The sequence below is a fragment of the Pseudomonas sp. SM4 genome, assembly GCF_051913165.1.
Classification (GTDB): Bacteria; Pseudomonadota; Gammaproteobacteria; order Pseudomonadales; family Pseudomonadaceae; genus Aquipseudomonas.
The window spans coordinates 333,825-390,920 of the sequence record NZ_JBODOE010000003.1; the positions used below are offsets into that span (position 1 = coordinate 333,825).

Below are 57,096 nucleotides of genomic sequence, written 5' to 3' on the forward strand. Positions count from 1 at the left end.
CACATAATACAGTGAGGACGAATAGGCCCCCTGTGGTGAGGGGATTTATCCCCGACCGGCTGCGCAGCAGTCGCAAACCATCCGACACGGTACAACCGACAGACTGCGGTTGCAGGTTTTGGGCGGCTTCGCCACCCATCGGGGATAAATCCCCTCGCCACAGGGACGGCGTTAATTTTAACTATGGGTATCAGGCCATCAGGTGCAGATGGTTGTCCCAGAGCCCTGCCGGCAGTTCCAGCGGTTTGGCCAGCAGTTCATCCTGACGGCAATCGTAATAGCGGCAGCGGCCCTGACCGGAGGTCACGACAAAACCGTCCTGCACCGCACCCACACCTGCGCAATCCGGCAACGGTGCATCGAGGCGCACTTCGCCGCTGTCCAGGTCCCAGATAAAGAAGCGATTGCCGCGCGGCGCCGTCAGTGCGACCAGACGCAACTCACTGTGCACCGCAACACTGGCGGTGTAGTGCCCCATCGACTGCAACTGATGCTCCGGCACCGGGAACGCCACGAACGGCTGCCCCGGACGCTTGATCGCCAGCAGTTCCGAACGCTCGTGCGATGCGCCCATGAATTGCTGACCGGCAACGATGGTGCCGTCACTGGCAATGCCCAAATGGCGCACGCTGTTCATCTGCTGGGCGAGGGTTTCCTTGCTCAGCAACGTACCGTCGCGCTGCATCAGCACCAGACTCGGCTCCATGGCACTGAGGTTCATGTCGACGCGACTTTCCGCCTCGGTACGAATCCCGCCGTTGGCCACCACCAGCGTCTCGCCATCGGGCATCCATGACACCTGATGCGGGCCGAGGCCGTGGGTGGAAATCTCGCCGCTGTGTACCAGCCGCTCGCCTTCGAACTTGTACACACCGAGCAATCCACGGCCAGGGTCGGTGGTGTCGTTCTCGGTGGCGTACAGGTACTCGCCGTCCTTGTGCACCACGGCGTGGCCGTAGAAGTGCCGGTTCGGCTGCGAGGTCAGCGTCTGCAGCAACTTGCCGTCGCGCAGGTCGATCAGGTAACTCTCGGTGCCCGGACGCCGCGCGACGAACAGCGCAATCGGCTGCGTCGGGTGGTTGATGATGTCGTGGCAACGCTGGCCGACTTCGGTGGCGAACACGCGCGTGCCGTCCAGCCGATAACCGACGGCGTAGTGCTTGCCGTCGGTGTCATCGCGCGCCGACAGCAGCAGCGGGCTCTGATCCTTGCGTTTGAACAGCGTCCAGCCGCCCAGTGTCACTGCTCCCAGCAGCGTACTAGCTAAAGTCAGAGCCTGGCGTCGCAGCATGGCACTTGCCCTCATCAGTCACCGTCGTTGGCGTTGAAGCCCAGTTGGATGCCCAGCGCCTTGGCCAGTTCGCCTTCGTGCAGGCGATGGACGACGTTGAGGCTGTCGTAGATGTCGTTGAGTTGCTGACGACCGGCGTCGTCTTCGAGCATTTCGCCGAGCGAACGCTGGGTGCTGTCAAACAGTTTCAGCGAGGCAGCGTAAGCAGCGTCGATCTTGTCGGCCAACGGCTTTTGCTCAGCCGGCAACAGCCCGCGCAGGCCTTTGTTGTCGACGCCTTCCCACACGGTTTTGGCGGCGGCAAGGCTGGCTTCCAGCGCGGTCATCGACGACTGGCTGCGCCATGCATCGGCCTGGAACGGCTGTGGCACGCCCTTGCTCTGGCGGCCCATTGGCGTGCCGAGTTTTTTCTTCAGGGTGTCCAGCGCGGTGACTTGCACGCGCAGCAGATCGGCGATCGCTTCGTGGGAGTCGGCGTAACGCTGGTTAGGGAACTTGGTCATCTGCGCGAGCATGCCGTCGGTGTTGTTCCAGTTCTGCAGAATCTCTTCGGCCAGTTGCTTCTGACGTTCGCCGATGGCGATCAGCAGTGGGCAGTACTTGGCTTTCTGCTCGGCGTTGGCGACGTCAGGCTTGGCGTCGAACAGGATGTATTCGTAGGCCGACAGGCCCTGAACGACAACGCTCGATTTGGCCAGTGCGGCGGCATCGATCTGCGGCTGGGCGACAACCAGTTGCTCGACCTGACGACCGACAAGGTTCTTCTTGTCCGGCCAGAACTGTACTTGCCAGGCGCGGTTGCCCTCGGCCAGCGGGCCGATCAGCAGCGGTTGCAACTCGGCCCAGGCTTTCTGTGCGTGCAGGAAGTCGGCGCGGGCAGTCTCCAGGGTTTCTTTGCCCTGGCAGTAGGCGAGGGCGCTGACCGCCAGTTGCTTGTCGGCTTCGACCCAACGGGTGTAGGTCGGCAGGATCACCGATTTGGCGATGGCCGCCGAGGTGACCGCTTGCGGATCCTGCGGCGAGCAGGCGCCGAGGGCGAGCGCGGCAAGGCTGGTGAACAGTAGCTTGGGACGGAACATGTCGGGCTCCCGATTCTTTTATCAGTGTTTAAAGTGAGTTCAGAAACGCCAGCAGCGCGGCACGCTGCTCGGCATTGAAAGATAAAACCTGTTGCTGCGCCGCCGTCGCTTCGCCGCCGTGCCAGAGCACCGCTTCGAGCAGATTGCGCGCGCGACCGTCATGCAAAAACTGTGTGTGGCCGCTGACCGCTTGCGTCAGGCCAATCCCCCACAACGGCGGTGTGCGCCAGTCGCGGCCAGAGGCCTGGAACTCCGTGCGGTTGTCGGCCAGACCATCGCCCATGTCATGCAGCAGCAGATCGCTGTACGGGCGAATCACTTGATTGGCCAGTTCCGGTTCGGCGGCGTTGGCGGCGGTGGTGTATTTCGGGGTGTGGCACGAATCGCAACCGGCCTGGAAAAACAGGTTCTTGCCGGCGATGACCTCTGCATCGTTAACGCCGCGGCGTGCAGGCACGGCGAGGTTGCGGCTGTAGAACAGCACCAGACGCAGGATGTTATCGCTGACTTCTGGCTCGCCATCCGGGCCATTGCCGTTCGGCGCCTGTTTGCAGGCGGTTTGCGCGTCGGTGCAATCATCGAACGGTCTCAGGCTGGTCGTCAGGCCCATATCACCGGAAAACGCGTGAACATTCTGTTGATTGAGGTTCGGCTGCCCGGCTTTCCAGCCAAATTTGCCCATGACGGTTTTTTGCAACGCGTCATCCCAGACCTGGTTGGGCCGGCCATTGATGCCGTTTTTTTCTTTGGCCTGTGCGGCGGCGTTGGCGAGGATCGCTTCTTCAGGGATCGCTTCGAGCAGGCCGAGGCCGATCATCGGCGGCGCGACGCGTGCGGAAAAGCGCGTGTCCGGGTGCATCGGGCCGTAGCCGAGTTGAGTGATCTGCAATACCGGTTTGCGCAGTTCGACTTCGGTGCCGTCCTTGAACCGCACGGGCACCGGGGTGTAGTCGACGCGCACCTTACCTTCCGGGGCAACTCCCGGTACGGACATGTCCTGGAACTGGCCGCCGTAGACAGGCTCTGGCACCACGCCGACCTGCTCGATGAGCCGGGCATATTCCGGTGCGTCGGGAATAGACAACCGGACCAGCATCGACACCGCGTTGGGCGCGTCCGGCGTTGGCGGATGACCGCGACCGTCCTTGATGTGGCAGTTCTGGCAGGCGTTGGTGTTGAACAACGGGCCGAGGCCATCGCGCGCGGTGGTGGTCGACGGCGCGATCACCCACGGGCTGCGAAAGAAGCTGTTGCCGACACTGAAATCCACCCGCCGCGACGGTGGCAGATTCGCCGAGGGCAGGGAGAACGCATTCTGATCGGTCTTGCGCACGGTCGCCGCACCGCCGGAACGCGCTTCACCGGGCTCGGCCTTGGTGAAACGCGGGGCGTCATCGCAGGCACTCAGGCCCAGGGCCAGCAACAGTGCGGACAAGCGAAGAGGCAGCGAGGGCATCAGACATCCTGCGGACGGGCAAAATAAAGGCGCAAAGTCTAACAGGGCGAGGGGGTTTGAATAAGAGGAATTATCGTTTGCTTGATACAGTGCATATGCAAACTCCCATGTAGGAGCTGCCGAAGGCTGCGATCTTTTGATCTGTCTTTTTAAAAGCAAGGTCAAAAGATCGCAGCCTTCGGCAGCTCCTACATGGGGTCGTGTACGGCAGGGATGAAAAAGGCGACCCGAAGGTCGCCTTTTTTTGACGCGGACGCTGTGATCAGAACTCGTGATCAGCGTTGTCCGGGTTCAGGTCGCTGATGCCCAGTTTGCCGGCAGCGGCTTCGATCGAACCGGTCTGCTTGACCAGCGAGGCGATCGCGTCGCGAACGATCTGGTTGCCAGCGGTGTTGCCGGCAGCGATCAACTGGTCGTAGTGCTCACCCTTGTTGGCGTGATCGACCATGACCTGGATCTTCGCTTCTGTCGCAGCCAGATCGGCTTTCAGCGCGGTGTCGGCAGCCGGGTCAGCCTTGGCCACCAGCGACGACAGGCTGGCGCCGGTCATTTTGGTGCCGTCAACACGGGTGTACTCGCCCAGATAGACGTTACGAATGCCTTTGGCATCGTAGAAGTGCGAGTAGTGCGTGTTGTCGCTGAAGCAGTCCTGCTCGTCTTCAGGGGAGTTGGCTTCCAGGGAAACCTTCATGCGCTCGCCCGCCAGCTCGCCCAGGGACAGGCTGCCCATGCCGAAGAGCATTTTGCGCAGACCGGTTTCGCCCGGCTCGGCTTCCAGGGTGGCGCGGTAGTTGTCAGCCACGTTCGGCTTCCAGTTGCCGACCATTTCTTCCAGGTCGCTGACCAGCAGTTGGGTCACGGACTTCAGGTAGGCACGACGACGATCGTTGTGACCGCCAGTGGCGCCGGCGCCTTCCAGGTAGTCGGAGGCAGGACGGTTGCCAGCGCCAGGGCCGGTGCCGTTCAGATCCTGGCCCCACAGCAGGAATTCGATGGCGTGGTAGCCGGTGGCGACGTTGGCTTCGGAGCCGCCCAGCTCGTTGAGGCTGGCGAGTTTTTCCGGGGTGATGTCTTTGACGTCGACCTTGTCTTCGCCGACCTGAACTTCGGTGTTGGCGATGATGTTGGCGGTAGCGCCCGGGTTACCCAGTGCGTGCTCGTAGGACTTGTCGACGTAGTCGATCAGGCCTTCGTCCAGCGGCCAGGCGTTAACCTGACCTTCCCAATCGTCGATGATGGTGTTGCCGAAGCGGAACACTTCGCTCTGCAGGTACGGAACGCGCGCAGCAACCCAGGCAGCCTTGGCGGCTTTCAGGGTGTCGGCGTTCGGCTTGGCGAGGAACGCGTCGACGGCGGTTTGCAGGGTTTTCGCGGTGGATTCGGCATCGCTGTAAACCGCGAAGACCATGTCGGCGTAGTGCGCGACCACAGCCTTGGCGGCCGCTTCATCGACTTTACCGGCAGCGGCAGGCGCAGCCGCAGGAGCGGTGGTGCTGGCGGCTGGAGTCGGCGCGGCCGGAGCGGCGGCCTTGTCTTTGCCTTCGCCGCAACCGGCGAGGGAAATAGCGATGGCCAGCAGACTGGCGGTAGCCAGAGGCATACGAATCATGGCGAACATCCTGCTTCGGTGGTTTATAGGACAGGCGCGGGGGTGCGCAAAACTGCGACATAATGCAAATCTTTCGCATTATGTGTAAAGGGTTGTGGCTGGAAATATTTCTTATTTACGTAGATCAAAAGATCGCAGCCTTCGGCAGCTCCTACAGGGGAACGCATTGCAAATGTAGGAGCTGCCGCAGGCTGCGATCTTTTGACTTTTAAAGAATGGCCGCGTTACTGCGTTGCGCCTGCTTGAGGTAGGCACTCAACTCACGCGCCGGCAACGGCTTGCTGTAGTGGTAACCCTGACCTTCGTGGCAGCCTTCGGAGATGATGTAGCTTTCCTGCTCGGCCGTCTCCACGCCCTCGGCAATCACCTGCATGCCAAGGCTTTTGCCCAACTGAATGATCGCGCGAACGATGGTCGCATCGTCGTCGTCATCGAGCAGGTCCTGCACGAAGCTCTTGTCGATCTTGATCTTGTCCAGCGGCAGGCTTTTCAGATAGCTCAGCGATGAGTAGCCGGTGCCGAAGTCGTCGATGGCGATCAGTGCACCGGAGCGACGCAGGCTCAGCAGGTGCTGGGCTGCGGTGCTGATGTCTTCCATCAGGCCGGTTTCGGTGACTTCCAGTTCCAGACTGCGCGGCGGCAGGCGGTACATCTGCAGCAGGTTATTGACCACCCGTGGCAGCTCGGCGTGGTGCAACTGCACGGTGGAAAGATTCACCGCCATGCGCAGATCGGCGAAACCCTGATCGTGCCATTCGCGCAATTGCTTGCAGGCCTGATCCAGCACCCACTCGCCAATCGCGATGATCGTGCCGTTCTGTTCCGCCAGCGGAATGAACAAGTCCGGCGGCACCAGGCCGTGTTCCGGATGCTGCCAGCGAATCAGCGCTTCGACGCCGACCACGCGGTGATCGCGATAGCTGATCTGCGGTTGATAAACGAGGTAGAACTGATCGCGCAGCAAGGCATCGCGCAGGTCTTTCTCCAGTTCGCGGCGACGGCGCATCTCGCTGTCGACGCTGGCGATGTAGAACTGATAGCGGTTGCGCGAGCGGGTCTTGGCCAGGGTCATGGTCTGCTCGGCCTTCTGCAACAGCTTTTCGGTGCTGTCGCCGTCCTCCGGAAACAGAGTGATGCCGATGGTTGCGCGCAGACGGATTTCCTGATCGCCGAGAGCGAACGGCGCCTCGAGGTCATCGAGAATGCTTTGCGCCAGTTCCGCTGCTTCGTAAGGCTGTTCGATATCCGCCTGGACCAGCGCGAACTGATCGCCACCCAAACGGGCGAGGGCGCCGAGGCGGCCGCTGTGGGCGCGCAGGCGATCAGCCAGTGCCAGCAACAGTTGGTCGCCGGTCTGGTAGCTGAATTGTTCGTTGATGCCTTTGAAATCGTCCAGCCCTACACACAACACCGCGACCCGGCGTTGCAGCTTGCCGGCGTCGACCAGAATCTTGTCCAGTTGCTGCTGCAATTGCTGGCGGTTTGGCAGGCCGGTGAGGAAGTCGTACTGGGCCATGCGCAGCAGGCTGTTTTCTGCTTCGTGGCGCAGATGGGTGTTGCGTTCGATCGATTCGAGTAACTGGTTGGCGGTGTTGATCCAGATCCCCAGTTCGTTTTTCTCGTGGCCCTTGAGCTGCGGAATCTTGTGCTCGCTGGGACGGTCGGGGTTGATCTCGGTGAGGTGCTCGATGATCCGCGACAGCGGTTTGGTCAGCAGCCAGTGATAGACCAGATACAGCACCAGGCCCATGGCCAGTGCGCGCAACACGCCGGAAATGAAAATGATCACCGAACTGACGATAAACCCTTCGCCATAGGTGGCGGTGTCGAGGGTGATGCTCAAGTCGCCGTAATACTCGCTGTACGGACCGCGCCCCACCAGCTGCGTGGTGAAGGTGCGTTCCTGGCCGAGGATCAGGTCGGTCAGCCAGCGGCTGTTGGAATGCTGCAACTCGCGGGATTTTTGCGCGAGCATGGCTTCGTTGGGATGGCCAATGGAGGCCTGGCGCACGGCGTCGTCCTGGAACAGGCCTTCGATCACCTGCATGCCCATCTCCCGATCAAGGCTATAAACCGCCTGGGTCGAGGGGTCGCGGAACATGTCGAGGATGCGTTCGGCGTCGCCGGCAACCGCCTGACGCGTTTTGTAGGCATCGAAAACAATCTGCGCGCAGCTCAAGACTACGCCGACGATCAATGCCGACAGGAGCACGACCCGGAGCAACTTCACCGACAAGCTGTTCTTGAGTTCCAGCTTCAAAGGGTTATTCCTTAATCCGTGCGGGTAGCGTCAAGTTGCCATGAGTATTGGCAATCCCGTGTTGGCAGTCAAAGGGACAATCAGGCCGAGGATAATTAGCCTGTGGCGTTGGCCGAAATGCTGCTGTCTGGAGTATTAGCCCTAATCTGTACTATGTCGGTAGTTTCGACCCTCAACTTGAGCGCTTCGCAGCATTTTTTCCGCTGTTTTGATGTTAGCCCTCTGTACGGCGGCAGCAAGCCAAGGCAGTGGGAAAAAACCGAGCCCAATTTAGGAGCTGCCGAAGGCTGCGATCTTTTGATCTTCGGCGTACCTGAATACGCCAAAGATCGCAGCCTTCGGCAGCTCCTACAGGAAGTCAAAAGCGTTGAGTGTTCGCAGGTTTCGGCCGTGCGTATGAATCACAGGCATAAAAAAACCCGGCCGAAGCCGGGTTTTTTGACTGGCGCGCAGCTTAAGCGGTGAAGGTTTTGCCTTCGAACTGCTCAGCAACGAACTTCCAGTTGACCAGGTTCCAGAACGCTTCGACATACTTCGGACGAACGTTGCGGTAGTCGATGTAGTAAGCGTGTTCCCAGACGTCGCAGGTCAGCAGCGGGGTGTCGCCGCTGGTCAGCGGGTTGCCGGCGCCGATGGTGCTGGCCAGGGCCAGGGAACCGTCAGCCTTTTTCACCAGCCAGCCCCAGCCGGAACCGAAGGTGCCGATCGAGGTTTTGCTGAACTCTTCCTTGAACTTGTCGAACGAACCGAACGAAGCGTTGATGGCTTCAGCCAGCGCGCCGGTAGGTTGACCGCCGGCGTTTGGCGCCAGGCAGTTCCAGTAGAAAGTGTGGTTCCAGACCTGAGCGGCGTTGTTGAAGATACCGCCCGAGGAAGTCTTGACGATTTCTTCCAGGGTCTTGCCTTCGAACTCGGTGCCTGGCACCAGGTTGTTCAGGTTCACGACATAGGTGTTGTGGTGCTTGTCGTGGTGGTATTCCAGGGTTTCCTTGGAAATGTGCGGCTGCAGGGCATCGTGTGCGTAAGGCAGCGGCGGCAATTCGAAAGCCATGATGATTCTCCTAATCAGGTCTGTTGCGGTGAGCGCAAGGCCGATCACGGGCGGCCAGAAATGCACCGGCGAGTTTTTACTCTTTGCGGCGCAGGGTTCGGATCATAGCACCGGGGTTGCGGCTTAACCACGCAACAACTGTGTGGGATAGAGGTTCCAGAGCTGTTTGGAATAAATCACGACGCCAATATCAGTTGTCCGGCGACCGTGAACATCATCAACGCCACCACCAGATCGAGAATCCGCCAGGTGCTCGGCCGGGCCAACCATGGCGCCAGCCATGCCGCGCCTAGCGCAAGGGTAAAAAACCACAACAGCGAAGCACTCGCCGCGCCGACCACATAAGCTCCCGGCACCGATTGCTGCGCACCGAGAGAACCGATCAGCAGCACCGTATCCAGATAAACGTGCGGGTTGAGTAACGTCACGGCCAAAGCGCTGAGCATTACCGCACGCAATGAACGCACTGTCTGGTTTTCACCCTGATCCAGGCTCTGTTTCGAACAGGCCCGACGCAGCGCCTGGCTGCCGTACCAGATCAAAAACGTCGCGCCGCCCCAACGGGCAATCGCCAGCAATGTCGGGTTCTGCGCCAGAACCGTCGCCAGGCCGAATACCCCGGCCGCAACCAACAGCGCATCACAGACCACGCACAATGCCGCCACCGGCAGGTGATGTTCACGGCGCAGGCTTTGCGCCAATACAAAGGCGTTCTGCGTACCGATCGCCATGATTAGCCCCAACGCCACCAGCAAGCCGTTCACATAGCTTTGCCACATAACCATTACTCCGCGTTGGCTGCGAGATCGCGCAGCACTTGCATGGCGCGTTCGGCGTCGGCCTGACCGACGAACAAATGGTCGTGGTAGTAACCGGCGATCACGTTGCAGCTAATTCCGGCCTTGCCCAATGCCGTGGCAAATGCGGCGGTAAGGCCGACGGCTTCCAGCGCCGAATGCACGTTGAGGGTGATCCACGCGGCGACGTAGTCGAAGCTGAAACCGGCCTGTTCAGCGCGGGAACGTTCGACAATCACCGTCAGGCCTTCCTGTTCGCGGAAGCTGCCGACGATCTCCAGGCCATTGGGCATCTGGCCGTCACGCAGGGTGCAGAACACGTATTCGCCGGCGTTGAGTTGCGGGCTCATGCTGCGCAACAGGGTTGTGAGTGAAGTTTCGCCAGCCATTGAAATGTTCCTTGGTAAAGAGTGCTTGCTGGCTATTCTCCGGGCGAAACCTGTATAAGAAAAACCAATAGTGCTGATCGCTCATTAGGAAAACTGATGTTCGACTACAAATTGCTTTCCGCTTTGGCTGCCGTGGTTGAGCAGGCCGGATTCGAACGGGCCGCGCAGGTGTTGGGCTTGTCACAGTCGGCGATCTCCCAGCGGATCAAACTGCTTGAGGCGCGGGTCGGCCAACCGGTGCTGGTGCGCGGCACACCGCCGTCGCCCACCGAGATTGGCCGGCGGCTGCTCAACCATGTGCAACAGGTGCGTTTGCTTGAGCGCGACTTGCAGACCCTCGTGCCGGCATTGGACGAAGAGGGCCTGCCCGAGCGCCTGCGCATCGCGCTGAACGCCGACAGCCTCGCGACATGGTGGGCGCAGGCGGTGGGGGATTTCTGCGCCGAGCAGCATTTGTTGCTGGACCTGATCGTCGAAGACCAGACCGTCGGCCTCAAGCGCATGCGCGCCGGTGAGGTCGCCGCGTGCCTGTGCGCCAGTGAACGGCCGGTGGCCGGCGCACGCAGCGTGTTGCTCGGTGCGATGCGCTATCGCGCGCTGGCCAGCCCGGCGTTCATCGAACGGCATTTCCCTGATGGCGTGCGCGCCGAACAACTGCCGCGCACGCCGGCGCTGGTGTTCGGCCCGGACGATTTCCTGCAGCACCGCTACCTGGCGTCGTTGGGCGTCGATGGTGGCTTCGAGCACCATTTGTGCCCGTCCTCGGAAGGTTTTATCCGCTTGACCGAGGCCGGACTGGGCTGGGGCCTGGTGCCGGAACTGCAAGTGCGCGAGCAGTTGCAACGCGGCGAATTGCGCGAACTGTTGCCAGATAAACCGATCGACGTGCCGTTGTACTGGCATCATTGGCGCAATGGCGGTCAGCTGCTGGGGTTGCTGACCGAGCAATTGGTGCGTTCATCCGCGCAATGGTTGGTGCCGTTGGACTGACGGCCAGCGTCAAGACACACGAATCAGGCAAAACGAAAGACATCGGAGCTTTACATGAAAATTCTGGTCACCGGCGCAAGCGGCTTCATTGGCGGGCGCTTTGCGCGTTTCGCCCTGGAGCAGGGCCTGGACGTGCGGGTCAACGGTCGCCGGGCCGAGAGCGTCGAGCATCTGGTACGCCGTGGCGCCGAATTTGTGCCCGGCGATCTGACCGATCCTGATCTGGTGCGCGAGCTGTGCTCCGACGTAGAAGCCGTGGTGCATTGCGCTGGCGCCGTCGGACTGTGGGGCCGTTATCAGGACTTTCATCAGGGCAACGTGCAGGTCACCGAAAACGTCGTCGAAGCCTGCCTCAAGCAACGCGTCCGCCGTTTGGTACACCTGTCTTCGCCGTCGATTTATTTCGATGGCCGCGATCACCTGGGCCTGACCGAAGAGCAAGTGCCCAAACGTTTCAAGCATCACTACGCCGCGACCAAATACCTGGCTGAGCAAAAAGTCTTCGGCGCCCAGGAGTTCGGTCTGGAAACCATCGCCCTGCGTCCGCGCTTCGTCACCGGCGCCGGCGACATGAGCATCTTCCCGCGCCTGCTGAACATGCAGCGCAAGGGCCGGCTGGCGATCATCGGCAATGGTCTGAACAAGGTCGATTTCACCAGCGTGCAGAACCTCAACGAAGCCATGCTCAGCAGTCTGCTGGCCGCCGGCTCCGCGTTGGGCAAGGCTTACAACATCAGCAACGGTGCGCCAGTGCCGTTGTGGGATGTGGTCAATTACGTGATGCGCAGGATGGAAGTCCCACAGGTCACCCAGTACCGGTCCTACGGGCTGGCCTACAGTGTCGCCGCGTTGAATGAAGGCGCTTGCAAACTCTGGCCGGGGCGTCCGGAGCCGACGCTGTCGCGGCTGGGCATGCAAGTCATGAAGAAAAATTTCACCCTCGACATCAGTCGCGCCCGGCATTATCTGGACTACGATCCGAAAGTCAGCCTATGGTCGGCGCTGGATGAGTTCTGCGCGTGGTGGAAAGCTCAGGACATTCGTTGAAACGATTCGGCCCGGCGGCAATGAACCGCACCGCCCGTTGGGGGTCAATCCCTGCGGCTGCGGCGGTTATACTTCGCAGCATTTAGCCATCACCGCGTTTCACAAAGGTTGCCTCAATGTCCATGCGTAATGATGCCCACGACGATTTCGACGATGTCCCGAGCCTGCGTGCCGACACCTTCGACGACGATGACATTCCGACCACTGCGCGCACCTCCGTGCACTCGCGCACGCCACCGGTGGTCCAGGTCAAAGCCGCGAGCACCGGGCCGCTGTGGGCATTGGTCGGCGCGTTGTTCTTTGCCTTCATCGGCTTGGCCTGGTGGAGTTTCCAGCAGATTTCTCTGATGGAACAGCAACTGGTCGCGACCCAGGAAAGCTTTGCGCGCATCAGTGAAGAAGCGGCGGGGCGCCTGCAGGACATTTCCGGCAAGGTCGTGGCCAGCCAGAGCAACGTCACCAGTGACAGCGAAGCCCTGAAGCTGCAGATCAAACAGCTTGAAGGCAAGCTGCTCGATCAGAGCAAACAGCAGCAGGGCGTCGCCGGTCAGGCCAGCGATCTCGATAAGCGCCTGGCGCAGATGACCGCGCAAACGACCGAACAACAGAACGCCAGCACCCAGTTGCAAGCGCAGGTCAAAGCCTTGAGTGCGGAGCTGGCGACGGTGAAAAGCACCCCGGCCGACACCAGCAAGGTCGATGCGCAGTTGAAGTCCTTCGATGCGCAGTTCAAGAGCCTTGGCGCCGATATTGCCGCGTTGAAAAAACAAGGCAATCCGAGCGCGGCGATTGATCGTCTGGAACAGGACATCGTCGTCCTGAAAAGTCAGCAGGACAACCGCCCGGCAGCCCCGCAGGGTGGCGGCAATACGGCTGAGTTCGACGCGTTCCGTGGGCAGATGACGCGCAACATCAACACCTTGCAGGCGCAGATCCAGAACTTGCAGCAGCAAATAAATTCCCGGCCATAACTCAGATCACTTAATGCGGGGAGCCTTTGTGGTGAGGGGATTCATCCCCGATGGAGTGCGGAGCGCTCCCCTGCATTTCTCCAGCAATACCGATTGCTCAGTTTTTGGGGCTGCTTCGCAACCCATCGGGGATGAATCCCCTCACCACAGAAATCTCCTTTGTCACAGGAAGATGCGGCAATCTCCCGATTCATCTTCAACCTCCGTCTAACGCCAACCCGTCTACGCTCTTGAAACACCAACAGGAACGAGGGATGCGTCATGGGGTTTGTGCATAAATTCGCCTGGCTCTGTTTGCTGTTACTGGCCGGATTCGGCCAGGCCAGCGCCGCGACCGCCGCAAAAGATGACAGCCAGGCCGCCATCGCCTTGCTGGAAAAAGCGCTGGCCTACTACCACGACAACGGCGACAAGGCCTTCGCCGCGTTCAGCCGCCAGGGCGAGTTCGTCGACAAGGATCGTTATGTATTCGTGGTCGACACCAAGGGCGTGATGCTTGCCAGCGGCGGGCCGTCTTCAGCGCTGATCGGCCGTGACGTCAGTGAAGTGCTCGGGCCCGATCTGCAAAAGGCCTTCAAGGAGGCGTTGCGGGTGCCGGAAGGCAACGGCATTCAGCAAGCCGAATACCGCTGGCAGAACCAGGCGGATGGCAAGGTCGAGCGCAAGCATGTGTTCTACCAACGCATCGGGCAGCGGATTCTGGCGGTCGGTTATTACCTGCCGCGCGCCTCGGCCGAGCAGGCCAAGGCCCTGCTGGACAAAGCCGCGACCGATCTGAGCAAGGATGAGAAGGGCACGCTGACGGCGATCAACTCGCTCAAGGGCGGGTATTTGCAGGATGACTTGTATGTGTTCGTGGTCGATCTGAACACGCAGCGCTATGTCGCGCATGGCACCAATTTGCGGCTGGTTAATACCGACTTTGGCAAGGTCAAGGATCCGGAGGGCAAACCGGTCGGCGAGCCGATTCTGGCGCTGATCGGCAAGCAGGATGACGGCGAGTATGAGTACCGCTGGAAGAACCCGGTCACCGGCAAGGTCGAGGATAAACATGCCTACCTGAAGAAGGCCGGGCATTTTCTGGTCGCGGTCGGTTATTACAGCCCTTGAAGATCAAAAGATCGCAGCCTGCGGCAGCTCCTACAGGGGAATAGTCATGTAGGAACTGCCGCAGGCTGCGATCTTTTGCTGTTTTATTTGGCGCCGTGCTCACGCCCGCGCAGCAGGCTGTTAGGCATCGCAATCGCCGCCGCGAGCCCGAGCAAAGACACCGCCGCACTCACGCACAGCAAATGGCGGAATGTCACCAGCAACTCGGCGCGCAAGGCATTTTGTGCATCCCCCGGTGCTGCGTTCAAACCATCAAGCAAGACGTTGCCCGAATGCCCCTCGCTCATCAGCGAACTGCTCGCCAAATGGGCGAAACTTGAATCCTGCAACAGCGCCAGCAGCAGCGCCGACATCAACGCCACACCCACCGCGCCGCCCAGTGAACGGAACAGGTTGGTGGTGCTGGTGGCCACGCCGATGTCGCGTTGCTCCACCGAGTTCTGCGTGCCGACCAGCGAGGTCGGGAACTGCATGCCGCTGGAAATGCCGCAGAGCAACATGAACAAGCCGCTGATCAAAGTCGCCTCGGGTGGACTGAATGCCATGCCGAGAATCGAGATCGGCATCAGCAGCGCGCCGGTCAGAATCTGCGGTTTGTAGCGCCCGGTGATCGACGTGCGACGCCCGGCGAAATAGGCACCGATCGGCAGGCCCATGGCCAGCGGCAGCAAGTGCAACGCCGCGCTGTCGGCGCCGGCACCGGTGACGGTCTGAAAGCGCAACGGCATCAACACGATCAACGAAATCGCCTGGAAACTGGTGAAGAAGATCGTGCACCAGCACAGCAAGGCATTGCGGTTGGCGAACAGGTGCATCGGTAGCAACGGTTCACGCGCACGGCGCTCGTGCCAGACAAATACCGCCAAAACCACCACCGCACACGCGAACAAGCCAAGCACTTCGCCGCTGCGCCACGAATGACCCTGGCCGACCTGAGTAATGCCCAGCAGTAGTGCCGTCAGGCCAATGATCATCAGCAGGGTGCCGAGATAATCGATGACCGGTTTGCGCTGCGGAATCGGCAGGCCGCGCAAGTTGCGTCGCGCCACCCAGTAAGCGCCGAGGCCCAGCGGCAGGTTGATCAGAAACACCCAGCGCCACGACAGGTATTCGGTCATGTAACCACCGAGCACCGGCCCGGCGACGCTAGCCACCGCGTACATGCTGCTGAAGTAACCCTGATAGCGCCCGCGTTCACGCGGCGGCACGATGTCGCCGATGATCGCCTGACTCACCGAAATCATCCCGCCGGCGCCAATGCCTTGAAGAATCCGCGCCAGCACCAGTTGCTCCATGCTTTGCGCCATGCCGCAGAACAGCGAAGCGAGGGTGAACAGGCCCATGCCGAACAGCATCAGTTTGCGCCGCCCGTACAAGTCGCCGAGCTTGCCGTAGATCGGCACGGCCACGGTCATCGCCACCATGTACCCGGAAATCACCCAGGCCAGCAGGCTGACGTCCTTGAACTGAGCAGAAATGGCCGGCATCGACACGGCGACGATGGTCTGATCCAGCGCACCAAGAAAGATCGCCATCATCAGCGCGACCAGCACGCTGCGAATGGCCGGTTTGGGCGTTTCGGGGTGATTGAGATTGGTCACGGGCAAAACCTGCGGGCAGTGAGAGTCCCGCAGATCGTCAGGCGAGCGGGGATGCTCGTCAGTGTAAGTCGGTAGCAGGCTATTCGATAGCCTCATAAGGAAGTCCGACGTAATTTTCTGCAATGGTTTTTCGGCCCGCTTCTGAACTGACAAAGTAGTCCAGTTCCGAGGCACTGATGCGCTGGCTGAACGCATCGTGATCGTCGAAGCGGTGCAGCATCGAGGTCATCCACCAGGAAAACCGTTCGGCTTTCCACACGCGGCGCAGGCAGATCTCCGAGTATTTATCCAACAGCTCGGTGCGACCGTCGCGGTAAACCTTCAGCAGAATATTGAACAAGGTGCTGACGTCGCTTGCCGCCAGATTAAGGCCTTTGGCGCCAGTCGGCGGGACGATGTGCGCCGCGTCACCGACGAGGAACATCCGCCCGTACTGCATCGGCTCGACGACAAAACTGCGCAGCGGCGCGATGCTTTTTTCGATGGACGGGCCGGTGACCAGTTGCTCGGCCAGCGACTCAGGCAAACGACGTTTCAACTCATCCCAGAAGCGTTGATCGCTCCAGTCATCGACGTTTTCCTCAGCCGGCACTTGCAGGTAATAGCGGGTGCGCGTTGCCGACCGCATGCTGCACAAGGCAAACCCGCGCTCGTGGCGGGCGTAGACCAGTTCCTCATGCACCGGCGGCGTGTCGGCAAGAATGCCCAGCCAGCCGAACGGATAAACCCGTTCGAACACCTTCAGGCAATCATCAGGAATCGACTGCCGCGCGACCCCGTGGAAACCGTCGCAACCGGCGATGTAGTCGCAATCGACGCGCCAGGTTTCGCCGTCCTTTTCGAAGGTGACAAAAGCTTCGTCGCTTTTCATGCCGTGGGGAACGACATTGCTCGCTTGATAAATTGTCGACGCGCCGGCCTCCCGACGAGCGGCCATCAGGTCGCGGGTGACTTCGGTCTGGCCGTAGATCATCACGCTCTTGCCGCCGGTCAGCGCATGCAAATCGATGTGTACTTGTTGCCCGTTGAGGGCCAGATCGAAACCGTGGTGAACCAGACCTTCAGCGTCCATCCGCTGACTCACCCCGGCCTGACGCAACAGCTCTACCATGCCTTGTTCAAGCACGCCGGCGCGGATACGCCCGAGCACATAGTCGGGGGCCTGACGTTCGACAATGAGAGTGTCGATGCCGGCGTTGTGCAGCAACTGACCGAGGAGCAAACCGGACGGACCGGCGCCGATGATGGCGACTTGGGTTTTCAGCGTTTTCATTGTTTTTATAACTCGCAAGCTTCACGCGGCAATCGCCGCTGAATGATTTTTATGGATCGAGTGCTTGCATTTTTCCCTTGCGGGTCTGTCAATTGAAGGTGAAAACTGAGCCGATACCTGTACATTCTGCCAATCGGTGCGATTATCGCCCGCAAACCCCGAGGCCTGGATTGAAGTGATGAACAAGCCTGACCTGCCTTCGATTCCGGTGTTCAAGCTCTACGGTGAAAGCCTGGACTGGCCAACCCCTGACTTGCTGCACTGTGAAACCATTTCCTCCCGCAGCCGCGAACATCAGTGGGAAATCAAACCCCACCGCCACGCCGATTTGTGCCAATTACTCTTCGTTTTCAAAGGTCAGGCAGAGCTTGAAATCGAAGGGCAACGCACGCAGCTCAAGACACCCGCCATTCAAGTCCTGCCACCGCTGTCGGTGCACGGCTTTCGTTTTTCCGAGGACGTTGAAGGATTCATCGTCACCCTCGCCACACCGCTGATCAACCATTTGCAGGCGCAACTGGGCGACGCGGTGCACGCACTTGCCCAAACCGAAAGTTACCCGGCAGGCGCGGACGGCGAATACCTGAACAGTCTGTTTTGTGCGTTGCAGGCCGAATACAACGGTCATCAACCGGCGCGGGAAATGCTCATGCATGCGCTGGTCAGCGTGATCATGGTCTGGGTCAGTCGCCAGGCGATTGTTCGGCATAACGCCAGCCAGCGGCCGCAGCGTCAGCGCGAATACCTCAACGGTTTCATTCAACTGGTGGAGGAGACTTATCGCCAGCACGTGAAGGTCGAGGACCTGGCGCATCGATTGGGGATTTCGGTATCGCACCTCAACGGCACGTGCCGAGAGCTGGCGGGGCAACCGGCGTTGCAGATCATGCACGAACGCCAGTTGCTGGAAGCCAAGCGCCTGCTGACGTACACCAGCATGACCATTTACGAGATGTCGGAATTGCTCGGTTTTTCCGATCCGACCAACTTCACGCGGCTGTTCCGGCGCAGGGTCGGGATCTCACCAAAAGCCTTCCGCGATCGCCTGAAGGCCGAACAGTAACCTCAACGCCGCTGCAAAAAATGTGGGAGCTGGCTTGCCAGCGATAGCGGTGGTTCAGTCACCTTAAGTGCTGAATGTCAGACCGCAATCGCTGGCAAGCCAGCTCCCACAGGTTTTGTGTCAGCCTCAGCCTCAGCCTCAGCCTCAGCCTCAGCCTCAGCCTCAGCCTCAGCGCAGGGCATTCAGCGTGGCATTGTGCGGAATGCAGCGCTCGAAATTGCAGCTCGCGTATTCGCGCGGCAGCTGTCGCAGTTGCTCGACCCGCCAGGCAGCGGTGCCGTACAGCGCCAGCGTGGCGGCGCAGGTGATGAAAATCGCGAGATACCTTCTTGTTTTGATGTTCATGGCGTTCACCTCTGAACGAAATACCCTGCGGTATTACTTTCAGCATAGAACAAGATCAAAAGATCGCAGCCTGCGGCAGCTCCTACATGGATCCGTGTAGGAGCTGCCGCAGGCTGCGATCTTTTGACTTTTAAAATCCCACATCCCACGCCGGGGTCTCGGGAAACCGCTGCACCAGAAAATCCAGCAGGCTGCGCAGCGCCGCCGGCATGTGTTTGCGTGAGGCGTACACCGCGTAGATGTTCAGTTGCCGTGGTTCCGCTGCGGGCAGCAGGCGCACCAGTTCACCGCTGTGGATATGCACGCCGGCCTGGTACGTCGGCAGCATCGCCACGCCCGCGCCGGCCAGGGTCGCGCGCAGCAGAGTGCTCGCTTCGTTGGCGCTGATATTGCCCTGCACCGGCACGGACACCGGCTCGCCGTCTTCCTCGAAATGCCACAGGCTCTTGCCGAAATACGAGTGCGTCAGGCAGTTATGCCGGCACAATTCCTCGACCCGTTGTGGCGCCGGGTGTTCTTGCAGATACGCCGGTGCTGCACACACCACCGAGCGGCACACCGTCAGGCGCCGGGCGATCAGGTTCGGATCGAGATCATTGCTGGTACGAATCGCCAGGTCGATCCGTTCATCCACCAGGTTCACCGTGCGATCGAGCATTTGCAGATCAATGCTCACCCCCGGATAGCGTTTGACATACGCAGCCACCGCGTCGGCCAGTTGCGCCTGGCCGAACGACGTGCTGACGCTGATTCGCAGCAGCCCGCGCGGTGCGTCGTCGGGTTCGCTGACGGCGGCCTGCATGTCGTTCGACAGTTCGATCATCTGCCGACAGCGCGGGAGGATTTCACTGCCGGCGGCGGTCAGGCTCAACTTGCGTGTGGTGCGGTGCATCAGGCGCGCGCCGACCCAGTCTTCCAGCTCCGCCAGATAACGTGAAACCACCGGACGTGAGAGGTCCAGTTGGTCGGCGGCGGCCGACTGACTGCCCAGGTCCACCACGGTGACAAACACTCGCATTGCTTGGAGACGATCCATGATTTGCCCGCTTTCAGAAACAAACTATGTTCAAGCATCGCATTTTTTGTACTGAGTCAGGCAACTAAGCTGTGTTCCATCGCCAAGCAAGGCATTCGCACACCGGAGCAACAGATGATCGGTTTCACCACACTCAAACGCGTTCTGCTCGCCACCGCTTCACTGGGTTTCGCCGCGCACGCAGCGGCGGCCAATTTGACTCTGGACGTTTACAACCCGGGCGCCAATGCGATTTTCCCAGTGACATCGGTGCTGGTCAGCGGCGAGAAAGACGCGATTCTGGTCGACGCACAGTTCGGCAAATCCCAGGCCGAACAGGTGGTGGAGAAGATCCGCGCCAGCGGCAAGCAACTGACCACCATCTACATCAGTCACGGTGACCCGGATTACTACTTCGGTCTCGACACCCTGACCCAGGCTTTTCCGAATGCCAAGGTGCTGGCGTCGCAACCGACCGTCGATCACATCAATCAGACCGTGGCCGGGAAACTGGCGTTCTGGGGCCCGAAAATGGGCGCCGACGTGCCGGCGAAAACCATTGTCCCGGGTGTGCTCAAGGGCGACAGTCTGATGCTTGAAGGGCAGAAATTGCAGGTGGTCGGCCTTGAGGGCAAGCAACCGGATCGCAGCTTCGTGTGGATTCCGTCGCTCAAAGCGGTGGTCGGTGGCGTGGTAGTGGCCGAGAACATTCACGTGTGGATGGCTGACACGCAGACCGCGCAATCCCATGCCGACTGGCTGCAGACGCTGCACGCGATCGAAACCCTGAAGCCGAAAACCGTGGTGCCGGGGCACTATCTGGGTGACAGCGGCCGCTCGCTGGCCAGCGTCAAATTCACCGCCGACTACATTAAGGCATTCGACGCAGAAACCGCGAAGGCCAAGGATGCTGCTGCACTGATCGCCGCGATGAAAAAGCGCTACCCGACGCTGGGTGAAGAGAGCTCGCTGGAGCTGAGCGCGAAAGTCGCGAAGGGGGAGATGAAGTGGTAACCCGCTCCATCTGAATACTGAGGTTTCAAGGATTGCTGATTGCCTTTGTGGCGAGGGGATTTAGCGAATCGTCGCACCGCCCCGATCGGCTGCGCAGCAGTCGCAAATCCTGAGAATGCGGTTTCACAGGAAAAAGCAGGGGAGCGCTTCGCACTCCATCGGGGATAAATCCCCTCGCCACAAAGTTTCCTCAGCACAGGGAATATCTTCACTCAATAGATATGTGCCTCATTTGAAACACTCAAGCCAACTGGAGAACGTCATGAGCAAGATCGCAATCATCGGTGCCACCGGCCGTGCCGGTAGCCAACTGCTGGAAGAAGCCCTGCGTCGCGGTCATAGCGTCACCGCCATCGCCCGCGATACGTCGAAGATCGGCGCGCGCGCCGGTGTCGTCAGCAAGAATGTCGACGTGCTCGATTCGGCGGCACTGCAAGAAGCGGTTGCCGGTCACGACGTGGTGATCACCGCGGCGCATTTCGCTACTGTTCCAGCGAGCGCCATCGTTGGGCCGGTGAAGCAGGCGGGCGTAAAGCGTTTGTTGGTGGTCGGCGGGGCCGGCTCGCTGTTGCTGCCGGACGACACCCGGGTGATCGACAGCGCCGGTTTCCCGGCCGAGTACAAGACCGAGGCCAGTGCGGGGGCGGCGTTTTTGGATGCGCTGCGTCAGGAGAAGGAACTGGACTGGACGTTTCTGTCGCCATCGGCGGAGTTTGTGGAAGGTGAGCGCAGTGGCAAATTCCGCGTCGGCCAGGATCACTTGCTGGTGAGCGCCGAGGGCCGTAGCTGGATCACCTTTGCCGACTATGCGATTGCACTGATCGACGAAGTGGAAACACCAAAGCATTCACACCAACGCTACACCGTCGGCTACTGACACATCCCCCTGTAGGAGCTGCCGAAGGCTGCGATCTTTTGATCCTGATTTTTTAGAATCAAAAACAGGATCAAAAGATCGCAGCCTTCGGCAGCTCCTACAGGGGATTTGTGTTTAGCGGGTGTGGGCTTGTTCTGTCAGCCAGATCATTAGTTCTTCGAGCGGTGGCGACGGCTCGGTTCCTGCTGGCAACACCACGTAGTACGCCAATCCTGTTTTCACTTTCAAAGCAAACGGCATCACCAGCCGTCCGGCGCGCAAGTCATCGCCGATCAACGACCAGTCCCCAATCGCCACCCCCGTGCCGTGCGACGCCATCGACATCGCCTGATCCAGCGTTTCGAAATGCTGGCCGCTGCTGATGTTGTTCAACTGCAGCCCGGCTGCGTTCAGCCACACCGACCAATCCTGAATATCGTGCGTCGGATGAAGCAACAGATGCTGCTGCAGATCCGCCGGTGCATTCAGCGCCGGTGAACCCTTGAGCAGCAGCGGTGAACACACCGGCGTCAGTTGCTCATCAAACAAGTGCAACGCGCCCGGCGAGTTATCGGGCGGCGCGCCGTAGATCACCGCCGCATCGAATTGCTCACGCTGAAAATCCACCCCGTGTTGCAACGAAGCCGTGAGTTTTACCGGCACGTCCGGGCGTTCTTTCTGCCATTGCAGCAAGCGCGGCAGCAGCCAGCGCATCACGCAACTGGGCGCCTTGAGTTGCAGGGTTTTGCGTTGTTGGCCGATCTGCTCGGTCGCTTCGCTGATCAGCCCGAAGATTTTTTCCACGCGCGGTAACCATTCACGTCCCTCGGCGGTCAGCGCCAAACCTCGGGCCAGACGGATGAACAGCGGATAACCAAGATGTTCTTCCAGCCCGGCGATCTGCCGGCTCACCGCGCCTTGGGTGATGTGCAACTGCTCGGCGGCACGGGTGAAGTTGCAGCACTGCGCGGTGATCAGAAAGGTGTGCAGGGCGGACAGGGGAGGCAGGCGCTTCATGGCGATCCAAGGTATGACGTGAGGACATGGCTAGTATGACTTTTAATCGATTGTTGCGGCTACCTGCCGACCGTTCAATGAGCCCATTGAGGGGCTTGATGTAGGAGTGAGCCTGCTCGCGATTATCGGTAGATCAGTCACTGCGATGTTGGATGTGATGACGCTATCGCGAGCAGGCTCTCTCCTACAGAAAAGCACGGTGTATTCAGCGAGCAGAAGGGCAATCGACATGGCGACGTGTGGCGAAGTACTGGTCAAGTTACTCGAAGGTTATGGGGTCGAGCAGGTGTTCGGCATTCCCGGTGTACACACCGTGGAGCTGTATCGCGGGCTGGCGCGTTCGAGCATTCGTCACGTCACCCCTCGGCATGAGCAGGGCGCCGGTTTCATGGCGGACGGCTACGCGCGCACCGCTGGCAAACCGGGGGTGTGCTTCATTATTACCGGCCCGGGCATGACCAACATCACCACCGCCATGGGCCAGGCCTACGCCGATTCGATCCCGATGCTGGTGATCTCCAGCGTGCAATCGCGCAGCCAATTGGGCGGCGGGCGCGGCAAGCTGCATGAGCTGCCGAACCAGAGCGCACTGGTTTCCGGTGTCGCAGCGTTCTCGCATACCTTGATGTCCGCCGCTGAATTGCCGGTGGTGCTGGCGCGTGCGTTTGCCTTGTTCCAGGCTGGTCGTCCACGTCCGGTACACATCGAAATTCCGTTGGACGTGCTGGTTGAAAACGCCGATGACTTGCTCGCCAGTGTGCCGGTCAATATTGACCGCGCCGGTGCTGCGCCAAGCGCAGTCAAGCGCATGAGCGAATTGCTCGCCGGTGCCAAACGTCCGCTGATTCTCGCCGGTGGCGGGGCCATCGACGCAGCACCGGAGCTGACCAAGCTCGCCGAGCTACTCGACGCTCCAGTGGCGCTGACCATCAACGCCAAAGGCATGCTGCCGGGTAACCATCCGCTGTTGATCGGTTCGACCCAGACGCTGGTCGCCACTCGCGCGCTGGTTGCTGATGCCGATGTGGTGTTGGCCATCGGCACTGAACTGGCCGAGACCGATTACGACGTGACCTTCGCCGGCGGTTTCGAGATTCCCGGCAAACTGCTGCGCATCGATATCGACGCCGACCAGACCGTGCGCAACTACCCTCCGCACCTGGCGCTGGTGGCCGACGCACGCAATGCTGCACAGGCTTTGTTGAACACCCTGTCGCAGGAAAAACTCGCCGAGCGCAGCAGCGATTGGGGGCAGGCTCGGGCCGGCAAACTGCGCGCCGAATTGGCCGCGAGCTGGGACGCGCCGACCCTCGCACAAACCCGTTTCCTCGACACCGTACTCGATGAATTGCCGAACGCCGTTTTCGTCGGCGACTCGACGCAACCGGTGTACACCGGCAACCTCACGTTCAACCCGGATCACCCGCGCCGCTGGTTCAACGCCTCGACCGGTTACGGCACCCTCGGCTACGCCTTGCCGGCAGCGATCGGTGCGTGGCTCGGTGGCCAACTCGACCAGGGCGCGCGGCCTCCGGTGGTGTGCCTGATCGGCGACGGCGGGCTGCAATTCACCCTGCCGGAACTGGCCAGCGCGGTCGAAGCGCGGGTGCCGGTGATCGTCCTGTTGTGGAATAACCAGGGCTACGAAGAGATCAAGAAATACATGGTCAACCGCGCCATCGAACCGGTGGGTGTGGACATCTACACCCCGGATTTTGTCGCGGTGGCCAAGGGGCTTGGCTGCGCGGCTGAAGCGATCAGCAGCATCGAACAACTGCGCAGCGCGTTGCGTTGTGCAAGCGATCGTCAGGGCCCGACCTTGATTGAAATCGACCAGAGCCAATGGATGCAGGCGGTGGCGCAATGATCAGTTTCCCAACCACACTCGATGGCCTCTACATCAACGGCCAATGGTCGGCGGGTGGTGAACACTTGCGCGTGATCAACCCGGCCACCGAAGCGCTGCTGACCACGGTCAATGGCGGTGACGAGCACGCGGTCGAGCAAGCCGTCGCCGCTGCCAGCGAAGCGTTCAAAACCTGGTCGCAAACCACTGGCGCCGAGCGCGGCGCGATTCTGCGCAACATCGCCAATGGCGTGCGCGACGGCCGCGAGCATTTGATGAAATTGCAGTCGAGCAATAACGGCAAGCCTCAATTCGAAGCGGCCATCGACGTCGATGACGTCATCGCCACCTTCGAGTATTACGCCGAACTTGCCGAAGCCTTCGACGCGAAACAGGACAGCAATGTGCCGCTGCCCAGTGATGATTTCAGCGCCCGTTTGCGCCGCGAACCGTGTGGTGTGGTCGGGCTGATCGTGCCGTGGAATTTCCCGATGGTGACCACCGCGTGGAAGCTTGCGCCGGCGTTGGCGGCAGGTTGCTGCGTGGTGCTGAAACCGTCGGAAGTGACGCCGCTGCCGGAGCTGGAACTGGCGGCGATCATTGCTGAATCGGGTCTGCCCAATGGTGTGTTCAATCTGGTTTGCGGCACCGGGCTGGCAGTCGGCGCGCCGTTGTCGGCGGACCCGCGTATCGCCAGGATTTCCTTTACCGGCAGCAACGCGGTCGGCGTGCAAGTGATGCAGCGTGCGGCGGAAACGGTGAAGGGCGTGAGCCTGGAACTGGGCGGCAAATCCTCGCTGCTGGTGTTGGCCGATGCTGATATCGACTTGGCGGTTGAACTGGCCTGTGGCGGTGCGTTTTTCAACGCCGGGCAGATGTGTTCGGCCACCAGTCGCGTGCTGGTTGCTGATGAGCTGGAAGAAGAATTCCTCCGTCGGCTACAGAAGCGTGCGCAGGCGATTCGCGTCGCGGATCCGTTCGACCCTGAGGTGGAAATGGGCGCGCTGGTCAACCAGGCGCAGTACCAGCGAGTGCTTGGGCATATTGATCGTGGGCTGAGCGCGGGCGCGCGGTTGCTCTGCGGCGGCAATCGCCCGGCGGATCTGCCGCGCGGCTATTTCTTGCAGCCGACGGTGTTCACCGATGTGCCATTGGACAGTGCGCTGTGGTGCGAAGAGATTTTCGGGCCGGTGGTGTGTGTGCGCAGTTTCAGCTGCGAAGCCGAGGCGATTGCGCTGGCCAATGACACACCGTTTGGCTTGGTGGCGAGTGTGGTGACGGCGGATGCTGTAGCGGCGGATCGCGTGGCCAATGCGTTGCAGGCGGGGATGGTGTGGATCAACGCGCCGCAAGTGATCTTCCCGCAGGCTGCGTGGGGCGGGTACAAGCAGAGCAGTATTGGTCGCGAGCTGGGGCCTTGGGGGTTGGCGGCGTTTCAAGAGATCAAGCATGTGATTCGGGCGGCCTGATCACAGAGGCGTATTGGCTGGCCTGGCCTCATCGCGGGCAAGCCCGCTCCCACAGGTTTATGGGTGTACACAAAATTTATGCACGGCATCGATTCCTGTGGGAGCGGGCTTGCCCGCGATGAGGCCAGCCGCCACACCGTAGCTTCCGGATCAGACCGACAACCGCAACCGCGCCAAATCCCGCAACGGCGGCGCGCCAAACAACCGGCTATATTCGCGGCTGAACTGCGACGGACTTTCATACCCCACCCGATACCCCGCCGCCGAAGCCTCCAGCCCCTCCGCCAGCATCAACCGCCGCGCCTCCTGCAAACGCAGCTGCTTCTGATATTGCAACGGACTCATCGCCGTCATCGCCTTGAAGCGGTGATGCAATGTCGACACGCTCAGGTTCACTTCCCTGGCCAGATCATCAATACGCAACGGCTGCTCAAAGTTGCCGTTGAGCCATTTGATCGCCTGGCTGATGCGGTGGCTCTGGCTGTTGGCAATCGCAATTTCATACAAACGATGGCCCTGCGGACTGCGCAGCAGGCGATAAAGAATCTCCCGGCGAATCAGCGGCGCGAGCATGGCGATGTCTTTCGGCGCATCGAGCAAACGCGCCAGACGCAGCACCGCATCGAGCATCGAACTGTCGATCTGCTCGACATACAAACCGCGCCCGGTCGGCCGCGTCGGTACGCCCATCGGGCCGGCGTCGGCAATCAGTGCGGTGATTTCGGCGGGGTCGATATCGAGGCGCACGGCGAGGATCGGATCCTCCGGCGACACGTTGACCACGCGTCCGCTCAACGGCATCGAAACCGAGACCACCAGGTAATTCAGCGGGTCGTAATTGAAGTACTCATCGGCCAGCCGCACCTCTTTGCGTCCCTGCGCCATGATGCACAGCGCCGGTTGCGCGAGCACTGGGGCAAAGTCATGGGATTTTGTGTGGCGTGACATGTACAGCGAACCGATGGCGGTCTCGTAGCTACCATCGTCCGTGGTGTTGCGGCGGATGATCGCCGCCAGTTCCGCGCGCTGTTTTTCCATGTCAGCGCTGGGTTCGGCTTGAAAACGATCGAATGACGTCATGCACGGCATCCTCGGCAAGGGAGGTGGAATGGAGCAGAGCATATGTTTGTGCAAGCGCGAGCGGTAGACACATCCTGCGAAATGCTTGCCTGATTCTGCACCGCGCTATTGCTCAACACCGACGCGACGCCGGACTGTAGGAGCTGCCGAAGGCTGCGATCTTTTGATTTTTGTCTTTAAGGTCAAAAGATCGCAGCCTGCGGCAGCTCCTACAGGGGATGTGTGTGAACTCAGGTTCAGACAAGTCTCGCAGGATTGTGCAACGCGGCGGCAGGAATCGACTAACGGCACTCAGCGCCTGGCCCTTAACCTTTGATCCTGTCGCAGCCCGTCCCCCGGCTGCCACGCGACTCCCTGGGAGGGTTGAACATGTCCAAGCAGATTCCCGTCAGTCATATGGCTTTTGTTCGAGCGCGCGCCGGGCGTTCGGCGGAACTCGGTGTACGCCTGAGCGCGTTGATCGAGCCGTCCCGCGCCGCCCCTGGTTGCCTGAGCTTCGCCTTGCAGCATTCGCAGTGTGATCCCGAGTTGTGGCTGGTCAGCGGGTTCTGGAGCAGCCAGCAAATGATGACCCACTACTTCAACAGCCCGTCGATGGAAATCTTCGCCGAGCTGGTACAGGAATTGGTGGTCAACAGCCTCGATTTCCACACCTTCAAAGACGTGTCGGCCGCGCAAGCCCTTGGTCAATGCCCGGCGCCGGTACACAAACTCGCCGGTTGAGGGTTTAATGTCCGGCTTAATCTGTCTGAGCCGGGATCTGTGACATGGCACGTAAAGAGTTCGAACACTTCGAAGCAGTTTCCGCAGTTGTTCCCGTCGAGTTGGGCGGCAACAAGGGCTATCACGCGGCAATCGCGGTCAAGGCCCTGGTCGATGGCGGCGCACCACGCTTTCACAAACTGCTGAATGATCAGGTGTTCCCCGGCGCCATTGCTGCCGACGAGGCAGCCATCAATGAGCTGGATAACCTCAAAGGCGTCACCGAAGACGCCGAGTTGATCTGGTAACGCGTTACTTGTTGGCGCCCGGACGCCACATCTTGAACAGGGCTTCAGGTCCCAACTGGAAATAATCCGCCGGCCCGCCGCCGCGCAGAATCGGTTCTGCTGCGGCGGTGTCGTAGATGCCGTCTTTCAACAGCCATTTGGCGATATGCACGGCGACCACTTCGCCGAGGACCAGCCAACTCGGCACGGTTTCGCCATCGGCGCGCTGCAACTGAATGATCTGCGTGACCTTGCACTCGAAGGACACCGGGCTTTCGGCCACGCGCGGCACCGAAATCACTTTTGACGCCACGGTCGTCAAACCTGCCAATTCAAACTCGTTGACCTCAGGCGCGACCATTGCGCAGCTCTGGTTCATCTGCTCGGCCAGCGGGCGGGTGGCGAGGTTCCAGGCGAATTCGCCGGTCTGCTCGATGTTGTTCAGGCTGTCTTTGCGCCCGACGCTGGAAAAACCAATGATCGGCGGAATGTAGTTGAAGGCGTTGAAGAAGCTGTACGGCGCCAGGTTCAACTGGCCTTGGGCATCCTGTGAGGAAATCCAGCCGATGGGGCGCGGGCCGACGATGGCGTTGAACGGATCGTGGGGCAGGCCGTGGCCGTTGGCGGGTTCGTAGAAATGGATGTCATCGGGCATGGCGGGTGATCCTGAGGCTGCGTTCTGAAGAGAGCCATAGTGCAAGGCCGCCCCCCATATTTCCAGCCAAACAAAAATCCCCAGAAATGACTAAGCCCGGCCGAAGCCGGGCTGTGCGCTTTACAGCAGGGGGTTAGCTGATGGCAGCGGATTGCGTGCGGTCATAACCGTCGGCGGCAAAGGTCGCGGAGCCGGTGCGATCGTAGCCATCTTCAGCGAAAGTTGCGGAGCCGGTACGGTCATAGCCGTCTTCAGCGACCGTGGCGGAACCGGTGCGGTCGTAACCGTCGGCGGCAACGGCGGAACCGGTGCGGTCATAACCGTCGGCAGCGAAGGTGTTGGCGGCCAGTACGGACAGGGCGAAGGCGAGGATCAGTTTGGTTTTCATGTCGGTTACTCCGGATTCGTTGGCGGGTGTGTCTTGCATGGGTTTCATGCTACGCCAACTAAATTGATTAAAAAGCGCAAAATAATGCTAAAAACAATCGATTAACTTGATGTTAAGGGCGACGCATTCAGATCGCTTTCGTCGTCGCAGCGAACGTCGCGCAGGTAATCGATCAGGTAGGGGCAGGATGCTTCGCCAGCATTAATTCGCGATTAATCACGAGTTGGCGTGGGTGACGGATTGTTCATGCAGGGCTGAATAATGCGGCGACCGCAATCGCGAGCAGGCTCACTCCTACAGGGGAACGCATTCCAAATGTAGGAGTGAGCCTGCTCGCGATAGGGCCAACACAGCCACCGTTGCAGTGGCTGTGATATCACGATCAGTCAGTGACGATCCGCGAGTGCTTCTGGGTGTCTTTCATGGTCACGTACACCAACAGCGACACCGCGATGCACGCCGTGACATACCAGTAATAACCGGTTTCCATGCCGATGCTCTTGAACCACAGCGCGATGTATTCGGCCGTGCCGCCGAAAATCGACACGGTCAGTGCGTACGGCAGGCCGACGCCCAGTGCGCGGATTTCAGTCGGGAACAGTTCAGCTTTCACCACCGCGTTGATCGAGGTGTAGCCGCTGACGATGATCAGCGCCGCCATGATCAGGAAGAACGCGCCCCACCAGGTCTGAATGGTGTGCAGGGTCATCAGGATCGGCACGGTGAAGATCGTGCCCAGCACGCCGAAGGCGATCAGGATCGGGCGACGACCGATCTTGTCCGACAGGCCGCCGATGATCGGTTGCAGGCACATGAACAGGAACAGGGTCGCGGCGGAAATGGTGGTCGAGTCGGAAATGCTCATGCCGACGGTGTTCACCAGGTATTTCTGCATGTAGGTGGTGTAGGTGTAGAACGCCAGCGTACCGCCCATGGTCAGGCCGACCACGGTCATCAGTTCTTTGGGGTGACGCAGCAAGGTGCGCATGGCGCTTTCCTTGGCTTTTTCTTTCTTGGTGAACGACTCGGTTTCTTCCATGCCGCGACGCAGGTACAGCGCCACGACTGCGCACAGCGCGCCGATGGCAAACGGAATACGCCAGCCCCACGCGTACAGCTCTTCAGTGGTGAGGAAGTTCTGCAGCACGATCAGCACGCCGAGGGCGATGAGCTGGCCGGAGATCAGGGTCACGTACTGGAAGCTGGAGAAGAAACCGCGACGGTTCTTGGTCGCCATCTCCGACAGGTAGGTCGCCGAGGTGCCGTACTCGCCGCCGACCGACAGGCCTTGCAGCAGGCGGGCGAACACCAGCAGCACCGGCGCGCCGACACCGATGGTTTCATAACCGGGGCTCAGGGCGATGATCAGCGAGCCGAAGCACATCAGGTAAACCGAGGCCATCAGCGCTTTTTTGCGGCCGACCTTGTCAGCGTACAAACCCATCATCCAGCCGCCGATCGGGCGCATCAGGAAGCCCACGGCGAAAATCGCAGCGGTGTTCAGCAGTTGAGCGGTGGTGTCGCCTTTAGGAAAAAAGGCTTTAGCGAAGTACAACGAGAAGGCGGCATAAACGTACCAGTCGTACCACTCGACCATGTTGCCGACGGAGCCGCTGAAGATCGATTTGATCCGGCTGGCGGTGGTTCGTTCTTTGGCGGGCACGGCAGCCGACCCAAGGGGCAGGGCGTTGGAGTTATCCATTGAAGGATCCTTCGTTTAATTGTTTTTGTGGAGCGCGTTGAAACGCAGCCTGCGTGGGCTGTAGCAGGAGCTGTGCCAACGGGGAGAGGGCCGGTTTAGAGGGGGGAGGGATGCTGGATAGGCGGAAATCCGCTTGCCGTCGGATATGTGTGAGCGGAAAATTGCCGAAGAGACCAAAAGATCGCAGCCTGCGGCAGCTCCTACAGTGGACCTATGTAGGAGCTGCCGCAGGCTGCGATCTTTTGACTTTAAGGGCTTACAAACATTTCCCGACTCAACCCATGCCGCTGCATTTTTTCATTAAAGGTACGCCGCGGCAGTTGCAGTTCTTCAAGCACCGCTTTCACATCGCCCTTGTGCCGCGTCAACGCCGCGCGCAGGCACTGCGCTTCAAACGCTTCCTGTTGCGCCGCCAGCGACTGCCCTGGATCAATCCCCGGCGCCGGCTCATCCAGCCCCAGCACTTGCCGTTCGGCGACGTTGGCCAGTTCACGGACATTGCCCGGCCAATCATGGCTGAGCAGGTGACTCAACTGCGCGCCCGTTAACGGCGGGAACGTCCGGCCGAGGCGCTGCGCCGCACTCTGGGCGAAGGTCTCGAACAGCAACGGAATGTCTTCACGCCGATCGCGCAGCGGCGGCAAGCGCAGTTCCGCGACGTTCAGGCGATACGCCAGGTCCTCGCGAAAACGTCCGGCGCGGGCCTCATCGAGCAGATCAGGTTTGGTCGCTGCGACAATGCGCAAGTCGACGCGAATACTCTGGTTTGACCCTAGCCGCTCGAGCTTCTGCTCCTGCAATACCCGCAGCAGTTTCACTTGCTGAGCCAACGGCATGCTTTCGATTTCATCGAGAAACAGCGTGCCGCCATCGGCGTATTCCAGCTTGCCGATGCGTTTGCCGGAGGCGCCGGTGAAGGCGCCGCTCTCATGGCCGAACAACTCGGCTTCGAACAATTGCTCAGGGATCGCTGCGCAGTTCAGCGCCACAAACGGCTTGTCTGCGCGTGGGCCGAAATCGTGCAGGCAGCGCGCAACCAGTTCCTTGCCGCTGCCGGTTTCGCCACGGATCAATACATTCACCGGCAGCGCTGCCAGATCCAGCACCTGTCGACGCAACGTCTGCAAACCCCGCGACACACCGAGCAACGTCGCATCGAGTTTCGCGCGGTTGTCGGCCTGTTCGTGCAGGGCGCGGTTTTCCAACACCAGCGCGCGTTTGTCCAGCGCCCGGCGCAGGCTGCCGAGCAGGGTTTCCGGGCTGAAGGGTTTTTCCAGAAAGTCATACGCGCCGTCGCGCATCGCTTCGACGGCCATCGGCACATCGCCGTGGCCGGTGAGCAGAATCACCGGCAGATCGGCATCACGTTTCTGCACTTCAGCCAACAACGCCAGGCCACCGATGCCGGGCATGCGCACGTCGCTGAGGATCACCCCGGCAAAGTGCGCGGGCAGGGCGGCGAGGCAGTCTTCGGCGCGGCTGAACAGTTGCACCTCGAACCCGGACAGGCTCAGCCACTGCTCGACGGCGTTGCGAATGCTGCTTTCGTCATCGACCACCATCACCGAGTTGAGCATCAGATATGCGCCTCCAGATCGATCGGCAAGGTCAGGCTGAACACCGCGCCGCTGTCGCCATTCTCCACGCTCAAGCGCCCGCCGGATTCATGCACGATAGCGAAGGAGACCGCCAGCCCCAGGCCCAGACCGTCACCCACAGGTTTGGTAGTGAAGAACGGGTCGAACACCTGGCCCAGATGCTCCTCGGCAATCCCGCCGCCGTTGTCGCTGACGCTCAGTCGCCAGAGCTGCTCGTCGGCCTCCAGACGGATTTCCAGACGCTTGCAGGGTTTGCCCTGCATTGCATCGAGGGCGTTGCGCAGCAAGTTGATCAGCACCTGTTCGAGACGAATGGCATCCCCGCGCACCCAGGCTGGACGCGCTAAATGCAGGACCAGACTGACCTGTTCGTCACGCAAGCGCGCGTCCAGCAACTGCAATGATTGATCGACCACCGTGGCCAGATCCAGCCGTTCGCGCAATCCGCTGGGGCTTTTGCGGGCGAACGTCTTGAGGTGGCCGGTGAGGGCGGCCATGCGCGTAAGCATTTCATCCACCGGTTTCAGCGCTTTATACGCGTCGTCGACACGGCCATGGTCGAGCAGCAGGCGCAGGGTCGCCAGCTGCATGCGCTGAGCGGTCAGCGGCTGATTGATTTCGTGGGCCAGCGCGGCGGACATCTGCCCCAGCGCCGCCAGTTTGGCCGACTGCACCAGACCGTCCTGCGCCGTGCGCAGATCGCGGGTGCGCTCTTCGACCAGTTGCTCCAGCTCTTCGCGGCTGCGCTGACGCAGCTTCGCCAAGCGCCAGCGTTGATTGAGGAACAGCAGCAAAAACACCAGCGCCAGCCACACGCCGGCAGCAGCGAGCCCGGCGTTGCGCAAATCTTCGAAGGCGACCTGCGGGTGACGGAGCAAATGCAGGGTCCAGCCTTCGGTGGTCAGCGGCAGCGATTCCCACAGATAATCCGCCGTGCCTTGCGGGCCTTCAACGCGGCGCAGATCGCTGTTGTCATCGAAGCGGCGCAAGGACAGATGCGTCAACGGCGCCAACGCCTGTTTGTCGTACTGGCGCGTGGTTTTGATCTCGGCCTGATCGGCGGCGCTCAGCGGGCGCAACAGGCGATAGCGCCAACCGGGCTGATTGGCGATAAAGATAATGCCGCGCGCATCGCTGACCAACAGCGTGTCACTGCCTTGGCTCCACTCACGCTCCAGCTCGGGGAATTCCAGCTTGACCACCATCGCCCCGAGGAACTCGTTGTTGTCGCCAAGCACTGCGCTTGAGAGAAAATAACCGGGAATTCCGCTGGTCACGCCTACCGCATAAAAACGCCCGGAGCCTTGGGTGCGGGTCTGGCTGAAATAGGGGCGAAAGCCATAGTTGTGGCCGACATAACTGCTCGGCAAGCGCCAGTTGCTGGCCGCCACGGCGAGCCCCGTTTGATCGAGCAATTCAAGGGTCGAGGACTGCGCCGCACCGTTGATTTTTTCCAGCTTGAGGTTCAGCGCCGCCTGTTGTTCGGCATCGACGGTACCTGCCAGCGCCGAGCGCAGTTGCGGGTCCAGCGCGAGCACGGCGGGCAGGGCGCGATAGCGATCAATCAGGGTGTGCAGCGAGTTGGCGTACAACGCCAGTTGTTGATTGGCACGGGCGGCATCTTCTTCCAGCGCCTGACGTTCGGCGTGGCGGATGGCAAGGGTCGCGGCAAGGGCCGCACCGGCGATGATCAGCAGGGTATACAACGACAGACGCAGGGTACGGGAAGTCGGCAGCATGCTGGGCTAATGGATAAAGGGACGGGCCGGCACGATAGCATGGGTCCGACGATCCTTCTCGAATGACTCGCTACCCGATCAGCATGGTGCGTGCGCAAGTACTCGACGATAGACACGGCCACGCCGCGAATGTCGATAACGTGCAACCGCGGAGTACGCCAGTGGAGTTTGGCGCTAATACCCACGCTCCATACCCGGGGTCAGCTCAAGTCTATGTAATTCAATCGCCCCGATACCGATTACGAATGGCCGGGACTTTTTGCTGATAAATGTTGAGGAATCCTCGAGAGGTCTCGATGTTGTTGCGGGCGAATCCCGCAAGCTGCGTCATATCGGACTGGCGTAACGTTTTCGCTTGTGCCGTGCCTACCCGGTTGCGTCCCAGGTCGATCAGGTAGTCGCGCATCCCGTGTTGTTCATCGTAAAACTCGTTGATCCCCAGTTCGGCAAACGCGGTGTTGGCCGATACGGTCAATCGCGTGACCATCGCATCAAGTTCATCAAGAGTGCTGTGTATTTTTGTCAGTTTCAGCGATGACAAACCTTCCTCGGCTTCATTGGCTTCCTGTGCAAGGCTGCCCAGGGCCATGGCCTCACCCACGCCGGGCACATAGGCGCCTATGACTTTACTGAGGCCATCCGCCGCCAATTGCTGCAAACCCTCACGGCTGCGCACGTCGTACTGTTCGCGGGAGGGGAGCGGGGACGACTGCTGCAATTCTGCCGCAATGGCATCAGGGTTGAAGGTAGAGGTGCGTGGGACAATCGGCGAGGTCAACTGCAGTGGTGCCATCAGCTTTCCATAAAGGCCAACGCTCCGGTCGGCGATGTTGTTGCCCAGTGTCAAACCGATCAAATCAGCGGAAAGCCCGGGCAAGGCTTCGGAGGCAAACGTGGCGGCATTGTACGAGGTGAACCAGCCGGCGGCGGCGCTGCCGATTTGATAAACAACGTTCTTTGCCAGCGTCTTGCGCCATTGCCCGGGATGTTGCAGATCGATCAGTTGATCCTGAAGGCTACTCATTTTTCGATCTATGGAAGACAACGCCTGCATGTTCCAGCTGATCAGTCGCTTGAGTTCGGTGGGCGAGCGATTGAGCCCGGTGTCATCGAAATAGTTCATTGGGTTGTTGCCGACGAATGCGTACAGGTTCAGCCCGTCCACATCGCCTCCCGGATCGGCGCTGACCCAGCGCTGCAGCCACGGCGCGTAGTAGCGCGCCCCGTAGTAATAGAGGCCACTGACGTCCATCTCTTTACCGGAATAACGGATGAACTTGTACGTCACTTCGATCAGCGAGCGTGCCGCCATCCAGGCGGTGGCGCCGAACGGGTAGTACCCCTCATGACTGATCATCCGGCCCTGATGGTCAAGCTCCATCGTGCTTGAGCCCAGATGATCTTCGAGGGTGTAGCGCATTTGAGTCTGCTCGACCCCTGAGGGTGGTGACGTGAGCCAATGCAGACAACGCACGCTGCCGACGCCGGTGGCGAGCGTGATGACGTGCAACGCTTCACCGTTGTCTTTGCTGCGGATCTCCAGGCCGGGCAGGTAGCGCACTGCGTGAAAATGTTTGCCGCCATCGTGGAGGTGGCGCTTGTACACCCGGACGCCCTGGCTGTACTCATAAAATTCTTCGTCATCAGGCAGATTATCGCGTGCTACCAGGGTGATTTTTTCCAGTTGATCGCGTGTATTCCATTGCAGAGGCTGGCCCGGTTGCAGCATCTGCTGATTGCCATGGCGGTCGAACAGCGTGTCGAAATCCGGCTCGGGATCGTTGTCGTTGCAGCGCACGCCACGGTTGCTGTTCGGGTCGATACGCATGCGCCGGGTATGGTTGGCGCCGTCGCGAACGTGACGAAGCTCGACAAGATTATTGCCGTGATCGTAGGTGTACGTCTGGACGTAGTTGCGTCGGTCGTTGGGATCGGTCGGTTGCGGGCGACCGGGATTGTCCCGTGGCACCGCGTCGTCGTAACCGCTGGCGCTGAGCAAACGGTACAGCGAGTCGTAACTGAAATCGCGAGCGCCGTCGACGCGTTGATTGGCAAAGTAAGTCGGTGTGAAGGTGTGGTCGAAAATTCGGGTGATGTTGCCGACCCGGTCATAGGTGTACTCGAAGTCCTGCAACGGTGACTGTTGCCCAAGTTGCGCCGAGTGCCGATGCAGCCGGCCATCTTCGGCAGCGTATTGCCAACGGCTGGTCACGCCGTTGCCGGCCTCTTGCTCAATGACCTGTCCGGCTGCGTTGTAGTGGGCGTTGAGTTGAACTGTTTGCCAGGTTGTCTGCGCGTTGAGTTGCAACTGCACCTGTTGGATCTGCCCGGCCAGGTCGTAACGAAATTGTTGCTGATGGCCACCGGCATCAAGGTGTGCAAGCAAGGCGCCCAACGGGCTGTAGGTGCGCGCACTGGTGAACGACTGGTTGTCAGGGGAAGTGAACGTGTCGCGCAGTAAAGCGCCGGTCATGGCATAACTTTCGCAATCAATGCGACCCGACGGATCGACCTGATTGAGCAATTGCCCGCGCAGGTTCATCGACGGATTGGCCGAGCCGTCGGCATACACGAAGGTCTCGACGTTCGGCTGCTGGTTTTCTTCAAGCGCCACAACGCGCATCAGCTTGTCGTAACGGGTGCGCCAGACGTTACCGTGTCCATCGCGGCGCTCCAGTGTTTCGCCTGCCAGGCCCGGCAAGTACGCCCGAGGGCCGGCGTCGACGCTTGCGGATTTCAGGACGGTACCGTTCAGGCCGTAAACGCTGGTTTGGTTGGGCGCCAACAATCGGGGGTCGCGCTGTGCTGTCAAGCGCCCGGCAACGTCGTGTTGCTGACGGGTGATCAGTGACTGCGTTTCGCCGCCCGCGACATTGCGCAGGTATTCGATTTGCCTGATGGGCAGCCCGCGTGGATCAGTGGCGAGTACCGATGGCGTACGTCTGTGCATGTTGGCGCTCATGCATTGGTCTTTTTCTTGGCAGATTCGGTGGGTTTCCCAGCAGGCACGACAGGTTTTTTTGCTGGTTTGACTGCATTTTTCTCAGGGCTGTCGTCAGTGTCGTTGTAGTCGTAATCGCATTTGAACCAGGGGTGAAAAATGCTGTAGGCCAAATGGCCCAAGGCATTTATCGTTTTGATCTGGCGCCCCTGTGCGTCATAAAACAGCTGATCGTAATGCCCGTGTTCGCGCATCGAGATGTCATTGATGCAGCGGTGGCTGTTGAGAAAGTACGGACGATAAACCCGGATTGCTTCGCCCTTGTGGTTGTACTCGACCCGTGCGCTGACACGCCAGCGTGGCTCGGCCGGCGCTTCTTTCGGTGCGCCTGCGTCATCAAGCAGCAGCGTGTCTTCGGCAGTGGCCAGGTACGCCGACCCCGGTTCGACCAATTGCTTGCTTTGCAACTCGCGGCCGAAGCCGTCGATGTAGCGGATGCTGATCTGAATCAGTTGCAACGGATCATCGTGATACCGATCGGCTGCCAGGTTGACGCTGTGCACCGGTTGGCGTGCGGTTGAAGCGAACAGGTCGAGCAGCGTCTGCTCGCTGGCGCTACGCCATTTGAGCCCGGTCAACCAGCGCAGGGCTGTGGCACGAACACGCCCGTTGGGCAGCATCAGGCCTTTGGCGATCCACTCCTGCCTTTCGAGTTGCAGCGTCCCGGGGGGCAGCAACGGCATCCAGCTGAACAGTTCTGTCCGCACCACGCTGGCAGCTGAAGCGATCACTTCATGAGGGTTGGCGAGAGCGTACGCGGGGCTCAGATCGAGTTGTTGAGGATAGACCGCCAATTCTTTGAAGCCGGCCGGCTGGCCGTTTTCGGTGCCATGAACACTGTGCACCATCGGCTGGCCACCCGGTTCGTAGAGCACTTCGTTGATGTTGTCGTTGGCGTCCTTGCTGCGCAAAGGCAGCAAGGTGTGATAGTCGTGCTGCACTTCAGTCTTGCAGCCGTCCGGCAAGATGATTGCGTTGATCAGCAAGTGCAACGCGTCGTGGATGATCTGCGTTACGCCGTGGCTGGCAGTCTGCTGCACCGCACTGACCTGATAAAAATCGGCAGCGCCTGCGTAACTGAAAAACCCGCTGTGGGCCGACCAGAGGTTTTCCCGCGCGTCCTCAGCCGCATCGACGGGGAAAAACAGCGCCATGGGTCGATAGCCGATCTGCCTGAGCTCGGCACGAATATCCAGCGCGAGACTGTCGTAGGCCGTCAGGGCTTTTTCGTCAAACACGGCACTCTCTACCGGCCCCGGCAGGGGCGGGTAAAGGATCTTGCCGTCGGTGTCTTGCTGATAGGTGTGCCTGGTGAGCGAGGTCAGCTCGCGCAGGTCGTTCCAGTTGTCGCTGTCCTGATACTGGGTAAAGTTTTCGAAGCTGATGATTGCCGGCGTCAGGCCCAGCGGCAATGCGCCTTTTTTCAGCACAAACGCATTGCTGCGTTGGCGTGAAGGCAGCCCGAGATGCCAGTGGGGGGCGTCGGTCAGATGAATGAAGTCTGCACGTGATTCGCTCAGATAAAACCAGCGTTGTTGTTCATCGTGGCTGTCGAGCCAGGCACGTCGCTGATCCTCTTCTTCGAACGGCGGTTCGTCGGTGTCCGTACGGCGCCGTGCGCAATCTATGGTGATGCCATGAACAAGCATGCCATACGCATCCCATGCCAGATTGACCACGTGCTGACAACGCGGGTCGTCCATGAAGCGCTCGTATTCGAAGCTGCGCGATTCCAGTTCCTGCACCAACAGGCTGGAGGGTTGGTCATGGATCTGGCAGATCCGATAGCGAACCTCGGTTAGCGCAAACAGCGGGGCCGGCGCGGGATCGTCTGCTTGGCTCATCTCGGTGCGCAGCAGTCGGCCACTGAGCGCGTAGGCGATTTCATGTGCTTCGGCAGAATCAGCCTTGCCTGGGCGAACGCCTCTCGAAGTTTTGATCAATGGTGAATATAGGGTGAGGCCGAGCGGTGTGTATTCAATGTCGCTCAGACAAGTGTCGAGCAAAATCTGATCGACCCGTTGCCCGGTATGAAACCAGCTCTTGCTCTTCGTCGGCGCCGTGTGGCCGCTCGCGGCCTTGCCGGGCTCCTGCTCGCTGTCGGTCTGATAAACCCGGGCGAAACCGCGGAACTCACGTGCCCCACGGTCGTAGTAACCTTCGAAGTATTCCCAGAACTGCATCAAATAATTGCCGGTGATCTCATCGTCCTGGCGTAACCAGGCGAGCACATGCTGAGGGAACGGCAGGTGGCAAACGGGATTTTTTCCGGCAGACAACAGCTGCTGTTTTTCATCCAGCCAGCGTTGCGCGCTGCTGACATGGCCGAGTGTGGCGCTGTATCCCATGTTGTTGTTGCAACCTTCAAGCAGGTAAGGCCGTTCGCTGACGAAGTGATACACCCAGTGCTGCGGTTGCATGTGCGGCACGGTCAACAGCAGGCTGGCGCAACCGAGGCCTTGAAGGTCGGCGAAAGTCACCTGGCAAAGATTGTCGTAACGAACGCCCGCAGGCCATGGCACCCGCACCGGCGTGACGGCCAGACCATTGCCGCCGTGGTTGAACCAGATCTCGAAGTGATCGGATTTCAGATAGATCACGGCGGGCGCGCCTGAGCCGTCGAGATCGGCGACGCGCGTTTGCTCGGTGTTGAAATTATCGTAGCTGTAAGGCAAGTCCCCCAGCTTGAACCCTTCACCAAACCGGCCATGACCCAGGTTGGCCCAGCACTCCACCTGATCGTGGCGGATCCGGCACAGCCCGCTCAGATCGCTGGCGTGCAGATTGCCGAGAAACACCTGCTCCTTTGGGGCCGGACCGAATACTGGCAGTCTGTCGGTGGTGTGCGGTTCCTCGTGGCCGCGCGCGAAACCGGATTCCCGCAGGTTGGCATACACCCGTACGTTGTTCGGACCGATCAAGGCGACGGAATCCAGACCGTCGCCACTGAAGTCGCCCAATTGGCTCGACAGATGAAAAAACTCCAGGGGAAATCCGTTGAACGGTTTGAACAATGACCAGCTGCGATCCGGGTTGAGCGTGTAATAGCCACTGATTCCGGGTTGCGCGACAACCCAGTTCAGGCAGCCGTCGCCCGTCAGGTCAGTGAGGATTTGCACCATGGGTTTGCCGAGATCGGCAGTGGGCAGCAGCGGCAGCAAGGTCCATGGGCCGTAAACAATCTGCGCCGTGCCGGGCTCGCCTCGCAGGGGTTCGCGGTAGTACCAGGCATTCTCGTACTGGCACAGGAAACCAGGCAGGCCTTCACCGTAAAGATCGACGCAATGGTAGGGCGCGCGGTCGTTGAGGCCGGGCATGTGCTCGAATGGCGAGAAAGGTTGTGGCGCGGTGTCGAGCACGAAGTCCTTGTAATAGTACTCAATGGGCGGTGAATGCTTGACCCGCCCAGTGGCGTCGTAACTCATGTAATGGGCGGCTTTGAGCTGGGAGTAGCGCAACTCGGTGGTCTGGTATTCCAGCAGCAGGCGATTGACCAGGACCTTTTCCGCTCCGATGTCGTTGTATATCAGAAACTGCCGGCACAGGCGTCGCGTGCCCAATTCGAAGCCGTAGCGGTGCAGGCGGGAAGCGTCGTCGCGGATCGGCCAAAGGTCTTCCGCTGCGGTAAATGGCGGCACGGCGTCGAAGGCCTGTGTGCGCTCGCCATAATCGACTATCGCCCGAAAATACCAGCGCATATCCTGCGGTTGCGCGTGGTTCAGGCAAAACAACTCGGCACTGGCGGTTTCATTGCCGTAGCAGATCTGCCGCAGATAACGCTGCGCGCGATAGTCAAAGCGTGGGTCTGCGGGGCGGGTGTCGGCCTTGTATTCGAAGAAAACATGCTCACCGACGGCGTTCATGATTTCTACCAGCAGCCATACGGCGATGTGTTCCGGTTGATCCGGGTCGTAGAGACAGGATGCGGTGCTGTTGCCGTAGCACGATTGACTGCCGTCGGCGCCGTAGACGATCCAGAACTCGCCACCGCCGGCGGCGGGCGTCCACAATTCATAGCGGCTGAAGGTGCTTTCCAGCCTCGGCAGATAGTTCACTACCGCGAACTCTTGCGCGCTGCGACCCTCTCCGCGTGTACGTTTGCGGGTCTTGAGCGTGCCTCCAGTGGTCAGCTCGGGCCGCAATTCGGTGCCGTCGGCGAGCATGACATCGGTGGCCAGGTATTTCGGCACGCCGGTACTGGTTTTACGCCGGATGGCAGGTTCAGACAGATTCCAGCCGAGGCCGCACTTGCCGTTGCCCGCGTTACCGTCGTAGGCAAGCATCGTGTCGGGCACCAGTGAGCGAGCGGACAGAAAAGGCAACGCCAGCTGATAAGACCGTTGCCCCGTCGCACCGATATCCCCCCAACTGCGGCCATGGGTGGCAATGGATGCGGTTTTGGCGATGGAGGGCGGCGTAACGAGCGCATCGGCATCTGGAGTCATGGCAGGTAACCTGTGAACAGGGCAGAGAAAGTGCCGAACGCCAAGCTAACAAAGCGCCTGTTACGTGACACCTGTCAGATCTGACAGGTGTGAGGGGCTGGCTTTTGTCGCAGACGAAAAACAGCCCGGCAGGTCATCGCTGATTCCCGGGCTTTCTGTGAGTTGACGGCAGTTTTCTCGGCGAAAAATTCACTCGCTTCATGCCGCCGCTTTACGCTGAGCGACGTGTGATCTAACCGCATGACCGAGATCTTCCAATCCCGCGTGGACTTCGAAGGTTCTATGCCACAGGCCTTGAATTTGCGCATCGTTGCCAGTGCTTGCAGGCAGCGCATTCTGGAATTCCACAATATTGATCATGCCTGACTGGATCTCTTCGGCGAGATCTTCAATATTAGTGGCAAAGGTTGCCATTTTTTCCAGTGACTTCATTTGGAGGGCACCGAGGGTCTCACTGATGACTTCCGGCAAAGCGAGCAAGAAGCCCACGCCCGCGCTCATTGCACCGATTGCTTCGGAGGGGACACTCGTTATTGTCGCTTTCATCAGTTCGCTCGCACCTTTATCCGTCACTTCTTTGCCAAGCTTCAACTGTCCTTTTTGCGATTTGGGATTCATGTTCTGGTATTTGGCCAGCAGGTATTGATCTGGATTCATCAGTTTGTGTTCGGCTTTACGGATGATTTTTTCAGCTGACAGCTTGGACGTTTTCAGATTGACCGATGCACTGCCACCGGTTTTTTCCGCGATGTAATCCACCCCGGCGCTGACGCCAATTTTTGCGGCGTATCCCATGCCCACGCCTATTGCGTTGCCCACACCGGGAGCGACAAGCCCCAGCGCCTGTGTACCAACGCCAACGGCTATTCCGGCGCCATAACTGACCCCCTTGCCGAGGAGTAACACCAGCGTTCTACGCAAGGTTGCCAATGCAACATCGCCATCTGATCCCATCCGCTCAAGCTGGCCAGAAGCATCACGCATGCGTAGTTTGGTCAGGCCCAGAATTTCATCCTGACGCCTCATGTGATGCTCCAACTGCAGTCTGATGCGGCGTGTCGCATTCTGCTGGCTGCGCATGGACTGGCGTTCGTTGCCACGCTGAAAAAAACGAGCTTCGCTGGCTTTCCAATCAGCCGCGGTCGGCAACTGAAAAGCTTCTCCTGCCAGGCCTGTGGTATCGCTGAAACCGATCGGGTTGTTACCGACAAACGCATACAGATTCAGCCCATCCACATCCCCCGCCGGATCGGCACTGACCCAGCGCTGCAGCCACGGCGCGTAGTAGCGCGCCCCGTAGTAATAGAGGCCACTGACGTCCATCTCTTTGCCGGAGTAGCGGATGAACTTGTACGCCACTTCGATCAGCGAGCGTGCCGCCATCCAGGCAGTAGCGCCGAACGAGTAGTAACCCTCATGACTGATCATTCGGCCCTGATGGTCAAGCTCCATCGTGCTTGAGCCCAGATGGTCTTCGAGGGTGTAGCGCATTTGATTCTGCTCGACCCCTGAGGGTGGTGACGTGAGCCAATGCAGACAACGCACGCTGCCGATGCCGGTGGCGAGCGTGATCACGTGCAACGCTTCACCGTTGTCTTTGCTGCGGATCTCCAGGCCGGGCAGGTAGCGCACTGCGTGAAAGTGTTTGCCGCCATCGTGTGTGTGGCGCTTGTACACCCGGGCGCCCTGGCTGTACTCATAAAATTCTTCGTCGTCAGGCAGATTGTCGCGTGCTACCAGCGTGATTTTTTCCAGTTGATCGCGTGTATTCCATTGCAGAGGCTGGCCCGCTTGCAGCATCTGCTGATTGCCATGGCGGTCGAACAGCGTGTCGAAATCCGGCTCGGGATCGTTGTCGTTGCAGCGCACGCCACGGTTGCTGTTCGGGTCGATACGCATGCGCCGGGTATGGTTGGCGCCGTCGCGAACGTGGCGAAGCTCGACAAGATTGTTGCCGTGATCGTAGGTGTACGTCTGGACGTAGTTGCGTCGGTCGTTGGGATCGGTCGGTTGCGGGCGACCGGGATTGTCCCGTGGCACCGCGTCGTCGTAACCGCTGGCGCTGAGCAAACGGTACAGCGAGTCGTAACTGAAATCGCGAGCGCCGTCGACGCGTTGATTGGCAAAGTAAGTCGGTGTGAAGGTATGGTCGAAAATTCGGGTGATGTTGCCGACCCGGTCATAGCTGTACTCGGAATCCTGCAGCGGTGACTGTTGGCCGATGCGTGCCGTGTGTCGATGCAGCCGGCCATCCGCCGCAGCGTATTGCCAACGGCTAGTCACGCCGTTGCCGGCCTCTTGCTCAATGACCTGACCGGCCGCGTTGTATTGCGCGTTGAGTTGAACGGTTTGCCAGGTTGCTTGCGCGTTGAGTTGCAGCTGCACCTGTTGGATCTGCCCGGCCAGGTCGTAGCGAAATTGTTGCTGATGGCCGCCGGCATCGAGGTGTGCAAGCACTGCGCTCAAAGGGCTGTAGGTGCGCGCACTGGTGAACGACTGGTTGTCAGGGGAAGTGAACGTGTCGCGCAGCAAAGCGCCGGTCATTGCATAACTTTCGCAATCGATGCGACCCGACGGATCGACCTGATTGAGCAATTGCCCGCGCAGGTTCATCAATGCGTTGGCCGAGCCGTCGGCATACACGAAGGTCTCGACGTTCGGCTGCTGGTTTTCTTCCCGCGCCACAACGCGCAATAGTTGATCGTAACGGGTACGCCAGACGTTACCGCGTTGGTCATGATGCTCCAGTGTTTCCCCGGCCAGCCCTGGAAGGCTCAAACGCCAGCCGGCATCGACACTGCTGATCTTCAATGCCGCACCGTTCAGCCCATATACGGTGCTGAGGTTCGGTTCGGAAAGCCGCGAGTCCCATTGCCGGGTTACGCGCCCGGCTCCGTCGAACGCTTGTCGGCTCAGCAATGCAATGGCCGGTTCATTGGCGATCGCGCGCAAGTATGCGACCTGACGAACCGGTAAGCCTCGACCGTCGTTTACCGTGACGGAGGGGGTGCCTTGGTGAACTTCACGGTTCATCAGCGCCGGGGCCGCGAGTATGGATTTGCTGTAAATGGGTTGCCTGCACCGTTGTGTATTTCAGTGCACGTCAGCGTCATGGACATGCCTCGGGCGATTTCGTAGGTCATGGTTCCATCCGGTGTGCGAAGACGCAGATGGACCAACGCTAGCAGGCCACATCGTCCAGGTAACCTGTCAGGTCTGACAGGTCAGGCGATTCTTTTAGTTCGAAAAAACCACGCTGTGGATTTTTCATAACCATCAGCCAATCGATAAAAAAGGCCGGGCTCTCTTTCGAGAGGCCGGCCTTATTCGCAGCGTAAACGCTTACTGCACTTCGACCGCCAGGCTTTCGCTGATCTTCTGTTGCCAGATCGCCGGACCGGTGATGTGTACCGATTCACCCTTGCTGTCTACCGCAACGGTGACCGGCATGTCCTTGACCTCGAACTCGTAGATCGCTTCCATGCCCAGTTCGGCGAACGCCAACACTTGCGACTTCTTGATCGCTTGCGCCACCAGGTAAGCAGCGCCGCCGACAGCCATCAGGTACACGGCTTTGTTGTCTTTGATCGCTTCGATCGCGGTCGGGCCGCGCTCGGACTTGCCGATCATGCCCAGCAGACCGGTTTGCTCAAGGATCTGACGAGTGAACTTGTCCATCCGCGTTGCGGTGGTCGGGCCAGCCGGGCCAACCACTTCGTCACCGACCGGATCAACCGGGCCAACGTAGTAGATGAAGCGACCTTTGAGGTCGACCGGCAGGGTTTCACCTTTGTTGAGCATCTCGACCATGCGCTTGTGCGCGGCGTCGCGACCGGTGAGCATTTTGCCGTTGAGCAGGACGGTTTCGCCCGGCTTCCAGCTTTGCACGTCTTCCGGGGTCAGGGTGTCGAGGTTGACGCGACGGGCCGACGGGCCGGCTTCCCAGACGATTTCCGGGTAGGCGTCCAGCGGTGGCGCTTCCAGCGAGGCTGGACCTGTACCGTCGAGCACGAAGTGTGCGTGACGGGTGGCGGCGCAGTTCGGGATCATGCACACCGGCAGCGAGGCGGCGTGGGTCGGGTAGTCCATGATCTTCACGTCGAGCACGGTGGTCAGGCCACCGAGGCCCTGGGCGCCGATGCCCAACTGGTTGACCTTCTCGAACAGCTCCAGACGCATTTCTTCGATGCGGTTCTGTGGGCCACGGGCTTTCAGCTCGTGGATGTCGATGGATTCCATCAACACTTCCTTGGCCATCACCGCGGCTTTCTCGGCGGTGCCGCCGATGCCGATGCCGAGCATGCCCGGTGGGCACCAGCCGGCGCCCATGGTCGGAACGGTCTTGAGTACCCAGTCAACGATCGAGTCGGACGGGTTGAGCATGGCCATTTTCGACTTGTTCTCGGAACCGCCGCCCTTGGCCGCCACGTCCACTTCCACGGTGTTGCCCGGGACGATGGAGTAGTGAATCACGGCAGGGGTGTTGTCCTTGGTGTTTTTCCGAGCGCCCGCCGGGTCGGCGAGGATCGAGGCACGCAGGACGTTTTCCGGCAGGTTGTAGGCGCGACGCACGCCTTCGTTGATCATGTCGTCCAGGCCCATGGTGGCGCCATCCCAACGCACGTCCATGCCGACGCGCACGAACACGGTAACGATACCGGTGTCCTGGCAGATCGGGCGATGGCCAGTGGCGCACATGCGCGAGTTGATCAGGATCTGTGCCATCGAGTCACGCGCCGCTGGCGATTCTTCGCGCAGGTAGGCTTCGTGCATCGCCTGGATGAAATCCACGGGGTGGTAATAGGAAATGAACTGCAGGGCGTCGGCAACGCTCTGAATCAGGTCGTCTTGCTTGATCACGGTCATGAGTCGCGCTCCTCTAAAAGACGGGAACATTCAATAAGGTGCCTGCGGCTTGGGTGCATCGGTCGGTCGCAAGCACCTTTCAAGGCACGCCGGGGCTGCTGGCGCGACGCTAAAAAGGCGCGGCAGTATACCGCGCCTCGGTGGGGCATACACGCGCCGGCAGTCATTCGTTGGTCGCATGTCTTTCGCATAATCCTGCAGGCGCTGCCGCAGGCTGCGATCTTTTGATTTTGTTTTTAAGGTCAAGATCAGAAGATCGCAGCCTGCGGCAGCTCCTACACTGGATATGTGGGTTTTTGACGTCAATTTTCGGGCCTGAAAATCGGTGGTCATTTATCGACCGGGCCTCTAAAGTGGCAGCCGGTCTGTAGAGTAGGACACTCGGTCAGCCTCCTATCGCACGGTGAGTCAACGATTGACCCATAACGCCATTCAACGTCTTTTAATGAAACGTTTTGCCCTCGCTGCAGCCACCTATGGATTGGCTTTGCTGCTGCTGTGGCTGGCGTTTTTTACCGGTCATTACGACCAGACCCTGAGTTCTGTTGTCATCGGCAGCGCGCTGGTGGTGATCAGTCAGGCGACCCTGTTCGGGCTGTTCTGGAGCGGGCGCAACCAGCGCTTTGCCGACCCCAGCCTGACCGAAGTGCAGGTGCTGCTCGGGCTTGGCTGGCAGACCTGGCTGATCGCCCATCTGGACGAGGCGCGGGGCGCCTTTCTGGTGTTTTATGTGCTCATCCTGCTGTTTGGCCTGTTCCATCTCAGTCGACGCGCGTTCATTCGCTGCGCGCTGATGGTGTTTTTCAGTTTCTCGGCGATCACCCTATGGGATGGCTACTACTTCCTCTTGCCCGAGCCTGCGCTGGCGGCATTGCAGGTGTGCATTCTGGCGATGGTGCTGGCGTGGCTGGTGCTTTACGCACGTTTCGTGCAGATCTCGCGGCAGCGCATGCGCCAGCGCCGGTTTGCCTTGCAGGCGCATCAGGACACGTTGCGCGGGATGATGCGCCAGCTCGAAGACCTGGTGGCCACTGACGAACTGACCGGGCTGTTCAATCGCCGGCACTTTCTGCGCCTGGCCTCGCGTGAATTGAATGCGATGGACAGCGATGTGGCCCACGGTCTGGCGTTGATCGATCTCGACCACTTCAAACGCATCAACGACCTGCACGGCCATGCCGCCGGCGATCAGGTGTTGCAGGCCTTCGCCGGTGTCGCCCAGGCGTGTCTGCGCGACGGCGATGTGCTGGCGCGTTACGGTGGTGAGGAGTTTGTGGTGTTGCTGCCCGATTGCAATGCCGAACGGCTGACCGCATGTTGTGAGCGCTTGCGCATTGCCTTCACTGATGTCGAATTGATCGGCCTGGATGTGCGCAATCTCAGCCTGTCGGCCGGCATGACCCTGTTGGAACTGGGCGATGATCTCGATGACGCCTTGCAACGCGCCGATCAGGCGCTTTACCGGGCCAAGCGTGACGGCCGTAATCGTTGCGCGGCCGCGTGGGAGAACGCCGATGCCTGAACTTCGTGTCGGTGAACAACACTGGTCGGTGGTGACGGGCAGCAACCTGCTCGACGCCCTCAATCAAAACGGTGTCGCCGTGCCTTACAGTTGCCGCGCCGGCAGTTGTCATGCGTGTCTGGTGCAATGCGTGCAAGGTCTGCCGGCTGACAGTCGACCGGACGCCTTGAGCGCCGAGCAGCGTCAGCAGGGCTGGCGCCTGGCGTGTCAGTGCCAGGTGGTTGAAGACTTGCAGGTGCACACCTTCGACCCGATTGCCGACGGTCGCCCGGCGGTGGTCGAAGCCCTGGACTGGCTCAGCGACAACGTCCTGCGCCTGCGCCTCGTCCCGCAACGGCAGTTGCGCTACAGCGCCGGGCAACATTTGGTGCTGTGGATTGATCACATCGCTCGGCCGTACTCGCTGGCGAGCCTGCCCGAAGAAGACCGCTTTCTTGAATTCCACCTTGATTGCCGCCAGCCCGGCGAGTTCAGCGATGCCGCGCGGCGCTTGCAGATCGGCGATCCGATCCGCCTCGGCGAACTGCGCGGCGGCGCCTTGCATTACGACCCGGACTGGCACGACCGGCCGCTGTGGCTGCTCGCCGCTGGCACCGGGTTGGGGCCGTTGTTCGGCGTGCTGCGCGAAGCCTTGCGCCAGGATCACCAAGGCGCGATCCGCGTCATTCACCTGGCCCATGATGAGCGTGAACACTATCTGGCCAAACCCCTTGCCGCGCTGGCTGCGCAGCGAGAAAACCTCAGCGTCGAGCTATGGACGGCGGCCGAGTCAGCCGCCGCTTTGGCGCAACTGCGGCTTGTCTCCCGGCAAACCCTGGCCTTAGTCTGCGGTTCGACGGCCAGTGTCGACGCCTTCGCCAGGCGCCTGTACCTGGCCGGACTGCCGCGTAATCAGCTGCTGGCCGACGTATTCCTGTCCCGCGGTTGAGCGCTAATGCTTATCGGGTTTCATAGGTTCTTTGTGGCCAAGTCTTTATGGTCAGAGGATTTTTTGTGGCAAGGGGATTTATGTGGCAAGGGGATTTTGTGGCGAGGGGATTTATCCCCGTTTGAGTGCGCAGCGCTCGCAAGATTTTGGGGCCGCTGCGCAGCCCAGCGGGGATAAATCCCCTCGCCACAACAATCCCCTTGCCACAAAAGCCCCCTAGCCACAGAAGTCCCCTGGCCACAGAAGGCACTATCCCCATTTGACCTTCGCAAGCCCGACTATCGCCGAGAGACGCCATGACCGAAGCCATCCTGCTGGAACGTGAACGCGGTTTGCTCACCCTGCGCCTCAATCGCCCCGACAAGAAAAACGCCCTGACCCGGGCGATGTACAGCCGTTTGGCTGAGGCGTTGAAGCAAGCCGACAGCGACCCCGAGATTAACGCCGTGCTGATCACCGGCAGCGCTGAGTGTTTCACCGCCGGCAACGACATCGCCGACTTCATCCAGCAACCGCCGAGCGACCTCGACAGCCCGGTGTTCCACTTCATGCTCAACCTGCTTGAGTGCCGCAAACCGGTGATTGCCGCCGTGGCGGGCGCCGCAGTGGGCATTGGCACCACGTTATTGCTGCATTGCGATCTGGTCTACGTGGCCCGCGATGCACGGTTGCGTATGCCGTTCGTCAACCTTGGCCTGTGCCCGGAATTCGGCTCCAGCTTGATCCTCCCGCGCTTGCTCGGCCAGGCCAAAGCGGCGGAGTTGTTGTTGCTCGGTGAAGGCTTCAGCGGTGAACAGGCGGCGCAGTGGGGGATTGCCACCGAAGCGTTGGGCAGCGGCGCTGCGGCGTTGAGCAAGGCGCGGGAGATGGCGCTGCGTTTCGACGAACTGCCGAGCGAAGCGGTGCGTATCAGCAAGCAATTGATGAAGGCCCCGGATCGCGAGTTGATCCGCAGGGTGATCGAGGAGGAGGGCGTGCTGTTTACCCAACGCCTGACGTCGCCGGAAGCGTTGGCGGCGTTGACCGGATTCATCAAACGACATTAAAAGATCGCAGCCTGCGGCAGCTCCTACAGGTGAGTGTCAGGCAATGTAGGAGCTGCCGAAGGCTGCGATCTTTTGATCTTCTTGAATGAAAAAACCCCGCCATTCACATGGCAGGGCTCTTGTCTTTCAACAACCGATCACTCAGACCTGTGGGTCGCCCACGTGCAGGATCTTCATGCCGTTGGTACCGCCGGTGGTGTGGTAGCTGTCGCCCTTGGTCAGGATGACCCAGTCGCCTTTTTCCACAACGCCGCGCTTGACCAGCTCGTCGATCGCCTTCTGGCTGACTTCGTGCGGTTCCAGCGAAGCCGGATCGAACGGTACGGTGTACACGCCACGGAACATCGCGGCGCGCGCCTGGGTTTCGCGGTGCGGCGAGAACGCATAGATCGGCACCGAAGAACGGATGCGCGACATGATCAGCGGGGTGTAGCCACTTTCGGTCAGCGCGATAATCGCTTTAACGCCCGGGAAGTGGTTGGCGGTGTACATGGTCGCCAGTGCGATGCTTTCGTCGCAACGGGTGAATTCCTTGCCGATGCGGTGGCTGGAAGTCTTGCCAGTCGGGTGCTTTTCGGCGCCGACGCAGATGCGCGCCATCGCTTGCACGGCTTCCAGCGGGTACAGACCTGCTGCGGATTCAGCAGACAACATCACGGCGTCGGTGTAGTCGAGCACGGCGTTGGCCACGTCGGACACTTCGGCGCGAGTCGGCATCGGGTTCTGGATCATCGACTCCATCATCTGGGTCGCGACGATCACAGCCTTGTTGTGGCGGCGTGCGTGCAGAATGATTTTCTTCTGAATGCCCACCAGCTCGGCGTCGCCGATTTCCACACCCAAGTCACCACGAGCAACCATCACCGCGTCGGAGGCCTTGATCAGGCCGTCGAGGGTTTCGTCGTCGGCTACGGCTTCGGCGCGTTCGATCTTCGCCACCAGCCAGGCAGTACCGCCGGCTTCGTCGCGCAGTTGACGGGCGTATTCCATGTCGGCAGCGTCACGCGGGAAGGATACCGCGAGGTAATCGACTTCCATTTCAGCGGCGAGCTTGATGTCGGCCTTGTCTTTTTCAGTCAGGGCCGGCGCGGTCAGGCCGCCACCGCGACGGTTGATGCCTTTGTGGTCGGACAGCGGGCCGCCGATGGTCACGGTGCAATGCAATGCGTCGTCAGTTTGGGTATCAACGCGCATCACCACACGGCCGTCGTCGAGCAGCAGCTCGTCGCCTACGCCGCAGTCCTTGACCAGATCCGGGTAGTCGATGCCGACCACTTGCTGGTTGCCTTCGGTCAACGGATGGCTGGTGGAGAAGGTGAACTTGTCACCGATCTTCAGCTCGATCTTCTTGTTGGCGAATTTGGCGATACGGATTTTCGGGCCTTGCAGGTCACCCAGCAGGGCGACGAAGCGACCGTGCTTGGCGGCAATGTCACGCACCAGTTTCGCGCGAGCCTTGTGCTCGTCGGGGGTGCCGTGGGAGAAGTTCAGACGGGCAACGTCCAGGCCAGCCAGAATCAGCTGTTCGAGAACTTCCGGCGAGTTACTGGCCGGGCCAAGGGTAGCGACGATTTTGGTACGACGGACGGACATGCAAAGACTCCTGAGTTCAAGCGCAAGCGAAGGCTACTATGCTCTTGGGGTGTAGTCATTGTTCGAATGCACTACTTTTTGTGAAGGGCTTTGTTATTACTTTCTTTATTGAACGCGACGAACGCGACAATCGGCACAAACCGTTCTGAAGATTTCCGGCGCAAGGTCGATACAGAGCACAAGACAGGAGAACCCCCCATGCGATTGTTGCCCATTGCCGCCCTTGCCCTCAGCGTCCTCGCCGTCACGGGCTGCACCCGTTGGTCGATGAACCACCATTTGAACAACGCCTACAGCGCCTATGATCGCGGCAATTGCGAGCAGGTCATGCTGGAGCTGTCCAAGGTCGAGCGCGCCAGCCGTGCCCGCCCGTACGTGTGGCCGGAAGTGTCGATGATGCGCGGCCAGTGCCTGGAACGGCAGAAAATGTTTGTTGATGCTGCGCAAACCTATCAGTTCATCATGGCCTCGTACCCGAACAGCGAATACGCCTACCGCGCCCGCGCCCGCCTGGAAACCTTGCAGAGCCTGGGCCATTACCCAACGCGCAGTGCTGCAGCCGTGGTACGCCCGACGCGTTTTTGATGACAGTTGTCATACAAACGCTGGCCGTGTCTACAGGCTGAGCTATAGTCGAATGATCCGGTTTCAGCGCGTTGGCGCTGTTCCGGGGCAACACCTGCGACTGGCAAGTGGTCAAGTGACGGCGAGGTAGCGATCGGCACACCGGAAGCGGGGAGAGCGGGCCTGCAAGGCAGGTTCGTTCCGAAGCAAAAGTGCGGCTCCGTGACGGAGCCCTGCCTGGCGAACTGCGCATGTTTACCGACCGCCGAATCGAACGGCATCAACTGCCGTACTTTCTGAGAGTGTTCAACAGCATCACCGACAAACCGATCGGCTTTCTCGGCAACGTCTCCGAAGACGGGCTGATGCTCATCAGCCAGTTACCGATGATGATCGGTGTGGATTTCAAGCTGCGTCTGAAAATTCCCATGGATGAAGGCTGCCAGCAGGTCATCGACCTGACGGCGTGTTGCCTGTGGTGCCATGAAGACGCGACCCCGCAGCATTATGACGCGGGTTTCAGCCTGCACCGGCCGCCGCCGGAGTACGGGCAACTGGTGCAGGCGTTGAAGCAGTACTTCAGTTTTCAGCCGCTGCCAGCTTCCGCCTGATACAGCAAACGCCAAAGCCAAAGATCGCAGCCTGCGGCAGTTCCTGCAGAGGGCTGCGATCTTTTGGTCTTCATCCGTTCATGGCAACTGCGCGCTCACTGTCGAGCACCTTCTCCGCCAACAACAACCCCATCTCGCTCAACTGATAAATCGCCATCGCCAAGTGCCGTGGTTTGTCTTCTAGGCTGTCCGCCAGATCCAGCAAAAGAATGCTCACCGACGAAAACGTTTCGTAGGTCTGGATGGCGATGGCTTCGGGATTGATGTCGGGGGCGACGACGAACATTTGCATGGCGCGATCAACGGAGTTGTGCATGGCAGGATGGGGTTTGAGGTAGTGGTCGAGCGCGCGTTCGGCAGCTTCGTGGAGCTTTTTTGAATCGGGGGAGGCGTAGGGTGATGTATCGACGGAATCTATCTCAGGAGGACTCGTGGATGCCTTTGTCATTGCCTTGTTTCCTTTTATTAGGTGCTGCCTCCGCTTCGCGACTAAATGAAGGGAGGCAGCTATGTGCAGGTTAGTCGACCGGTGGAAACAAGGCTTTTCCGGCGCACCCGAAGGTGCCCTGCACACAGCCACCATCAAGTACGGGAGTAGGAAACCCGACCGGATGAAGCCTTGCACCTTGTCTCATATCAGGCGACTAAACCTGGCCGCTGAATGTCAGCGACAATGCCTAATCTAAGCGGCATCCCTTAGAGTGTCAGTCAGCCCATTCCGGTGACTGCGTAGGCAACGGCACCAAACCTTGTAGTCTTAATTCCCGAATGCCAAGGGAAGTTTTCAAACTCCCGAAAACTGTCGGACCTTATGGCTACGTGCATCTACCAGATGTGCTTAAAAAGTAGACGGGCCTCGCAAATTTTCTGAAGTCGTGGCAGGCGGGTTTTTGAATTGAGGTCGCTGGGGCCAAATCTCTGGAGAAATTTTGATCTTGTGGTTCCCTTGAATGGCCCCAGCCGAAGTTTGAACACGTAGCTAATCCATTTATTTGAGGTTTCTTCCTTTGATCTTTGCTATGCCCTGCTTTATGTAGCCAGCATTTTCACCAACCCTACATAGCGCACCTCGGACGTTTTCACCGACGTCCGTAAAGCCTTCCTTTTCTACTTGTAGTGCTAACTCCATAAGGGCCGCCTCTAACCCAAGCTGATTCTCATAGATCCTTTCCAGTACATCGGATAACGAATATTCAGGTGACATAGCTTCGATTCCTTTCGAAAAAAAGAAAGCATAGCACCAGTTTTTTGGGAGGGTGGAAAGCACTGAAAGGGTTGAAGTGCTCGATTGATTACGATTGTCAGCAATCTTTTTAATGCAAAGGGTGTGAGTGTTTTTTTTCACACATCTAGCACCCACGTACGATTTCTATCAGCTGAGCGTTGATGGGACGGAAAGTCGAACGTTCAAAACGAGCCAGACTTCTTCCAGCTCAAATAGCGTGTTACCAGCTCAGTCCCCAATGCCTGAGGCTGTGCATCCAGAGTCGTAACGCTATTAGCGATCAGATGTTCATGACACTCGTTGCGTGAATTCAAATAGTCAACAGTCCCGCAATATGCCAGCGCCTCATCTAACGTTTGAACGGGCGTCTGCTGCAGCTGGTCAATCGCGGATTCGCGCAGACTTGCGACTAGCACCCGATGATGCTTTCTCAGGCGCTTGACCGCGTTCAGCAGTTCTTCATCGTCCTCCTCGCGCACATTGGTCACCAGCACCACCAGCGCTCGGCGTTTCTGCCGGGCCAGCAGTGGACGGATCGCCGCCTGATAGTCCGCCGGGCGTTGACTGCTGTCGAGGTCGTAAACACTGTTGAGCAAAACGTTGAGCTGCCCGGTGCCCTTGATTGGCGCAAGGTAACGCGGATGCTCAGCGGCGAACGTGCACATGCCCACCGCATCACCCTGACGCAACGCCACATAACTGAGCAGCAGACAGGCGTTCAGCGCATGGTCAAAGTGCGACAGTTCATCGTCCTGGCTGCGCATGTTGCGTCCGCAATCGAGCAAGAAGATGATCTGCTGATCACGTTCGTCCTGATACTCACGGGCGATCGGTGTGCGCTGGCGGGCGGTAGCTTTCCAGTCGATCTGACGCAAGCTGTCGCCTTCACGGAATTCGCGCAGTTGATGGAATTCCAGACCCTGACCACGGCGCTGTTTTTGCCGCACGCCGAGCTGGCTGAGCCAGTTGTCCACCGCCAGCAGTTCACCCCCATAGAGCCGGGCGAAATCCGGGTAGACGCGGGCGTGACCGGTGACGTCGAGCAGGCGTTTGCCTGACCATAAACCTAGTGGGCTCGGCAGGTTGATTTCGCAGTGTTCGAAGCTGAAGTGCCCACGTTTGAGGGCGCGCAGGCGGTAGCCGATGTGGCTGATTTTGCCGGGTTGCAATTCGACGTTCAGCGGCAGGTTCTCAAAAATCAGGCCGTCCGGCACGTGGTCGAAGAGTTGCAGGTGCAGCGGCTCGCTGAAGTCGTGTTCCACCTCCAGGCGTACTTCGCCCCAGCGCCCGAGCGCGAGGCTGCCGGGCATTTGCCGTTTGACGCGAATGGCGGGCAGGCGCTTGAGGCGCAGCGCATCGATGGCGGCGAGCGTCAGCAGGGCGAGCAGCAAGCCCCAGTTGATCGCCGGCAGGCTCGGAGGGAGCTCGATTTGCAGTGCCTGCAAGGTGCCGAGGACGATGCCGATGGCCAGTAGCAGGGTTAGCCAGATCAATAGGAGTTTTGATGGTTTCATGGCTTGGCACCGGGCTGTTTGTTGAAAAGATCGCAGCCTTCGGCAGCTCCTACATGGAACATCTGTAGGAGCTGCCGAAGGCTGCGATCTTTTCTGCCCAAAACGGATTTCACAGGCGCGGCGCCGGGATCTGGTCGAGCAGTTGCAGCAACACCTGATCGACTTGCAAGCCTTCGATGTCCAGCTCCGGAGCGATGCGCACGCGATGGCGCAGCACGGCCAGCGCGCAGCCCTTGATGTCGTCGGGAATCACGAACTCGCCGCCGCGCAGCAACGCTCGGGCACGGGCGCAGCGTACCAGCGCAATCGAGGCGCGCGGCCCGGCACCCAGGGTCAGCCCCGGCCAGGTGCGGGTGCTGCGTGCCAGTCGAACGGCGTAATCGAGCACCTGATCATCCATCGGCAGATCACTGGCAATGCGTTGCAGGGCCTGCACATCCTTGGCTTGCAACACCGTGCGCAGGGGTTGCACATCGAGCATGTCAGCGCGGGTCGAGCGACTGACCTGACGCACCATGTTCAGCTCTTGTTCGGCGTCGGGGTAATCCATGCGCACTTTGAGCATGAACCGGTCGAGCTCGGCTTCGGGCAGGGGATAGGTGCCTTCCTGTTCGATCGGGTTCTGCGTTGCCAACACCATGAACGGTTGCGCGATCGGCAGGGCGCGACCTTCAAGCGTCACCTGGCGCTCCTGCATCGCTTCGAGCAACGCCGCCTGGGTCTTTGCCGGCGCGCGATTGATCTCATCGGCCAGCAGCAGGTTGGTGAACAGCGGGCCTTTGCGCAGTTTGAACTGCTCGGTCTGCAGGTCGTACACGGCGTGGCCGGTAACGTCGCTGGGCATCAGGTCCGGGGTGAACTGGATACGCGCGAACTCGCCACCAAAGCAACGCGCCAATGCGCGCACCAGCAAGGTTTTACCCAGCCCCGGCACGCCTTCGAGCAGCACGTGGCCGCCAGCAATCAACGCCGTGAGTACGTCGTCGATCACCTGATTCTGGCCGATCAGGGCTTTCTGCAATTCGCTGCGAACCGCCTGCGCCAGTTGACTGGCGCGCTGGCGTTGCTGGGCGGCGTGGCTGGCGCTGCCGGGCTCGGTCTGTTCATTCATAGCGTGTTCCTCAAGGTTTGCAGGTGGGCGACCTGACGGCAGAACTCGGCGCTGGACAAACGCTGGTTCGCAACCGGGCTCAGGGCCTGGCTGATGGCACGGGTCGGCTGGCGGGTCAGACGTGACAGCGCCAGCCATTGTTCGGCGACGTTCAATCGATCGAATCCGGGGTGACGGCGTCGAGCGCGGCGCAACACGTCCTGTTGCAGCGCTTGCAGCAATGCTTGCTGACCATTGTGGCGCAGGACGAAATCGGCGCTGGCGCGCAGATGCTCCTGCAACCGTCGCCGCCCGCTCGGGGCCGGCGCCTGGAGCGGGCCATGGCGCACGCCGACATGCCACAGCCACAGGCCGATCAAGGCGAGCAGGGCGACGATGGCCTGCGGGAAGTAGCGCCAAAGCAAGGTCAGCAACCCGTCGTGTTCAGTGTTGTAGATCAACGTGACGTCGGTGTCGGCGCTCAGGTACCAGAGCAGCCAGGCATTGTCGTATTGGCTGATGGTTTTGTTCTTCCACAACTCGGCGTCGGTGACCACGGTGATCGAGCCGAGGCTGTAGGGCAGTTGCATCATGTGCGTGGCCTTGGCGCTGTTGGCCCAGGCTTGCGCGAGATCTTTTGGGTCGTCGAGGTGGAAGTCGGTGTCGAAACCGGCATAGGCCGGTGCGTCTTCATCTTCCAGATAGAGCTTGGTCAATTGCGGGAAGCGCTCTGGCTCCTGATCGTTGGGCGGCTCCTTGAGGTCTTTGCTCAGCGACTGATGCAGTTGCACCCGATCGAGCAGCAGATCGTTGCTCTGGCGGGTCTGCTCGTCCCATATCGACTCGGCGACAAACACCAGCCGCCCACCGGCGCGCGTCCAGTTGAGAACTTGCTCGACCTGACGCGGGGTCATGCGTGAACGGTCGTTGAACAACAATAGCGTGTGTCGACGTGGGTCGATGTCGGGGAGTATGGCGAGGCTTTCGGCGT

Annotated in this window: 46 protein-coding genes (1 of these 46 cut by a window edge); 17 read left to right on the forward strand and 29 right to left on the reverse strand. The window is 60.0% G+C overall.

Features of this window, described 5'->3' with window-relative positions; all coding sequences use genetic code 11:
- Positions 1-190 precede the first annotated feature (190 nt).
- The 5 genes from ACQ4MY_RS07200 to ACQ4MY_RS07220 form a co-directional block, all read right to left on the reverse strand.
- On the reverse strand, positions 191-1,291 hold the full coding sequence (locus tag ACQ4MY_RS07200; protein ID WP_440094554.1) for a DUF1513 domain-containing protein: 1,101 nt from the start codon (positions 1,289-1,291) through the stop codon (positions 191-193).
- 14 nt (positions 1,292-1,305) lie between these two features.
- Positions 1,306-2,370, reverse strand: a complete 1,065-nt coding sequence (locus tag ACQ4MY_RS07205; protein WP_400650546.1) for an imelysin family protein — start codon at positions 2,368-2,370, stop codon at positions 1,306-1,308.
- Positions 2,371-2,398: 28 nt separating this feature from the next.
- Complete coding sequence (locus ACQ4MY_RS07210) at positions 2,399-3,826, reverse strand: di-heme oxidoreductase family protein (RefSeq protein ID WP_440094556.1); 1,428 nt, start codon at positions 3,824-3,826, stop codon at positions 2,399-2,401.
- Positions 3,827-4,088: 262 nt separating this feature from the next.
- Positions 4,089-5,435 (reverse strand): imelysin family protein, encoded by a 1,347-nt coding sequence (locus tag ACQ4MY_RS07215; RefSeq protein WP_008085485.1) that lies wholly within the window; start codon positions 5,433-5,435, stop codon positions 4,089-4,091.
- Between the two features lie 208 nt (positions 5,436-5,643).
- Entirely contained in the window at positions 5,644-7,695 is a 2,052-nt protein-coding gene (locus tag ACQ4MY_RS07220; protein ID WP_158833764.1) for a putative bifunctional diguanylate cyclase/phosphodiesterase, read from the reverse strand.
- Between the two features lie 102 nt (positions 7,696-7,797).
- Here ACQ4MY_RS07220 and ACQ4MY_RS07225 point away from each other — a divergent pair, with 102 nt between their 5' ends.
- On the forward strand, positions 7,798-8,160 hold the full coding sequence (locus ACQ4MY_RS07225; protein WP_158833762.1) for a hypothetical protein: 363 nt from the start codon (positions 7,798-7,800) through the stop codon (positions 8,158-8,160).
- Here the strand turns inward: ACQ4MY_RS07225 and ACQ4MY_RS07230 are convergent.
- The 3 genes from ACQ4MY_RS07230 to ACQ4MY_RS07240 all read right to left on the reverse strand — a co-directional run bounded on the left by ACQ4MY_RS07230 (position 8,150) and on the right by ACQ4MY_RS07240 (position 9,932).
- Positions 8,150-8,746, reverse strand: coding sequence for a superoxide dismutase (locus ACQ4MY_RS07230; protein ID WP_008085479.1), 597 nt, complete (start codon positions 8,744-8,746; stop codon positions 8,150-8,152). The genes ACQ4MY_RS07225 and ACQ4MY_RS07230 overlap by 11 nt on opposite strands.
- Positions 8,747-8,922: 176 nt before the next feature.
- Positions 8,923-9,525, reverse strand: coding sequence for a LysE/ArgO family amino acid transporter (locus tag ACQ4MY_RS07235; protein ID WP_008085477.1), 603 nt, complete (start codon positions 9,523-9,525; stop codon positions 8,923-8,925).
- Between the two features lie 5 nt (positions 9,526-9,530).
- Complete coding sequence (locus ACQ4MY_RS07240; protein WP_440094559.1) at positions 9,531-9,932, reverse strand: ACT domain-containing protein; 402 nt, start codon at positions 9,930-9,932, stop codon at positions 9,531-9,533.
- Between the two features lie 96 nt (positions 9,933-10,028).
- Between ACQ4MY_RS07240 and ACQ4MY_RS07245 the strand changes: the two genes are divergently transcribed.
- From ACQ4MY_RS07245 to ACQ4MY_RS07260, 4 genes are all read left to right on the forward strand, one after another.
- Positions 10,029-10,922, forward strand: a complete 894-nt coding sequence (locus ACQ4MY_RS07245) for a LysR family transcriptional regulator ArgP (RefSeq protein WP_440094560.1) — start codon at positions 10,029-10,031, stop codon at positions 10,920-10,922.
- 54 nt (positions 10,923-10,976) lie between these two features.
- Positions 10,977-11,969 (forward strand): NAD-dependent epimerase/dehydratase family protein, encoded by a 993-nt coding sequence (locus ACQ4MY_RS07250; protein ID WP_008085474.1) that lies wholly within the window; start codon positions 10,977-10,979, stop codon positions 11,967-11,969.
- A gap of 116 nt (positions 11,970-12,085) precedes the next feature.
- Entirely contained in the window at positions 12,086-12,940 is an 855-nt protein-coding gene (locus ACQ4MY_RS07255; RefSeq protein WP_440094563.1) for an ATPase, read from the forward strand.
- Between the two features lie 261 nt (positions 12,941-13,201).
- Positions 13,202-14,050, forward strand: a complete 849-nt coding sequence (locus ACQ4MY_RS07260) for a cache domain-containing protein (RefSeq protein ID WP_158833752.1) — start codon at positions 13,202-13,204, stop codon at positions 14,048-14,050.
- Positions 14,051-14,133: 83 nt separating this feature from the next.
- Here the strand turns inward: ACQ4MY_RS07260 and ACQ4MY_RS07265 are convergent, their stop codons facing one another.
- Positions 14,134-15,651 carry an MDR family MFS transporter gene (locus tag ACQ4MY_RS07265; protein ID WP_440094565.1) on the reverse strand — a complete coding sequence of 506 codons (1,518 nt, stop codon included), beginning with the start codon at positions 15,649-15,651 and terminating at the stop codon, positions 14,134-14,136.
- 79 nt (positions 15,652-15,730) lie between these two features.
- A complete protein-coding gene (gene pobA / locus ACQ4MY_RS07270; RefSeq protein WP_440094566.1) occupies positions 15,731-16,924 on the reverse strand; it encodes a 4-hydroxybenzoate 3-monooxygenase in 1,194 nt (397 codons plus the stop codon).
- Positions 16,925-17,102: 178 nt separating this feature from the next.
- Here pobA and ACQ4MY_RS07275 point away from each other — a divergent pair, with 178 nt between their 5' ends.
- Complete coding sequence (locus tag ACQ4MY_RS07275; RefSeq protein ID WP_008085464.1) at positions 17,103-17,987, forward strand: helix-turn-helix domain-containing protein; 885 nt, start codon at positions 17,103-17,105, stop codon at positions 17,985-17,987.
- 168 nt (positions 17,988-18,155) lie between these two features.
- Here the strand turns inward: ACQ4MY_RS07275 and ACQ4MY_RS07280 are convergent, their stop codons facing one another.
- Complete coding sequence (locus ACQ4MY_RS07280; RefSeq protein ID WP_017340530.1) at positions 18,156-18,332, reverse strand: hypothetical protein; 177 nt, start codon at positions 18,330-18,332, stop codon at positions 18,156-18,158.
- A 130-nt stretch (positions 18,333-18,462) separates the two neighbouring features.
- Positions 18,463-19,368, reverse strand: a complete 906-nt coding sequence (locus ACQ4MY_RS07285) for a LysR family transcriptional regulator (RefSeq protein WP_440094567.1) — start codon at positions 19,366-19,368, stop codon at positions 18,463-18,465.
- A 114-nt stretch (positions 19,369-19,482) separates the two neighbouring features.
- Between ACQ4MY_RS07285 and ACQ4MY_RS07290 the strand changes: the two genes are divergently transcribed.
- Both ACQ4MY_RS07290 and ACQ4MY_RS07295 read left to right on the forward strand, forming a co-directional pair.
- Positions 19,483-20,361 carry an MBL fold metallo-hydrolase gene (locus ACQ4MY_RS07290; RefSeq protein ID WP_440094569.1) on the forward strand — a complete coding sequence of 293 codons (879 nt, stop codon included), beginning with the start codon at positions 19,483-19,485 and terminating at the stop codon, positions 20,359-20,361.
- A 262-nt stretch (positions 20,362-20,623) separates the two neighbouring features.
- Complete coding sequence (locus ACQ4MY_RS07295) at positions 20,624-21,238, forward strand: NAD(P)-dependent oxidoreductase (RefSeq protein WP_440094570.1); 615 nt, start codon at positions 20,624-20,626, stop codon at positions 21,236-21,238.
- 114 nt (positions 21,239-21,352) lie between these two features.
- On the opposite strand, the gene ACQ4MY_RS07300 is transcribed toward ACQ4MY_RS07295, so the two are convergent.
- Positions 21,353-22,234, reverse strand: a complete 882-nt coding sequence (locus ACQ4MY_RS07300; RefSeq protein WP_440094572.1) for a LysR substrate-binding domain-containing protein — start codon at positions 22,232-22,234, stop codon at positions 21,353-21,355.
- Positions 22,235-22,463: 229 nt separating this feature from the next.
- On the opposite strand from ACQ4MY_RS07300, the gene ACQ4MY_RS07305 reads away from it, so the two are divergent.
- Positions 22,464-24,101 (forward strand): 5-guanidino-2-oxopentanoate decarboxylase, encoded by a 1,638-nt coding sequence (locus tag ACQ4MY_RS07305; RefSeq protein WP_440094574.1) that lies wholly within the window; start codon positions 22,464-22,466, stop codon positions 24,099-24,101.
- Positions 24,101-25,549 carry an aldehyde dehydrogenase family protein gene (locus ACQ4MY_RS07310; RefSeq protein ID WP_440094761.1) on the forward strand — a complete coding sequence of 483 codons (1,449 nt, stop codon included), beginning with the start codon at positions 24,101-24,103 and terminating at the stop codon, positions 25,547-25,549. The genes ACQ4MY_RS07305 and ACQ4MY_RS07310 overlap by 1 nt, the downstream gene beginning before the upstream one ends.
- A 150-nt stretch (positions 25,550-25,699) precedes the next feature.
- On the opposite strand, the gene ACQ4MY_RS07315 is transcribed toward ACQ4MY_RS07310, so the two are convergent.
- A complete protein-coding gene (locus ACQ4MY_RS07315; protein ID WP_158831055.1) occupies positions 25,700-26,629 on the reverse strand; it encodes an AraC family transcriptional regulator in 930 nt (309 codons plus the stop codon).
- Between the two features lie 369 nt (positions 26,630-26,998).
- Here ACQ4MY_RS07315 and ACQ4MY_RS07320 point away from each other — a divergent pair, with 369 nt between their 5' ends.
- Together ACQ4MY_RS07320 and ACQ4MY_RS07325 are read left to right on the forward strand one after the other, a co-directional pair.
- Positions 26,999-27,352, forward strand: coding sequence for a putative quinol monooxygenase (locus tag ACQ4MY_RS07320; RefSeq protein ID WP_440094576.1), 354 nt, complete (start codon positions 26,999-27,001; stop codon positions 27,350-27,352).
- A gap of 44 nt (positions 27,353-27,396) precedes the next feature.
- On the forward strand, positions 27,397-27,639 hold the full coding sequence (locus ACQ4MY_RS07325) for a hypothetical protein (RefSeq protein ID WP_038366794.1): 243 nt from the start codon (positions 27,397-27,399) through the stop codon (positions 27,637-27,639).
- Between the two features lie 4 nt (positions 27,640-27,643).
- On the opposite strand, the gene ACQ4MY_RS07330 is transcribed toward ACQ4MY_RS07325, so the two are convergent.
- From ACQ4MY_RS07330 to ACQ4MY_RS07370, 9 genes are all read right to left on the reverse strand, one after another.
- The gene (locus tag ACQ4MY_RS07330; RefSeq protein WP_440094578.1) at positions 27,644-28,273 is read right to left on the reverse strand and encodes a flavin reductase family protein; all 630 of its coding nucleotides are present in this window, start codon (positions 28,271-28,273) and stop codon (positions 27,644-27,646) included.
- Positions 28,274-28,406: 133 nt separating this feature from the next.
- Positions 28,407-28,661, reverse strand: coding sequence for a hypothetical protein (locus ACQ4MY_RS07335; protein ID WP_008080444.1), 255 nt, complete (start codon positions 28,659-28,661; stop codon positions 28,407-28,409).
- A 382-nt stretch (positions 28,662-29,043) separates the two neighbouring features.
- Entirely contained in the window at positions 29,044-30,363 is a 1,320-nt protein-coding gene (locus ACQ4MY_RS07340) for an MFS transporter (protein ID WP_158831063.1), read from the reverse strand.
- Between the two features lie 248 nt (positions 30,364-30,611).
- Positions 30,612-31,940 carry a sigma-54-dependent transcriptional regulator gene (locus ACQ4MY_RS07345; protein ID WP_158831065.1) on the reverse strand — a complete coding sequence of 443 codons (1,329 nt, stop codon included), beginning with the start codon at positions 31,938-31,940 and terminating at the stop codon, positions 30,612-30,614.
- A complete protein-coding gene (locus ACQ4MY_RS07350; protein ID WP_440094580.1) occupies positions 31,940-33,700 on the reverse strand; it encodes an ATP-binding protein in 1,761 nt (586 codons plus the stop codon). Before ACQ4MY_RS07350 ends, ACQ4MY_RS07345 begins: the two co-directional genes overlap by 1 nt.
- A 220-nt stretch (positions 33,701-33,920) precedes the next feature.
- Positions 33,921-36,650, reverse strand: a complete 2,730-nt coding sequence (locus ACQ4MY_RS07355; RefSeq protein WP_440094582.1) for an RHS repeat-associated core domain-containing protein — start codon at positions 36,648-36,650, stop codon at positions 33,921-33,923.
- 8 nt (positions 36,651-36,658) lie between these two features.
- A complete protein-coding gene (locus ACQ4MY_RS07360) occupies positions 36,659-41,146 on the reverse strand; it encodes a SpvB/TcaC N-terminal domain-containing protein (protein WP_440094584.1) in 4,488 nt (1,495 codons plus the stop codon).
- 198 nt (positions 41,147-41,344) lie between these two features.
- Positions 41,345-44,179: an RHS repeat domain-containing protein gene (locus ACQ4MY_RS07365; protein ID WP_440094586.1), complete on the reverse strand. Its 2,835-nt coding sequence runs from the start codon at positions 44,177-44,179 to the stop codon at positions 41,345-41,347.
- Positions 44,180-44,488: 309 nt separating this feature from the next.
- Positions 44,489-46,012 carry a fumarate hydratase gene (locus ACQ4MY_RS07370; RefSeq protein WP_008080438.1) on the reverse strand — a complete coding sequence of 508 codons (1,524 nt, stop codon included), beginning with the start codon at positions 46,010-46,012 and terminating at the stop codon, positions 44,489-44,491.
- A 415-nt stretch (positions 46,013-46,427) separates the two neighbouring features.
- Here ACQ4MY_RS07370 and ACQ4MY_RS07375 point away from each other — a divergent pair, with 415 nt between their 5' ends.
- The 3 genes from ACQ4MY_RS07375 (at position 46,428) to ACQ4MY_RS07385 (ending at position 49,508) form a co-directional block, all read left to right on the forward strand.
- Positions 46,428-47,534 (forward strand): GGDEF domain-containing protein, encoded by a 1,107-nt coding sequence (locus tag ACQ4MY_RS07375; RefSeq protein ID WP_045123086.1) that lies wholly within the window; start codon positions 46,428-46,430, stop codon positions 47,532-47,534.
- Positions 47,527-48,462, forward strand: coding sequence for an iron-sulfur-binding ferredoxin reductase (locus tag ACQ4MY_RS07380; RefSeq protein ID WP_440094589.1), 936 nt, complete (start codon positions 47,527-47,529; stop codon positions 48,460-48,462). The genes ACQ4MY_RS07375 and ACQ4MY_RS07380 overlap by 8 nt, the downstream gene beginning before the upstream one ends.
- A gap of 296 nt (positions 48,463-48,758) precedes the next feature.
- Positions 48,759-49,508 carry an enoyl-CoA hydratase-related protein gene (locus tag ACQ4MY_RS07385; protein ID WP_440094591.1) on the forward strand — a complete coding sequence of 250 codons (750 nt, stop codon included), beginning with the start codon at positions 48,759-48,761 and terminating at the stop codon, positions 49,506-49,508.
- A gap of 141 nt (positions 49,509-49,649) precedes the next feature.
- Here ACQ4MY_RS07385 and pyk read toward each other — a convergent pair whose 3' ends face one another.
- On the reverse strand, positions 49,650-51,101 hold the full coding sequence (gene pyk, locus ACQ4MY_RS07390) for a pyruvate kinase (protein ID WP_008080434.1): 1,452 nt from the start codon (positions 51,099-51,101) through the stop codon (positions 49,650-49,652).
- Positions 51,102-51,299: 198 nt separating this feature from the next.
- Between pyk and ACQ4MY_RS07395 the strand changes: the two genes are divergently transcribed.
- On the forward strand, positions 51,300-51,686 hold the full coding sequence (locus ACQ4MY_RS07395) for a tetratricopeptide repeat protein (protein WP_158831119.1): 387 nt from the start codon (positions 51,300-51,302) through the stop codon (positions 51,684-51,686).
- Between the two features lie 230 nt (positions 51,687-51,916).
- The gene (locus ACQ4MY_RS07400; protein WP_440094593.1) at positions 51,917-52,276 is read left to right on the forward strand and encodes a PilZ domain-containing protein; all 360 of its coding nucleotides are present in this window, start codon (positions 51,917-51,919) and stop codon (positions 52,274-52,276) included.
- 70 nt (positions 52,277-52,346) lie between these two features.
- Here ACQ4MY_RS07400 and ACQ4MY_RS07405 read toward each other — a convergent pair whose 3' ends face one another.
- From ACQ4MY_RS07405 to ACQ4MY_RS07425, 5 genes are all read right to left on the reverse strand, one after another.
- Positions 52,347-52,724, reverse strand: coding sequence for a DUF6124 family protein (locus ACQ4MY_RS07405; RefSeq protein ID WP_440094595.1), 378 nt, complete (start codon positions 52,722-52,724; stop codon positions 52,347-52,349).
- Between the two features lie 540 nt (positions 52,725-53,264).
- On the reverse strand, positions 53,265-53,480 hold the full coding sequence (locus ACQ4MY_RS07410; protein ID WP_440094763.1) for a hypothetical protein: 216 nt from the start codon (positions 53,478-53,480) through the stop codon (positions 53,265-53,267).
- 203 nt (positions 53,481-53,683) lie between these two features.
- Positions 53,684-55,015 (reverse strand): DUF58 domain-containing protein, encoded by a 1,332-nt coding sequence (locus tag ACQ4MY_RS07415; RefSeq protein ID WP_440094596.1) that lies wholly within the window; start codon positions 55,013-55,015, stop codon positions 53,684-53,686.
- Positions 55,016-55,124: 109 nt separating this feature from the next.
- Positions 55,125-56,126, reverse strand: coding sequence for an AAA family ATPase (locus ACQ4MY_RS07420; protein WP_008080411.1), 1,002 nt, complete (start codon positions 56,124-56,126; stop codon positions 55,125-55,127).
- A protein-coding gene (locus ACQ4MY_RS07425; RefSeq protein ID WP_440094598.1) for a DUF4350 domain-containing protein crosses the window boundary here: on the reverse strand, positions 56,123-57,096 show its 3' portion. It continues 190 nt past the right edge of the window; only the last 974 of its 1,164 coding nucleotides appear in the window; the start codon falls outside the window, past its right edge; the stop codon is at positions 56,123-56,125. The genes ACQ4MY_RS07420 and ACQ4MY_RS07425 overlap by 4 nt, the downstream gene beginning before the upstream one ends.

Excerpts from the sequence above, each read along its gene's own strand:
- ACQ4MY_RS07200 (WP_440094554.1), bottom strand. The coding sequence starts at position 1,291 with ATGCTGCGACGCCAGGCTCTGACTTTAGCTAGTACGCTGCTGGGAGCA.
- ACQ4MY_RS07205 (WP_400650546.1), bottom strand. The coding sequence starts at position 2,370 with ATGTTCCGTCCCAAGCTACTGTTCACCAGCCTTGCCGCGCTCGCCCTC.
- ACQ4MY_RS07210 (WP_440094556.1), bottom strand. The coding sequence starts at position 3,826 with ATGCCCTCGCTGCCTCTTCGCTTGTCCGCACTGTTGCTGGCCCTGGGC.
- ACQ4MY_RS07215 (WP_008085485.1), bottom strand. The coding sequence starts at position 5,435 with ATGATTCGTATGCCTCTGGCTACCGCCAGTCTGCTGGCCATCGCTATT.
- ACQ4MY_RS07230 (WP_008085479.1), bottom strand. The coding sequence starts at position 8,746 with ATGGCTTTCGAATTGCCGCCGCTGCCTTACGCACACGATGCCCTGCAG.
- ACQ4MY_RS07235 (WP_008085477.1), bottom strand. The coding sequence starts at position 9,525 with ATGTGGCAAAGCTATGTGAACGGCTTGCTGGTGGCGTTGGGGCTAATC.
- ACQ4MY_RS07240 (WP_440094559.1), bottom strand. The coding sequence starts at position 9,932 with ATGGCTGGCGAAACTTCACTCACAACCCTGTTGCGCAGCATGAGCCCG.
- ACQ4MY_RS07245 (WP_440094560.1), top strand. The coding sequence starts at position 10,029 with ATGTTCGACTACAAATTGCTTTCCGCTTTGGCTGCCGTGGTTGAGCAG.
- ACQ4MY_RS07250 (WP_008085474.1), top strand. The coding sequence starts at position 10,977 with ATGAAAATTCTGGTCACCGGCGCAAGCGGCTTCATTGGCGGGCGCTTT.
- ACQ4MY_RS07255 (WP_440094563.1), top strand. The coding sequence starts at position 12,086 with ATGTCCATGCGTAATGATGCCCACGACGATTTCGACGATGTCCCGAGC.
- ACQ4MY_RS07260 (WP_158833752.1), top strand. The coding sequence starts at position 13,202 with ATGGGGTTTGTGCATAAATTCGCCTGGCTCTGTTTGCTGTTACTGGCC.
- pobA (WP_440094566.1), bottom strand. The coding sequence starts at position 16,924 with ATGAAAACGCTGAAAACCCAAGTCGCCATCATCGGCGCCGGTCCGTCC.
- ACQ4MY_RS07275 (WP_008085464.1), top strand. The coding sequence starts at position 17,103 with ATGAACAAGCCTGACCTGCCTTCGATTCCGGTGTTCAAGCTCTACGGT.
- ACQ4MY_RS07280 (WP_017340530.1), bottom strand. The coding sequence starts at position 18,332 with ATGAACATCAAAACAAGAAGGTATCTCGCGATTTTCATCACCTGCGCC.
- ACQ4MY_RS07285 (WP_440094567.1), bottom strand. The coding sequence starts at position 19,368 with ATGGATCGTCTCCAAGCAATGCGAGTGTTTGTCACCGTGGTGGACCTG.
- ACQ4MY_RS07290 (WP_440094569.1), top strand. The coding sequence starts at position 19,483 with ATGATCGGTTTCACCACACTCAAACGCGTTCTGCTCGCCACCGCTTCA.
- ACQ4MY_RS07295 (WP_440094570.1), top strand. The coding sequence starts at position 20,624 with ATGAGCAAGATCGCAATCATCGGTGCCACCGGCCGTGCCGGTAGCCAA.
- ACQ4MY_RS07300 (WP_440094572.1), bottom strand. The coding sequence starts at position 22,234 with ATGAAGCGCCTGCCTCCCCTGTCCGCCCTGCACACCTTTCTGATCACC.
- ACQ4MY_RS07305 (WP_440094574.1), top strand. The coding sequence starts at position 22,464 with ATGGCGACGTGTGGCGAAGTACTGGTCAAGTTACTCGAAGGTTATGGG.
- ACQ4MY_RS07315 (WP_158831055.1), bottom strand. The coding sequence starts at position 26,629 with ATGACGTCATTCGATCGTTTTCAAGCCGAACCCAGCGCTGACATGGAA.
- ACQ4MY_RS07320 (WP_440094576.1), top strand. The coding sequence starts at position 26,999 with ATGTCCAAGCAGATTCCCGTCAGTCATATGGCTTTTGTTCGAGCGCGC.
- ACQ4MY_RS07325 (WP_038366794.1), top strand. The coding sequence starts at position 27,397 with ATGGCACGTAAAGAGTTCGAACACTTCGAAGCAGTTTCCGCAGTTGTT.
- ACQ4MY_RS07330 (WP_440094578.1), bottom strand. The coding sequence starts at position 28,273 with ATGCCCGATGACATCCATTTCTACGAACCCGCCAACGGCCACGGCCTG.
- ACQ4MY_RS07335 (WP_008080444.1), bottom strand. The coding sequence starts at position 28,661 with ATGAAAACCAAACTGATCCTCGCCTTCGCCCTGTCCGTACTGGCCGCC.
- ACQ4MY_RS07340 (WP_158831063.1), bottom strand. The coding sequence starts at position 30,363 with ATGGATAACTCCAACGCCCTGCCCCTTGGGTCGGCTGCCGTGCCCGCC.
- ACQ4MY_RS07345 (WP_158831065.1), bottom strand. The coding sequence starts at position 31,940 with ATGCTCAACTCGGTGATGGTGGTCGATGACGAAAGCAGCATTCGCAAC.
- ACQ4MY_RS07350 (WP_440094580.1), bottom strand. The coding sequence starts at position 33,700 with ATGCTGCCGACTTCCCGTACCCTGCGTCTGTCGTTGTATACCCTGCTG.
- ACQ4MY_RS07355 (WP_440094582.1), bottom strand. The coding sequence starts at position 36,650 with ATGCACAGACGTACGCCATCGGTACTCGCCACTGATCCACGCGGGCTG.
- ACQ4MY_RS07360 (WP_440094584.1), bottom strand. The coding sequence starts at position 41,146 with ATGACTCCAGATGCCGATGCGCTCGTTACGCCGCCCTCCATCGCCAAA.
- ACQ4MY_RS07365 (WP_440094586.1), bottom strand. The coding sequence starts at position 44,179 with ATGAACCGTGAAGTTCACCAAGGCACCCCCTCCGTCACGGTAAACGAC.
- ACQ4MY_RS07370 (WP_008080438.1), bottom strand. The coding sequence starts at position 46,012 with ATGACCGTGATCAAGCAAGACGACCTGATTCAGAGCGTTGCCGACGCC.
- ACQ4MY_RS07380 (WP_440094589.1), top strand. The coding sequence starts at position 47,527 with ATGCCTGAACTTCGTGTCGGTGAACAACACTGGTCGGTGGTGACGGGC.
- ACQ4MY_RS07385 (WP_440094591.1), top strand. The coding sequence starts at position 48,759 with ATGACCGAAGCCATCCTGCTGGAACGTGAACGCGGTTTGCTCACCCTG.
- pyk (WP_008080434.1), bottom strand. The coding sequence starts at position 51,101 with ATGTCCGTCCGTCGTACCAAAATCGTCGCTACCCTTGGCCCGGCCAGT.
- ACQ4MY_RS07395 (WP_158831119.1), top strand. The coding sequence starts at position 51,300 with ATGCGATTGTTGCCCATTGCCGCCCTTGCCCTCAGCGTCCTCGCCGTC.
- ACQ4MY_RS07400 (WP_440094593.1), top strand. The coding sequence starts at position 51,917 with ATGTTTACCGACCGCCGAATCGAACGGCATCAACTGCCGTACTTTCTG.
- ACQ4MY_RS07405 (WP_440094595.1), bottom strand. The coding sequence starts at position 52,724 with ATGACAAAGGCATCCACGAGTCCTCCTGAGATAGATTCCGTCGATACA.
- ACQ4MY_RS07410 (WP_440094763.1), bottom strand. The coding sequence starts at position 53,480 with ATGTCACCTGAATATTCGTTATCCGATGTACTGGAAAGGATCTATGAG.
- ACQ4MY_RS07415 (WP_440094596.1), bottom strand. The coding sequence starts at position 55,015 with ATGAAACCATCAAAACTCCTATTGATCTGGCTAACCCTGCTACTGGCC.
- ACQ4MY_RS07420 (WP_008080411.1), bottom strand. The coding sequence starts at position 56,126 with ATGAATGAACAGACCGAGCCCGGCAGCGCCAGCCACGCCGCCCAGCAA.